Origin of the sequence: Mesorhizobium sp. M0621, assembly GCF_040320745.1 — a bacterium.
In the GTDB taxonomy this organism is placed as follows: Bacteria; Pseudomonadota; Alphaproteobacteria; order Rhizobiales; family Rhizobiaceae; genus Mesorhizobium.
This window is the reverse complement of record NZ_JAMYQF010000056.1, coordinates 1-47,066: the sequence shown is the minus strand read 5'-3', so window position 1 is coordinate 47,066 and position 47,066 is coordinate 1. Positions and strand designations below refer to the sequence as shown.

Genomic DNA, 47,066 nt, shown 5'->3' with positions numbered 1-47,066 from the left:
CGTGTTGGGGCCGAGGCCCGTGATATCACCGTCGATCGTGCCGCCGGACAGATCGACGTGGTCTGCGTCGATGCCGCCCTTGATGATGCCGCCGGTGACCGAGACGTTATCGAAGCCGGCGCCGCCGCTGACGTTGCCGCCGACCGTGCCGGCGGAGACCGTGACGGTGTCGTTGCTGTCGCCTCCAAAAATGCCGCCGCCCACCGAACCTCCCGATACGGTCAGCTGATCGTCGCCGGCATTTCCTTCCAACGCATCGGCGATCGCACCGCCGCTGACCGTCATGGTGTCGTTGCCATCGTCGCCAGTGACCGAACCGCCGACCGTGCCGCCGGTCATGTTGAACGTGTCGTTGCCATCTTCCAATGCTACGGTACCACTCGGCACGACAACCGCGAAGACGCCGAGGCCATTGCCCTGGATGATGGCGGTACCCGAAATCGTGACGCTGTCGTTGCCACTGCCGGCAAACAGCGATCCGGTGATCGTACCGCCGCTGACAGTATAGCGATTGCCGCCATCGTCGGCGAAAACGGATCCGTTGACGGTGCCGCCGCTCATCTCGAAAGTATTGGCCCCGGCGCCGAGATCGACATCGGCCGGCGCGACCGTGGTGCCGATCGTGCCGCCCAGAATACGCACCGTGTCGTTGCCGTCGTCACCGGAAACGGTGGATCCGATGGTACCGCCACTGATGACGATCAGGTCGTCACCGGCATCGCCGATGACCTCTCCGGCAAGCGCACCGCCCGAGACGGATATCTGATCGTTGCCGTCGTTGCCTTCCAGGAAACTGTTTATGGCGCCGCCGCGCAAGGCGATGATATCATTGCCGGCACCGCCGCTCACCGAACCCGCAAGCGTGCCGCCGGTCATGGTGAAGGTGTCGTCACCATCCTCCAGTCCGACGGAATCCGGTCCGCCCACGGCCGCATCGACCCCTACGCTGGCATTGCCAGAGATCGATACGCTGTCATTCTGGCTGCCGGCATAGATCGAGCCGTCGATCGTGCCGCCGCTGACCGTATATGTGTTGCCGCCGCCTTCGCCGAATACCGAGCCGGTGATGTGGCCGGCCGTCATGTTGAAAATGTCGGCGCCGGCGGCGAGGTCGACGCGGCCCGGCGCGGTGGTCGTGCCTATGGTTCCGCCGTTGATGTTGACGGTGTCGTTGCCGTCGTCACCGAATATGCTGCCGCCGATGGTGGCGTTGCCAGCGAGCGTTATAGTGTCGTTCCCGGCGCCGCCGTTCACAGTGCCAACCTGTGTACCGTTGCCGGATATCACGGCACTGTCGGTGCCATCTCCAAGGTTGATGTCCTGAATGCTGCCGGCCTGGATGACGACGGTGTCATCGCCCGCCCCGGTATCGAGATTGGCCCTGACGTTGGGGGCGAACGGCTCGCCCAAGTAATCCCCATAGAACATCTCGAACTGGTCTTTGCCGCCAAGGAGCTCGATCGTCCCATCCGCCGGCTGCAAGGAGGTCGACCCTTCCGCGGGCAGGCCGCCTACACTGGGCGTTGTCGACACGTCGTCGGTCAGCTCGCCGCCAAAAATCCTTACGATGTCGTCGCCATTGCCATCGTAGTCATTGATCTCGATCTCCGACGAGTTCTGGAACCCATTAAACCGGGTGGTGAATACGCCATCGATGTCCTGAAAATCACCGGTCGTCCTGCACTCCACCGTAACCGATGTCGTCTGGAACGGATCGCCGTCGCCGTTTGCAGTGGCGGAGCACGCCGCTGCGCCAGATATTTGGAACGTGGACGCTGCCGCTAACGCAAGCAACGAGACTCCCGCCAATTGATAGGCCTCGCGCGGCACTCTCATTCGACCCCACTTTACGAGAAATCGATACCGTCACAAATTAAGACAAACTAAAATAGGCCTCACCCATGTGATTGGGGCTCGTTGACCTGCCTCGCCGAGAGTATACGCGGCGCATTGCTCTACGGCAATGGTTCGGGGTTCACCGTCGGGCGACTATCAGGCCATCTGTGGCGACAAGGTCACTATCGAAAAGCTCGAAGTAAACTATTTACCCCAGTATATCACCGTTCATAGGGCACATTTAGAGATCAGAATAGGCTGCCGAAACGGTCAGGTCTCCGGCATGAGCAATCTTGCGGTCGTAGCTTGCCCATATTTCGCCGCCACACTGTTCCGCCCAGCGGTGACAGAAAGAAAAATCGTCAGGCAAATCCAGTTCCGGCGTCACGATCTTGGCGAACGGCGTCAGGAAATTCTGGAACTGAGCGGTGTACTTGTTCTTTCGGTAACGAGACCGGTCCACCGTCTCGGGCAACTTCTCGATCATCGCCGTCACGCAGTCGCGGGAGACTAGAAAGATACCCGTGCCGCATGACGATACCCGGACAAAGCCCCCTATCTCTTGCCGGGGTTCGACGACGGTTCCAATGAACTCCAGGCTTTGTGTGAAGGCCCTGTCGAAGGGCAGTGTCGACAGTGAGTGGAGTTTTCGCAGATCGACCAGGCGCCGGGGATACAACGTGCCGACCACCGGCTTGTCCAGCGCCAGCATCGCGGCGATCAGATCAGGCGAAAAGCCCATGTCGCTGTCGATCATCAGGATGTGACTGCAATCCGGCTTGTTGTAGTAGAAGTTCGTCAGCAGATAGTTCCGGGAAAACGGGATATCCGTGTACTCGATTTCCGACAGCGTGAAGGCGTAGCTGGACAGGCTGTTGTGGGTCAGGGCCGCGAAGAGGCTGCGAACGAACACGCTTTTGTAGGCTGCTCCGTAAACCGGCAGAGCGAGGTTGATCTTGATCGGCATCGTGTCCTCCACAGTCCAGTGACTGCATAAAAATCCCTTTTTCCTATCTTTGACATGATACTTGGTATAAAAATTTGCTGGCCTTTGGCGGCACGGAGTCCAGACGCTCAGGCATGATTGCATTTGCGTGTGGTGCGTTCGAAGGCTGCCGGATCAAGATTGACGCAGGCTGGAACGAGCATGCCGATATGACCCATCGCCACGGATTCTTCTTGCGCATCCCGCTGCTCATGCTTTTTGTGATCCTGAGCACGGTCGGCGTTCGCGCCGCGGTCGAGCAGAACGCCTCGCCACAGCCGCGCAACCGACTGGCGATCGTCATCGGCAACACGAACTACCAGAGCAAGCGTCTCGAGCACCTCGCCAATGCGGTGAACGACGCGTCGAAACTGTCCGACAGCCTGAAGCGGCTGAATTTCGAGGTTCTGACCGGAACCGATCTCACCGCCGATGGATTCGCCAAGCTTTTCCACGCCGCCGAGGCCAAGCTGCCCGAAAGCAGCGCCGTTCTGATCTTCTACGCTGGCCACGGCATGCAGGTGCAAGGCGAAAACTACCTGCTGCCGATCGATACGCCCGATCCGGAAAACCTGGACAAGCTGACGGCGCACGCCGTCAAGCTGAACGATGTGATCGCCAAATTTGCCAGTCGCGACCGTCAGACCTTCATCTTCCTTGATGCCTGCCGCAACAATCCGCTGGGCAGCGGCGCCAACATCTCCAACGGTCTGGCGCAGGTCGAGGTCGGCGAAAATACGTTTGTCGCCTTCGCGACCCAGCCCGGCAACGTCACCGTCGACGGTACCGGCGAAAACAGCCCGTTCACCACGGCGCTTCTGAAAAATGTCGAAATCCCCGGCTTGAGCATTTCGGACATGATGATCCGCGTCCGCAACGAGACCGAGGCGCTCACCGTCGGCCGCCAGGTTCCGTGGGACCAGTCGAACCTACGTGAACAATTCTATTTCACCGAACAGCAGATGCTCGATCCGGCGCAGTTGAGCGCCAGCCTGTCGCGCATCCTGTCCGATCCCGACGCCAAGATGAAGCTGCAGATCGAGCTCGCCTCCAACGACCTGCAGACCGCCGTGCTCATCGTCGGGCAGACGTTGCGGTCGGTCGAGATTCCGGCGCCGTCAGGCGGTTCAGCGGGGCCGGTCGGCACTCAGGTCGCCAATCTGTCTTCAACCGAAAGCGTTGCAGTCGCTCGCCAGAGCGTCGTCTCCGGCCTCGAAACCCTCATTGTCGGCGCATCGGCGGGCGAAGCGGAAAAGGACAAGGCGGGCGATCTTGCGCGCAGCATTCAGACGGAACTTCGGCGCCTGGGTTGCTACCGGATGCAGGTCGATGGCGATTGGGGCACGGGCTCCATCCGCGCCCTCACCGACTATTACAAAAATACCAAACAGGTCGCATCGACGACCGAGCCAACCGTCGGATTGCTCGGCGATCTCTTTCTGCGCTCCGGCAGAATTTGCAAGCAGCCGGTCATCGTAAAGGCCAAGCCGGCTAAAGTTGCGTCGGATGCCGGCCCCTCGCGAACCGGTCCCAGCCGCAAGGCCGCGAAACGCGCGCAGGCCGCCCCGCAACGCCCCGCAGCCCCCCCACCAGACATTAGTGGGGGCATAGGCATTGGTGGCGTGTTTTAGGATATTGGCGAAGGCCGCGGCTCGGAGCCGCCTCGCTCCTTGAGCACAGCGGTTATGACGCAAAGGCATCGGAACATTTGAAGGGCCGCTATAGGGAGATTGTCCATTGGCGCGCGATCGCGCGGATCAAAACCGCGGGAGCGCGACCGTATCTTCTTTGATCATTGCCTGATGAACACGCCCCTGTAGGTCTGATCGGCGAGCGTATAGGTTCCGGCCAGAGTTCCGTCGGGCAGCATCATAAAACTGACGTCCGCGCCATTCGGGAGGCGCCCAAGCTTCAACGTAGTCCCTACAATTTTTCCTGCGCCTGCGGCCTCTCCCGGATTGTTATCGCCCAGAATTCCCCACGCATAGGTGACCGTCACCTTTCCGTTCGAAGAAACAGATTGAACAGCCAGTTTACCTTCATACGTGCCCTCCAATCGTCCGGCCCAATTGCCCGAAAAAGCAGCGTACTTTGCTGGAACGCCCTTTGAAGGAGGAGTGATTGTCACGGATTGATCCATGATTGCCGAGCCAGGAGGAACAGCGGCAGGATCCAAGGCGGGTTGGGGCGGAATGGTAACAGGATCTAACACAGGTTCGACAGCGGCGGATCGCGGCGGTTCAGGAGCCGATTGACACGCGGCTAGGGCAAGTGCCGCGAAGGCCAGTATGAGGTTCCGCATCAATTTCTCCACATCGTTCTCCGACGACGTACCAAGGCCGGATGTCGGAGACGCCTGATAGGCCGAACAGTGGCCCTAATAGATAGCCGCGCGTCAACCGTATAGCGACTTGCGCGGCCGGGCCTCAGGTGGCTTGTTGGCATGCCTACAGTCAAGCGCGAGGCGCACTGCGCTTGACTGCCTTCTTCGAAAATCTGACCGTGATCCATGAGGATCACACGGTCGGCCAGACCACGCGCAAAGCCAGGTTTTCTCGCTGCGGGTAAGGCGCCTTTTGCCCGAGTCCTGGCCGGTCCCATCCGCCCGCATCGGGTGAGCTCAAGTTGGATGGCCGCCCACTTGCCTGCGGAAACGTCAAGGATGCCCTGCGATCAGGCGCCGAACTAGTCCACCAGAGTTCTGCCCTTCCCCTCTTCTTTTACGGTTGCGGAAGAATGCAGTTCGGCCCGGCAGGCGTGGGGCGATGGCAGCTCACCTCACCGCCAGCGCAGGGCTCATACTGACGTTCACGACTAGGGCAGGCACGCGCGCCAGAAAGTCCATGCCCTCCACCAAATTTCCTCAAACCGAATCTATTGCCCCAATTTGTTCGATAAGCAAACGCAACCGCGACCCAGAAAGTTCGAAAAGCCTCCAGGAACCCGAGCCAAACCGGACGCCGTAGCGGACAATGAGGTTCACGGATAGCCCGGCGAACATCCGCAAAGGAGCGGTCAATATCGTCGGCTAAAGAGCGTCAGAAAAGGGCTCTCGATGGCCCCGTCGTGAGAACGAAAAAAGAAGAGAAGCAGAACTTTCGTGTGCAATTTTTGCACACAACCTCTCGTAACTAACTGATTATATTGATGTATCTGCCCCATCCATCATGGGTGCAATAGCCAGTCTATGCTCTTGATTTTTCAGCATTTTTCTTTAACATCAAATCGTTAGAACCTGCCGAGTGCACACGAATTTACGCCAGAATACGACCCTTTTCGCCACGTTTCGATCTCTCAGTGCACACAGAGCGCACACGAAAAAATGGCCACCTACACAAAACTCTCATCCGGTTCCTGGCGTGTCCGTCGCAAGGGTCGCTATGTCAGCGAGACCTTCCTGCGCCGAGACGACGCACGGCGCTGGGGCAACCGAAGCCGAGCGCCAAGTCGATCGCGGTGAGACGCCGACCAAGTCCCGTATAGCGCGCCTGAAAACTTTCGGCGAACTCATCGACCTTCATATCGACGACATGTGCAATGTAGGCAAGTCCCCTCGCCGCTCCAAGGCCGCAGCCCTCGATATGCTCCGAAGACATCTGGGGAAGTGCAACATCGCAGCCCTTGATCGCGAACGGCTCATTCGTTTTGGTCGCGACCGGGCCGACCAAGGCGCCGGATCGATGACTCTCGGTATCGACATCGGCTTTATAAAACTCATTCTCGCTCATGCCGCTGCAGTTCACGGCCTGCCCGTCAAGGTCGAACCAGTCGATCTCGCGCGTATCGCCCTCAAGAAGACTTGGCCTCGTTGGGAAAGGCCACCAGCGCGACAGACGGCCGACGCAGGATGAACTCGACAGGCTCATCGGTCACTTCGATGCAAACGCTCGCTTAGCAAGATCATACGTTTCGCCGTCGCAACCGCGATGCGCCAGGAGGAGATCTGCAAGGTGCGTTGGTCCGACGTGGAATCTACGCGCATGCTTCTTATCCGTGACCGGAAAGACCCTCGGAACAAGAACGGCAACAATCAGCGCATACCGCTATTCGCACAGGAGCCGTAATGTTGCAGTTCGTCGGGAACGACCGGACGAGGCCGACGCAACTCATCTCGCCACGCAGCACGTTGATGATGGCATACTCGCGCCAGGTGCGTTCGGTCTCAAATGGCTGCAGGCTTGGATGTAGGCAGCTCACGGCGAGCGAGCAGCTTGTCTATCCGCCTTCCGTCCATATCGAAAATCTCGAAGCGCCAGCCCTCGTAGTCGAAGTGCTCGCCAGCTTCCGGAAGATGCCCGAGCCGGGACAGGGCGAACCCGGCGATCGTGTGAAAATCACCCTCTGCCGCCCCTGATCGAAAGCCGAGGCGAGCGAAAGCATCGTGCGCCAGCATCATACCGTCGATCAGCAGGGAGCTGTCTTCACGCTCTACGACGTCGGGGTCCTCACCGTCCAGATCCGGAAGGTCGCCTGCGATGGCTTCGAGCAGATCGGTCTGGGTGACGATCCCCTCCAGAGCGCCATATTCGTCGATGACGATCGCCAGGCGTACCGGTGCCCTCTTGAACCGATCGAGAACGCGGAATATCGGCGTTCCTTCATGAACGATCACGGGGTCGCGGATGACCGCCATTGGATCGAGCGTTTTCCCGTCGAGCACTTGGTCGAGGAGATCCTTCTTCAGGATCATGCCGATTGGTTCATCGATCCCGCCACGGCCGACCAGAAGCTGCTCATGGCGACATTCACGGATGGTACGCAGAATCTCGTCTGGACTGTCCTCAGTGTCGATCCAGTCGATATCGCGCCGCGGCGTCATGATATCGGCGATGCGCCGATCGCCAATGTTGAAGACGCGCTCGACGAGCTCCTGCTGGGTCTGGTGAAGCAGCCCTGCCTCCTGGCTCGCCGCGACAAGCAGCTTCAGCTCTTCAGGCGAATGCAGGGACTCCTCGCCCGTGCCTGGCCGCAATCCGCAGAGACGCAACACCAGATTGCCAAGACCGTTCAAAGCGAAGATCGCCGGCCTGAGCAGGAACAGGAACAGGCCTAGCGGCCGCACCACCCAGAGTGCCGTGCCCTCGCTACGCTGAAGCGCCAGGCTTTTCGGCGCCAACTCGCCCAGAACGATGTGGAGAGCAGTGATGATAATAAAAGCAATTGCTACGGCGATTGTATGGGATCCGGCGGTGGCAAGAGACCCCATCGCTCCAACCAGCAGTGGCTCGATCAGATGGGCGAGTGCAGGTTCGCCAACCCAGCCAAGCGCCAGCGACGAAATGGTGATACCCAGCTGGGTCGCGGCAAGATTGGCATCGAGATTCGCCAAGGCTCTTTGAAGCAGCCCGGCATTCAAGCGTCCAGCGGTAACAAGTTCGTCGACTCGGCTCCGCCTGACCGCCACCAACGCAAATTCGGCGGCTACAAAGAAGCCATTTGCGCCAACGAGTACTAGAACCAACAGAATTCCAAGAATGTCGCGTAGACTACCATCGTCCGCCGGCATGATATCCTCTGCTTGATCTGACTGGGGGGATCTGTGAAGCGTATTTGGCGCCATTGCGCAACCGCATTGGGCTCAGAATTATCACGCGGAGCTGCTGCCCCGACGCGGGGACTCTGGCTTTGGACAGCGTTAGGAAGAAGTGATTTGCCAGACCGCTACGCCGGCTAGAACAATTCCGGCAGCGCCTTCGATCGTCCGCGAAATGGCATCGAACAGGCGTGGCCGGCTGTCGAAGAAATGCACCAGGCGCTCCCGAAACAGGATCGACAACACCGCAACGCAAGACAGCGTCAGCGCCACGCCGGCCATCATGGTGATTGCAAACAGGATACCGGCGAGCGGAACGCCTCTGGATATTGCGAAGGTCATCACGAAAAGCGTCAGCGGGCATGGGATCAAGCCGGCCATCACCCCAACCGCCTCGCCCTCATGCTTGTGGTGATGGCCGTGGCTCAATGCGCGCCAGAGCATCCAGATGCCAATCAGGCCAAGCAACCCGCGGCTGACGTCTTCCAGTAGCGGCGCACGGCCGACACTGCCCAGGGCAATCGATACCAACGGCAAAGAGAGCGCCGCGATCAGCACGGCAATCGTCACATGCGTGAAGGAAAGTGTCAGTGATACCCGAAGACCGCGCGAAACCTTTGCGTCCGAACCGGCCAAATACGTGGCCAGTAGGGCTTTGCTGTGACCCGGCGTCAGGGCATGCGCCGCGCCGAAAAGAACGCCCATCGGCAGAAAGGCCGTGAAGGCCAGCCAATCGCCGCCAGCCGAAAGCAGTTTGATCTGCTCGGCAAGCGCCAGGTAGATCGTGCGCTGGAACTCGACCAGCATCTGGAACATGGCCATCGAACCGGCTCCGCTTCAGCCGCAAGTCAGTTCGAGGCGTGTCGCGAAAATCTTGCCGAGATCAGTCCCCGTCGGGTCACTGAAGAACGCGTCTGTCAGGCTCTTCTGGTTCTGCGCGATGGCCGTATCCGGATCCGGACGCACGACCGCGCGTGAGCAGCCTTGAGGCAGGCCAGCCACAGCAATCTTGTCGTCGTCGGTAAAATCGATCGCCGTGTAGAAGGTCGGGTCGTACACGCCGATGCTGACTTTTCCAGCAAGGGCCAACGGGTCCTTCGGCTGTGTTTCGAACTGGACGACGAGTCGATCGTTTTCATAGCTGACGCTGAACTTCGGCGGCGGCGCCATCGTCACGTCCTTGCCGTTCAAGGTCACCATCTGAAAATAGTTGTACTCGGCTAGCGACGCATGGACGGTGAGAGCGACGTCATCCAGTTCCTTTGCGTCGAGGACAAGGTCGGAATTCTTGTCGAATTCCATCAGCACGGTGCTGGAAAAGAGGTCGTCGAAACGCCAGGAATGCCGAAGCGACTTGACCGTTCTGTCTGGACCGACGGTCAGGTCCAGCTTCGCTTCGGCAAACACATGCGGATGGGCGTTCGCCGCCGCGGCGGAAGCGAGCAACAGCGCCGCGCCTGATACTATGCCTGTCAGCTGCATTTTTCGCTCACATTTCGCTCGTCGATTCCAGATCAGGTAGCACACCTGCCATTGCAAGCAGGCCGAAATGGGACATACCAGAACAGGTCGTCATGCAACTAGCGTCTGAGCATGATCACGACGCCTGGCCTGGCTGGTCCTTTTTCACCGTTGCGCGAATATAGTTCAGGTTCTTGGTTCCGACGGCGCCGATATCGCTGACCTGGAATCCGCTCTCGGTCAACAGCGAGGCGACCGACTGCATATCGATATGACCATGCTTGTGGAGCCTGGGCAATCCAGACTTGCGCACCGGCCTGCCGAAATCGATGAGCAACAGCCGGCCTGCTGGCTTCAAGACGCGTGCCGCCTCGCGGATGAAGGCCGATCGAACGGGCTTCGACAAGTGATGCAGCATCAGCGTGCCGACGACGATGTCGAACTGCGCGTCCCTGAAGGGAAGCTCCTGCGCCGTCCCATTGACGAAAGTCAGATCGAGACCGGACCGTTCGGCCTTGGCGCGCGCCCGCTCGATCATTTCGGCCGACGCATCGACGCCGGTGACGCTTCCGTCCGAACCGACCAGCCGCTTCGCGGCAATGGCAAGGGTTCCCGTGCCGCAGGCGACATCGAGCATCGCTTCGCCGCGCTGGAGCTTTGCCGGGCGAAGCATGAGCTCGCGAAACCGGCCCTCGCGGCCAAAGGTCAGAACGCGCGCAAGCAAGTCATAGGCCGCCGCCCGGTGCAGGACGATGCCAATGCCCCGGTCGCTCGCGATCTGCGCACCGTTGCCAACGAGCCCCCTGTGACGCAGGCTGCCCCACAGCGCCAGTCCCGCGATCACCGCAAGGAGGAGGCCGTGGAATGCCGCCGTCCAGGCGCCGGCCTGAATGTAGCCCATGCCCAATTTGGCGAGGACGAGGAAGCCGGCGACCAGCGACAGCTTGGCAAGCAGGGCCAACGCTATCATCCTCTTGCGCGAATGCGGTCCGTTACCGGCGGGATGATCAGATGAGTGCATGTCTGGCGACCTTCTGCTTCATTGCGGCGTGCCCAAACCCGATTTGAGCTCCTGGACTTGGCGTATCATAATGGACACAATGTCTGGAATGCTGTTGTCGGACATCGGACCGCCGAATGTCCGAAACCGGGCACCGCAGGGGGCCATGGCCATGAAAATCGAACGTGCGGGCGAGCGAAACACGATCGATCGACGCGTTGCGCGGACGCGCGGCCTGCTGCAGGACGCGCTCATCGCCCTGATCCCGGAGCAGGGATATGCCGCCATCACCGTTGATGACATTTGCCAGCGGGCCAATGTCGGCAGGTCGACCTTCTATACCCACTATGGCGACAAGGATGCTCTGCGCAGCGCGACCATCGAGGCGCATCTGCGGTCGATCGGCCGCAGGCGCGAGGCGGCAAGTCAAGAAACAGGTAGCCGCCTGTTTGAGTTCAGCCTGCCCATGTTCGAGCACGCCCATGTATTCCGACCGCTTCACCACGCATTGCTTGCAAGCAGCGGCGATACGATCCACGACGAATTGCGTGAGCGTATCCGGCGAGCCGTCCGGGAAGAACTCGTCGAGAAACGGATCGGCGATCGCGGCATGCCTGCCGAATTCGCCATTCAGTTCATCGCCGGCGCATTTCTTGCGGTCCTCGCCTGGTGGGTCGCCACCGACATGAACCTTTCACCGGCACAGGCAGACGAGCTGTTCCAGAGGATGGCGGGAAAAGGCGTCGGCGCCTGATTAGTCGTCGGCTATCGAGCTTGCAATGATCGAATTCGCTCGCTCCTTGTCGACCGGCGATGTTAAATGGACGAGCTGTTTTCGATTGCCTGCAATCAATATGTAAAGTTTGGAGACCTGATCTCCATTCCGGTCCTCGCTGATTTTTTCGGCGTCCGTACGGGCGAAGAAGCGCTGCTCGAATGTCGCGCGGTCGACGTCGAACAGTCTGATGGAACAGGTCTGCACGGCCTTGCCGTTCAAGGTAGCTTTGGTCACCGCGATTATGGTCCCGGCAGGTAGATCGTTGCCAGTCACGGCCCACCCCTGAAAGGCCTCCACGTCATCGACTGGAGCAAGCGCTGCGTCACCGGATAGCGGTGTCCATCCACGCGTCTTCGCCACAGCGACGGTTCGCTCGAAGTCGGGGCCATGGGCAAGACAGGTTTGGTGAAAAGCTTCTAGCCCGAGATCGACATTGTCGGCATACACCGGTGTCGATGTCAGGCAGACGCCTGCGAGCGCAAAAGCGACGAGAACTCTCGACATATCCGTTACACCTCGCGCTGAAGAGCGAGCACCGGTGCGAATAAGATGGAGCCGTTGGCACGCTGGTCAAGATTTACGGCGCCTCGCCGGATCGCGCCAAGGGGCGCTACAGGCCTGCCGATTGCCCTCGGCGTCAAGAAGTGCCGCATCAAAGGCGCCCGATATAGCGCACGTCAGCACGTCATACTGAGCGAATAATCCTCAAGATGCGCACGGGCAACCGTCGTTTCACGCGCCTGACCTTGCGTTTTCGAAAGAGTTCGAGAACCTTGTGCGAAAAAGGCATTTGTCCCGATTTGACCGCATGCCCAATGGTTAAAAATCGTCTGGAACCGTTCCACTGGTCATGCATTATGGCCATAGCGGTCGATTTCTCAGGAGTCGACCGTGAACAATCCGGCCCCTAAGCGGCGACCGGCTTGGGCCGGAGTTGGAAGAGAGCGATCAAGAGCAGGAGGGAGAAGTTGTAGCCGGCGGCAGCCAGGATGGCGTTGACGGCGTCGCCCTGCTGGCCGGCGAGGTAGTTGCGGCCCATGCGATGCTCGGCCTTGATGTGGCCGATCACTGGCTCGACCGCCGACCGCCTCCGCATCTGGCGTTTGATGGCCGGAGTGACGCGGCGTTTCTGGCCGCTGGTGAAGACCCTGAACCTGTGGCTCTGGGGTGCGTTGTGGCCGCGATAGCCGGCGTCGGCGAGAATGCGGCCGATCTGGTTGCCGATGGTCTCCTCCATGTCGGGGATGACGCTTGCCAGCGTGTGGCCGTCATAGGGATTGCCGGGCAGTGCTTTTGCATGCAGGGCGAACTGGCCACCCTTGGAGCGCTTCAGCGTGGTGGCCACCGACACCTTCACTCCGAACTCGTAGGGCATGTGCGCCTTGCCCTTGCCGATGCATTCCACCTCGTGCGCGTGCAGGCTGTAGATCTTGCGGCCGCGCTGGCGCTGGCGCTGCTCGAGAACGGTGGCGGCCTGGTAGAGCGGCCATTTGAAGAGCGCGTCCAGCCTCGCATCGCCGGCGACCTGGCGACCGATGTCGCGAATGGTCCGGCCGAGATAGGTCTTGAGCCTGCGCAGCGCCTTGTTGGCCCGCTTGAACTGCTTGGCGTGGGCATAGCGCTGGTGCTTGATCAGCGCCAGCTTGCCGACCCGCACATAGGTCTGGCGCAAATTGAGCCCCGTCCTCTTGGCCAGCCGCACCAGCCGCTCGCGCGCCCGGTGAATGAGCTTGGCATCGGTCGGGAACATCACGTTCTTCGGCTGCACGGTTGTGTCGACGATCACCTGGCGCGTGTCGGACGGCTTCATCGCCCCGGTCTTGACCGCGAGGCTGAGGCTTTCCTGCAAGAGCGCCGCGATCCGCTCCTCGCCCATGCGGCTGCGCCAGCGCGTCATCGACGAGCGATCGAACGGCAGCGCGTGGCAGAAGAATTCCTCGCCGCAAAGATACTGGAAGTAGGGGTTCTCCACCCAGCGCTCGCACAGCACCTCATCCGACAGGTTGAAAGTGTGCTTGAGGATGGCCAGCCCCGCCATCAGCCGGGTCGGCAGCGGCGGCATGCCGGGGCCGTCCGAATAGACGGCGCCGAAACGCTCCTCCAGCACCGGCCAGTCGATCGCCTGCGCCAGCCGCACCAGCTCGTGCTTCATGTTGATGATCTGATCGAGCCTGGAGCGGAACAGATCCTGCTTTCCCGTCTCGCGCTTCTCGCGTGGCCTGGACATTCGCCGTCCCCTCGATTCGCCGCCGCCGAACCAAGTGAATCACGCTCCGCAGCACAAGGGAATCGCAAAACCGAATTGCAGGAAAACAGCCCCCATAAGCCGCCAATCCTGCAATCCAAAAGCCGCTATCCGCCTCAATCAACATGCCAGATCAACGGCTTGCGGATAGTTCACGGTCGACGATTTCGCGGAGCCGAGAGAAAAATAGTTGGCCAATCCGCTAGCTTTTGCACTGGGTGGCTCAAAGCTACTGAATTGCTTGAATTAGCGTCTTGTTGAAGATCCCGATTTGGCGCGGCGCGCCTTGTTGGGAATCAGTCTCAACCCGTTGGCGTGAAGGCCGCGAACAAATTCCTCCAGGTAAGGGAGCAATTCGAACAAAAGAACGAGGATCATAATCGTGGCAACGTAACCGTGGCTCGGGTTTCCAGGCAATTTCGAACCGAGCAGGTTCTAGTCCAAAACCGAACAACGCCTGAAATTGCACCCAGTGAAGCGAGACCACGCTGACGATTCCAATCAACGGAATCATCTCTAGAAAACTATGCACGTGCTGCTCAACGGGCGAAACGGTTCGGGCTGTGGTCGCGTAGCTGACGTCCCACATGGCCGTTGCCTCATGCGCAACGAAAGCCACCAGCATCGTTGCGATGATCAATGCATTGACTTCCAGAAACATCGCCGCCAGCAACGGTATGCCGACTTCGACAAACATCAGGAGATGAATGAGCGATTCCTTGGCGCCGGTGGTCGATTCGATATGCGATGCACGGTGGCACAACCAATCGGCAAACCCTGCGATGAGCCATAACGGCAGTACGAAATACATCAAAATCAGCACGGTCGGATCAGATAGCATCTTGATTCTCCGAAACGACCGAAAGCCTTGTGAGTTAGCTCAGGGAATGACGACTATGGCAGGCGGGCTTTTGTTGGCGCCGGCAAGCTAGCGCCAGCCAGGATGAACCGTTCCGTTTTGTTGTGTGTCCTCTCGCCGCTTCTCAATTTCGTAAGTCAGCCAACGGCAGAACATCCCAACAATGGATGACGCGCCGCCGCCGAGCAAACAGGCAGTAAGCAAGGGCTGTTTGAAGCGCTCGACCAACTTACGATGGCTAGCAGGATCACACTCACCGTTGAGATCAAATAGCCCACGCCTTCAGTTGTTATGCCTAACCTCCTCAACAGCCTCAAGTCCATGGAACATTCTTCACGTTCTGAAGTTCCATGGCCTGCCAAGTCGGCGACGGCCGTGGCCGTTTCCATCGAGCGTTGTATCGAACCGAAAGAGAGAGGCTCTTGATGCTTAATTATCTAAAGCTACCAACAACCACGAAGGGCCTCATCAAAGTGGCAATCGAAACTCCGCGTGGCGCGACGGGAAATTGGCTTTCGAGCTGGAAGGTTGGTCTTCGGCTGCGTCCGTCCTCTGCCGGTTGGAATGATCTATCCCTACGACTGGGGCTTCACCCCCTCAGCATTAGATGAAGATGGAGATACTCTCGATGGGCTTGTCATTTATCAGGCCGCCACTGCCCCTGGCGTGGTCATCAAACGCAATTTGCTTGGCGCATTGCACGTCAAGCAGAAGGACGTGGGTCGTTGATTGCAAATGGGTGACCGTCGAAAACGGACCTGATGCTCGCCCATCGGAACATCGGAAGTTCTCGAGCATTGCTAGTGGACGCCATCGCAACTCACAGCCTTCAAATGCCATCCACGATAGCAGACGCCTGGAATTTGGCCCGAGAATGCATAGTTGGCTTTGTCAACGACAACGCCCTTAGTCATGGCGCCGCAATGGCTTTTTACGCCACCACGTCGCTGGCTCCAATCCTGCTGATTGTGATCGCTATCGCAGGTCTCGCTTTCGGCCATGAGGCTGCACAACTAGCTTTGTCTGCGCAGATCTCGGGGCTAATGGGTCCAGAAAGCGCAGGTCTCCTTCAGACCGCGCTCGAGAGCGCATCTGGCAAGCCATCCGGGGTTTGGGCGGCGGTCATTGGCGTGGTCATGTTGTTCGTGACCGCTTCCGGTGTATTCGGCGAAATGCAGCAGTCTTTGAACATAATATGGAACGTCGAGCCGCAGGGCATGTCATTGTCGCGCCTGGTCCGGGCACGTGCGGCAAGTCTAGGTTTGGTCGCCGCGCTTGGTTTTATGTTGATCGTATCTCTTGTAGCGAGCGCAGCGATCTCGGCGCTGGGGAACATCATAAACGCTCAGCTGCCGTTCGGCACAATCGTCCTCGGGGTGATCAACGCCGTCGTTTCGTTCGTCCTGATCTCAGTGATGTTCGCTGCCATCTACAAAGTTTTGCCCGATCGAACCCTGGAATGGCGCGATGTCGGGATTGGTGCTGTTGTGACCGCTGCCTTGTTCACGCTCGGAAAGTCGCTGATTGGCTGGTATATCGGCACGAGCGCGATCGCATCTTCGTACGGAGCCGCTGGTGGACTCCTCGTCATACTACTCTGGGTTTACTACTCGTCGGAAATTTTTCTGCTCGGTGCGGAGTTCACTCGCGCCTATTCTGTTCGTCACGGCAGTAGGTCCGATCTGGATCCGGCGGCTGATAGCGCTTTGCCCGCAAAAAACGTCGTGCCATTGCGGGCAGACCAAGAGGTCAACGCTTCTGGCGTCGTCGCGCTGATAGCCATGGCGTGCGTGAGTGCATTGATGACCATTCTTATGCTGGGTCGCCGGCGCCAGTAAGATATGGAGCCGATGCAGGCGCCGGAGCCGGCGTGGGGGCAGGTCTACAGGCGCCGGGACTTTTACAGCTGAAGGGGTTCTGCCGGCGCCGGGCGCGGCGCAGGTGCCGGAAGTGTTTTGCGCCTAGAGTAGCGGTTGCGGTTCCCAAACTATTGGGCCTTGCCACCGACTCAATCACAGACCGGCCAAGCGATCCAGCTCTCGAAAATGCGGCGCGATGCGAGGCAGGAGGCGGGCGCGGGGTAAACTTGCGCACGTCATCGGAGGGAAGAAGTCACGACGACGCGCGGCTTGTCGCCAGTCGAGTAAGTACCGTGCCTAGCCAGTCTCGCATCGTGGCCCTTCAGAAGAGCTTGCCGCATCATGCATAGCGATGGCTCTGGAACGAAAGCCTTCATGGAGAATTGTTACTTCGTCTCAGCACCTTAAAGGAGGTCGATATGGGCCGAGGTATCTTGCTTTGGTTGCTCGGGGTTCCGATCCCAATCATCATTCTGATTATGCTTTTTGCGCGGTAGGGGGCGAAAATGGAAAGCGTGCTTTCATCGACAGAGATCACGCCGGTCTCTGAATCATCCTCATCCGCTGTCAGCTGGGGGCCGATCGTCGCGGGCGCTTTCGCGGCCTCGACGCTCACGGTCATTCTGATGCTGGTCGGCTCCGGTCTAGGATTGACCATGGTTTCGCCCTGGACTGGGTCGAGCGCTTCGACCACGACCTTCGCGGTTTCGGCGGCTGCCTGGCTTGTCATCGTTCAATGGCTATCAGCTGGCGTAGGCGGCTATCTCACCGGTCGGCTGCGCACCAAATGGGTAAATGTTCACACCGACGAAGTCTATTTTCGTGACACCGCACACGGTTTCCTTGCGTGGGCGCTGGCAACGTTGCTTGTTGCCGGCGTGCTCGGCTCGGCTCTTTCGGCGGCGCTGGGCACGGGTGTGCAGGCTGCATCCTCCGTGGCGTCAGGCGCCGCGATGGGGGCAACGACGGCAGCCGCAAATGCGGCCACGACAAATGCCTCATCTTCTGGCATCTGGACCGGCTATTTTGTAGATTCTCTGTTCCGGACGGCGACCCCCGCTGCAGCGCCTGCCAATGAACAGAACGGCGCCACCGCTACGGAACAGGCAACGCGAATCCTGTTCGCGGGGGCGGCAAATGGCGAGGTATCGCCTGAGGACAAGGCCTATCTGGCGCAACTCGTCGCCGCCCGCACGGGCCTGTCGGACGCCGATGCGAAGACCCGGGTGGATGCGGTGATCGCCAAGGTCGATGACGCCAAGCTCAAGGCCAAGCAGGCGGCCGATACAGCGAGGAAAGCCACCGCATCCTTCGCGCTTATAGGCGCATTGTCGATGGTTATCGGCGCCTTCATAGCGAGCGTTGCGGCAGCGTACGGTGGCAAGCAGCGCGACGATGAGGAGGCCCTCGTTCTGACCCGTTGAAGTTTGGATCGCATCGGCCGGCGGTGGGCTTGGCCTCACGGGTCAATTCATCGCCGGTCGAACCAATGAGATGATCGAAGCCAAGGAGCAATGAGGCGACCTCACTGTTGATGACCGGTGCACAAGGATCTGAATAGCGGACGCGAGCCTTGGCCACTGACACAGTCAGAGAATTTTGCTGGTGAGTTCCAAGACAATGAGTGAACCGTCGGGGGATTCACCTTCGGGCAGGTGCAATACCCGCGAAACGCGCAGATTGGCGGAGACTCCATCGAGCGACATTGAAATGCTCTCGCCGGTACGTGGCACCGCCTGAAATGTAATATTGTCGATGAATTGGCTATCGTCGACCGAAACGCGACACTGGACGGACATCATAAGAACCTCCCAAAATGCACGCGGCCAACCAGGCGCGGGCCATCTGATTCATAACTGGAGCGACCTGATCTTGGCCTGTTGGTCTCGCTATCGCGTGCCAAGCGCCTTTGCCTCGCGCTCGAGTGTTTCACGGTCATTTCCATGCTTGGCAACAAGTTCGCGGACCTGCGGGATGGTGAGGCCGAACTTGCTGGCGAAATAACCAACCTCATACTCCTCGTCGCCCGCAACCCTGGTTCTGTCGCGAAAATCCCGCTTGCTCTTGTCGTCGGCCATCTCGGCGTCTCCCTTCAAGGTTCTGTCCCTCGATGAAGTTCGCAAACTCAACGCGCCGCCAGACCCTTAGTTGCTTTGCGGACTTGCCCGGCCGCTGCTTTGTCGAACTTCTCATATGACAAAAGCCCGCATCGTTGCCGGTGCGGGCTTTGACGGGCTAGCGTAAGATCATGCGCTGTTCGTTGCGTTTTTGCACGTAGGTGCCTTTGTCATAGGCCGTTTGAGCCTCGAGCTGCTCTTTTGTAAACGTCGTGTAGAGGTAGCGCCTGCCGTTCTTGTCGGTCATGAACTTGAGATTGTCCATGCCGACCGCGACCTCTTTCTCGCCGACACCGAGAAAACCACCGACATCGATGATGACCGCATCGACTGTCTTCTCGCCATTCAGCACGACGTCGCCGATCTCGCCCACATTGACGTCGTTGGCGCCGTAGACGGTCGTTCCAACGAAATCTTCGGCCCGGATTTCTCCTATCGGCGTTTCGGTCAACGTCGATTTGTCGATAGATCCGGTTGTGGTCTGGTCGGCGGGCGCCGGCGCTTTCTGCGCGGAGTCGCTGGGCGGCGCTGCCGGAACGGCAGCGGTAGGGGCCGGCGCAACTTCATTGGATGCGGTGGCCGCCGGCGCGGGGTCATAGGCCTTGCGGTCGAAACTTGGCTGTGACTCCAGCGCTTCCTTCGTGGTCTGTGCGACCACAAAGCGCGAGCCGTTCTTTTCAGCCCACTGCGCCTTCTCGAAATCGTAGGCGACGTCCTTTTCGCCAATCCCGAGGAAGCCACCGACTCCGAGAATGAGCGACTTCGCCTTGCCGTCCTTGGCTAGAACAATATCGTTCACATCGCCGATGTTCTGGGCGTCGTTGCTGGTGCCATTGTAGACGGTTTTGCCTATCATGGCGGTTGCAAGAACTGGCATAGCCGCCGACACGCTCTGCGTCGTATCGGTCGACGTCGAAGGCGGAGTTTTATTCGCCGCAGAAGGCTCCAAAGCCACACGGTCGAAGTCTGGCTGGCCCTTCAGCTCGTCCTTGGTGGTCTGGGCGACGAGCCAACGATCGCCGTTCTTCTCGGCCCATTGAAGCTTGCCATAATCGAAAGCAACTTCCTTGGTGCCGAGCCCAAGGAAGCCGCCGACGCCAATAACGACGGATTTCGCCCGACCATTGGTGTCAAAGACAACATCGCTAACCTTGCCGATGTTTTCGGCATCATCGCCGGTTCCATTATAGACTGTTTCACCGATGATGTTGGTTACCAAACTGCCGTCAGCGCGCGTTACCTGCGAAGCCGGCGCCTCCGTAGCGGGTGCCTGCGCGGGTTTCGGCGTCGTAGCCTGCTGCGCATAACCGCCCGTGGCGGTCAGCATCGCAAGCGCTGTCGTGGCTAAAAGATTGCGAAACATGTAAGTCTCTCCTTTTGCCTGACTAATGCACGCCGCTCGTCTTCGAAGACATCAACGCGGCGTCTGCTGCATTCAAAACGTTATCAGCCGGGCTCTAGTTCCTGCGTCGCTGTGCGGTGAGATGCAAAAGCGCGCGATCTGCAGTACTGCGCGGGTGCAAGATCAGGAATGTGCATGCCCGGCAGGAGCCGCTGGCCGGAAAGACCTTCGATGCGGCCTGTAGCGCGTCGCTCGTGCGCGTCTCAACGGGGCGCACTTCGTCCTCATTTTTTCCATACTGACAGCAGCGGGCCTTTGGCCCCATAGACCGGATCTTTCCGTGGGCGGCCAACCCTGGGAATCGTTCGCAACGCCTGCTCATGTTCCTGGGCGGTCGTGCATTCGTCATAGGTGCCCGATGCCGGATAAGCACCGACCACCAGGAAGTCATCACTCTCGGAGAGGCATTGGTGTCCGGTGCCGGCCGGAAGAACGGCCACGTCGCCGGCCTTCAGGGATAATATCCGGCCCCTTTTGCCTCCAAACCGAACCCTGCCGGTTCCGCGCGCAACCCCAAGCACCTCGTGTATGCGGGAATGGTAATGAACGTAGTGATAGATGCCGTCACGCCAGCTGTCACGCCAGCCATTCGCCTCGAAAAGCTCTTCCAGTACGGCCGCGAAGTCGAATTGCTCCATCGGCTTCACGGCGGCACGATAGACGACAAATGGCCAGAACGGATGGTTCGGCACGAGGCCATCGTCCTTGAACCGAAATTCGAGTGGTTTCTTCAACCTCACCAATTCGGCGAGGTCATGCGTTCTCGGTCGGCCAATACCCGTCGCCAACTCGGCCGCCTTCTTCACGCTTTCAGCAATACTCACTTCTTTCCTCGCGCTGGAATGTGAGGGGCCAGACAGAGCAGTGAGGACGCCTCCGCTCTGGTCTCGACAAATCTCAACCAGCCGCCCCGCACTTTGTTCCTTTGCCGGATGGCCGTTGTCCAAGCCGCGATGTCAGAAAAACGCTTTGCTTCCGGGAGCGACGAACAGCCAGCCTCACGGTTGACCGGACCGCAATCGAATTGCGCGCCACGAGGTGGCCAGCAGCATACGGTGCTCGAAAGGTTTCGTGGTTTGCGCCCGCCGGCTTAAGGCCGCCAGCTGGCAAAGCGCGGGGTACCTGATATTCGACGGCTACACAAACCGCCAACATGCAATTTTGCTAAAATACCTGGAACCTATTGCTGCTCCGCGCCTTGAATCGCCGTTCGGAGGGTACATGGATAGGACCGCGGACGGACTCTCTTTCGTCGAGTTTCAATCGCCGACGCTTGCCGCGAACGCGCCCGAAGGCAGCCAATGGCTTCACGAAATCAAGTATGACGGCTACCGCACCGAGCTGGTCATTGAGAACCGCACAGCGCGAGCCTTCACGCGGCGCGGCTACGACTGGTCGCATCGATACAGACGAATTGTTCAAGCAGCGGCGGAATTGCCGGTGAAGGCGGCGATCATCGACGGCGAGGCTGTCGTTTTCGGCGACACTGGCCTGCCGGATTACCAGGCCCTGGAACGGGAGCTGGGCAATCCCAACTCGCCGAGGCTCATCTTCTACGCGTTTGATTTGCTGCACCTCAATGGGCGCGATCTTCGACAGCAGCCACTGGTCAAGCGCAAGGCGGCCCTGGAGAAGCTGCTGGAGAACGCTGCCCCGACACTGACCTACGCCGAGCATCTGGAGGTGAGCGGCGCGGACATGTTTGAACATGCTTGCCGGATGGGGCTGGAGGGGATTGTCTCCAAGCGCACCGATGCTGCGTACCGCTCAGGCGTCCAGACCAGCTGGCTCAAAGTGAAGTGCACCAAGAGCGACACCTTCCCCATTGTCGCTTTCGTCGAAAAGCTAGGCGCTCACCCGCGCCGTATCGCATCGCTTTACATAGGCCGTCGCGAGGGCGGCCGACTGCTCTATGCCGGCAAGGCCCGTGGCGGTTACACGCTCGGCGCTGCGAAACATATTCGCGAGCGGCTTGATCCACTGATCATCCGCAAGTCGCCGCTGTCAGAGCCTATCGTGAAGCCCAAGGCGACGTGGGTCAGACCCGACATTCTGGCTGAAGTTGAATTCAGCGGCGTCACTGATCGCGGCTTGCTGCGCGAGGCAGTGTTCAAGGGGCTGCGCGAAGACCTCGTGGCGATCCCGGCCATGCCTCCAGCCCCATCAAAGCGGCGCGGGCCAGCCCGAGAACATGGTGTTCCCAGCGAGAACATCCTGCAACTTCTGCCCGATGCGGTCTCGCCCCCCAAGGAAGAGCTTGCGCGCTATTGGAAGAGGGTTGGTGCTCACGCACTCGCCCATCTCGGGCGTCGACCGCTGAAGCTGGTCCGCCATGCTCATGGCGCAACTTTTTACCACAAGGGTGCGCTGCCGCAGGTCCCAGCAGCCGTGCATCAGTTGTGCGTTCAAAAGCGCGAGGGGGGCCAAGGTGTGCGCGTGTGGGTGGACGACTTTGCCGGCTTGCTGGGGCTGGTGGAAATGGATGTTATAGAACTGCACCCATGGAACGCCACTGTTGACGATATCGAACATGCCGATCGCATCGTTCTGGACCTGGATCCCGGCGAGGGTGTCGAATGGGATGAAGTGATCGAGACCGCGCTGGCGCTTCGCGGCATACTGGAAGCGGGAGGGCTGGAGAGCTGGCCAAAGCTGACGGGCGGCAAGGGCATTCACCTGATGGCCCCACTGGAGACGAAGATCACACACGACGATGCTCGGTTCCTGGCCCGGTCCTTCGCCAAGCGGCTCGCTGAAGCGCATCCTGATCGTTATCTGCTGTCCGCCGCGCCGGCAGCGCGAAGGGGCCGTATCTTCATTGACTACCTTCGCAATGGGCGCGGCAACACTGCGGTCGGCGCCTTCTCGCCACGGGCGCGACCCGGTTTCCCGATCGCTCATCCGGTGACCTGGGGCCAGGTTGAGGCAGCCATCCGTCCAGATGCCTTCACCGTCGACCGTCCGTTCAGGGCAGCCGCCAGAAAAGCAGCATGAGCACCAAGGTTATGAGACAAGGTTTCGCTCAGGGAATTCGCGCTTCGGCGAAGACGCCTGGCGAATCCCGCTGAACAACGGGTCAGGTCAACGACCGACCGGAGAGGTCGAACTCTATCCAGGCTGGTGCATGATCACTCGGCTTTTCCCAACCTCGCAGGTCGGCGTCGACGCCGGCATCCCGTAGCTTGGTCGAAAGTGATGGGCTGACGAGGAGATGGTCCATCCGGAGGCCGGAACTGCGATCATAACCGCCCCAGTAGGAGAAGTTCCAATAGGTGTAGATGCCTTTCTGCGGATGGATACGGCGAATGGCATCGATCCAGCCGTTACCAAGCATTTCGGCGTAGGCTTGCCGGCTCTCCGGAAAATAGACTGCGTCGCCCAGCCAACGTCTTGGTACCACGGCATCGATCGACGTTGGCACGACATTGTAGTCGCCGCAAAGAACGCTCGTGACACCTTCCCTGAGCAGTAGCTGGCCGTAGCTGATCAGACGGTCGAACCAACGCAGCTTATAATCGAATTTCGGGCCGGGCGCTGGATTGCCGTTGGGCAGATAGAGGCAGCCGATCACAATCCCATCCACCTCGGCCTCGATATACCGACTGTGGGTGTCGTCGGGATCGCCCGGGAGGCCGCGTCGACGTTCCAGCGGCTCCCTCCCCCTGGCGAGTATGGCCACACCATTGTAGGACTTTTGCCCATGCCAGATTGCGCCGTAACCGGCGTTCCTGATGGCTTCGGCGGGAAATTTCTCGTCTGAGGTCTTCAATTCTTGAAGGCACACGATGTCATAGTCGGTCTGACCCAGCCACTTGATGAGCACGGGCAGGCGACCGTTCACGCCATTCAAGTTGAAGGTTGCGATGCGGATCATCCGAGTTCTCAATAAACTCTTGGTGAGTAGGAAAGACTTAGCTCAGTGGTCTTTGTAGGACTTGGCGACCTCGTCAATCTTCCGCCAGTCATTTCCGTAGCGACGCACCAACTCCCGCGCCTGCGCTGATGACAGACCATGTGTCTCGATGACATGCCTCACCTCTGCGTCCTCCCCTTTTATGGGGCGCGAACGAGCCTTTTTCGGCCGCACGGCTTTAGCCGCACCCTCATCTGATTTCGACATCGTTAATCCTCTCGGACCCTGTTTAACTGCCGAGCGTGGGGAAAGTTTCACACACGTCTTGAGCCTTGGCATCATTCAGTCGCCATGTCCCTGCGGACTTGCCAGGCTGATGAACCTTTGGCCTGGCGCCGCGTTCCATGCAGCGAACTCGGTTGATTTAGAATGACGGACCCCAACGCTCGTCCTGCATCGCACAATCAAGATGCAATTGGTGCCGAAGCTGGCTTTTCGTACGATCGAATGGCGGTGGAGCGGTTTCAGCAAGCATTTCCGCGTGCCAGATGGAGCGACGAGCGCAAGAGTTGGTTCGTGCCCGGCAAGACCGCGGCCCGAAGGATCGACCGCTGGCTGGAGCAAGAGGCGGCGTTGCGGACGCCCCATGACGATAGCAAGGGACGAGATGCCTTCGCCTTCGACCCAATATCGAGCCAGTATCTGGAAATCGCGGACGACCTGCGCATTCGCACGCCGTATTCCAGGACGGTGCTTGAAGAACTGCGTGCTGTGCCGTGGGCAAGCTGGGACGATGAGTTGCGGGCCTGGAGAGTTCCATTCCGCTCCTACGAAGCGCTCCGGCGTCGATGGCCAAACATCGAACAGGCTGCGCAGCACGCTGAACCGGACGAAAGGAAACGGCGACTTGCGGACACCAGAAACACGGAAGCCCATAGAGCCGCACAACAGCGGGCTGGTGAACGCCGGCGCCATCGCTATCCGTTGCCAGTTCAGGATCTACCTACCTTGGGCCATGCTGTCGCAACCGTGCAGTACGGGATAGTCGTCTTCAGCGAAATTTCCGGTGAACTCGTTGAGCTATCAGACGCGGCCACCTTCTATCCCCATGCCATACCCGAGAGCGGCGACTTCGTTTGGGGCAAGTGGCGTTCGGCAACCCTGGCCGAACTCGTGAGCACATGGCCTGCTCGGTCAGCCGCCGGGCCGACCGAACGCTTTAGAGGGTGGTGGAGACCAACCCTTGCTGAACTTAGACTTGCTCGTCGAAATGCCCGCAGTAAAGAGCGTAGGAAGCGACGTCGCGCGCGGTAGATACCGCGCTCGCTTTCGTTTTGTCATTGGCAGTGCATTGCTGGCGTCGCCGAGCCTTTAGAACGGCAGACTGCGCTGAACGCCCAACCGCGCTTCGGCTGATATCAGGGGCGCACGATCAGGTGCCGCCAAGGGTTCCACTTCGGTTAATGGCTGCTCGACAGCGCCGACGATTGGATGTGGGGCCAGGGCCGTCAGGACCCTCACGAACAGGAGGGAACCAAAGCCGATCACAAGCGGTTTACCAATCCAAGGGACCGCAATGGACGCCGAACAATGGAACTTTTGGATATGGAACTGGCGCGTGCCCGACAGCGGCTTAGCCGAGAGGAGCTTGCCCTCGAAAGGGCGAACGAGATGCTGGATGGCGACTGCGGCGTCGGCATCAATATCGCGCTCTGCAGCAGGATACGGGCCGCGCAACGGCGCGTGACCGAGGCCAGATCGCGGCTGACGAAGATTGATCGCGGCAGGGCGAACGCAATTCGCACAAGTTGAACCTTGCGGCCTTTAATTGGACCACGGGCCGCGCGCGGATCGACAGGGTGCGGTCACCAACGTCTTCCTGGTGATGTTTCAGAGCGCCGCGCCCACTTAGGCTACCTTGGGCTTACTGGCCAACACGTTCTCCCGGCGCTCGGACGTGTCTGAAAGTTGGCGACAGGTTGGGTACGACCGGCGGATGTAAAGCGTCCTTCATTGCGCCCTGCTTGCGTCCCGGTGCTATATGGCATCGAATATCACTTCAAAGACGCTTCCGACTTCTTCTGAAATCTCGTCGGCTTCGATGCCTTCCTTCTGCGCGGCCTGCATGGCTTGGTCGGCAAGGTCGCTGATGTAGACTGGGTTTTCCCTGGTTGTCCGGCATGTTTTCGGCCAACCATTTGTCGTGCTCATCGAAAGATGATCCACCCGCCCACCAGCCGCCAGTCGCGATCAATAGCCGTGCGCAAGCGAGACTCGTCGAAAAGGATCCCGCTGTAGGCGGTTACCGGCCTATCTGTCATGTCTTCCCCATGGGTCGCTAAAAGCCCGCGCCTCTGGCGGAGAGCGCGGGCCGATCAAGGTTATTGCCCCGATCTTCGGCACGGATGATGGAGGGCATCACTCTACCGTCAGGCAACAACTTTTAGAGACTGCTAATGTTCCACGAGGGTATCCATATTTGTCGCGATCGTAATGTGCTGCCCTTGAAACGAGCGCAGCGTTCGGAACGCTGGCAGGCAAGCCTGCTCTGACTCCGCAATGGCCCTTCCGGCGACCGTGTTTCCTTCGGTTGCCGCCTTACTTCCTCACAATCCAATCCAGCAAGTCGAGACCGACCGTCGCCACGCCGGTGAATTCACGACTCATTAGCGAGCAAATTCTTGCCATTTAGCTTCACGGATATTCTCTTCGATGACCGCTTTATGGAAAGCGCTTCGCAAGCGGCCGTGTTGCCACTGCAGCGAGGCATGGCGCGCATCTGTCTCGAGTGCTTCACGCATCAGACAGGCTTGACCCATTGCGTCGACGGCAGCTGTGGCGCCTCCCGGCGTGTTCGCCCTGGACGCTTCGACAGCCGGTGTTGACTGGATGCCGCGCGGCATGTCCGCGCGATCATGGCCGGCCAACGTCGCTGGCGATCAATTCCATCTATGGTGGCGTTTGGGACGCTTCCTCTTCGAGCTCCACAAGTTTTTCCCTGATCTCCTGCGGGTCGGCATGCTCCAACCCAACAACATCGTTTCTGGTTTCCTCAAGTGCAACTATGATCTCATCAAGTTTGGCGTGTATCGCAGCGGTGTCGCGATAGCCTTGTATGAGGACAACCCCAGTGATCACTATGGCCGCAACCGAAAGGGCATAGGTAACCACGTTCGTCAGGCCGAAAGGTACAAGTGCAGTGCAAAGCACCATGGCTATGAGGAGGACATAGAAACCCGGCGGCCGGGAAAGAAAGTCGGCCACGAGGAAAAGGAAGTGGTTCATTTCAATCCTGCCATTGCAAGGCTGCCTCTACGAACCGTGTCTCTGGCGCTAACTCAGCTTCGCATCAAACGTGCATCTGTAAGACAAAGGCTTTCACGCCTCATGGGAGAGTCAGCGAATTTCGAGCAACTAGCGCGCTTGACGAAAACTCCTATCCGTCTGATTTCTCCGCATTTTTCCGGAGAACAACAACCGTGGGAGCAGGCATGTTCCATGCAAAGTTGGGGGTAAGACCATTGCGTTTTTACGACGGACTTAAGTCCCAGCCGGCCCCAACGGACGCCAGCCGGCTTGGCAGCTTCTTGGTGGTGTGGCGGAACCTCACCGCCATACGACCGTTTTTCCACGGATGAAACGAAGGAGGTCGTGACCATGGATTGGAACCGCGTCGAAGGAAACTGGAAGCAGGTCAAAGGTAAGGTCAAGGAACAGTGGGGCAAGCTCACCGATGATGATCTCGATCGCATCGCCGGCAAGCGCGATCAACTCGAAGGCAAAATCCAGGAGCGCTACGGCATTGCGAAGGATCGCGTACGCCGAGACGTTGACGAGTGGTATGCTCGGCAAGGCTGGTAGGGCACATTGAACCAATCGACAGAGGGCGCTGTCACGAACCGCGCCCTTTCCGCATCCCGTTCCTGTCGGCCATGGCGATGATGGGTGCCAAGGACTGCGAGCTCGGCAGCTTTCCGAAGATGGTTGATGCGCTCACGCCCGACGCGCATGCCCTCGTCTTCAACGTGCTGATTTCCAACGTGGATGACCACCTGCGCAACCACGCTCTCTTTGGCTGGGAAAGGTGGGATGATCGCTCTCGCCTGCCTGCGACCTCAATCCGGTTCCGACCGACCTCAAGCCGCGGGTTCTGACAACATGTTCACTTGATCTGCTGGAGGCCGCCGCCGGCTTCTTCGCGCTGACGCTCCCACAGGCACGAACGATCATCAAGGAGGTCGCCACCGTGACTCCGACCTGGCACGATGTGGCCCGAGCCGTGGGCGCCCGATCGGCCGAGATCAACCGGATGGCGAGCGCCTTCGGGCATGATGATCTTGAGAGAGCGTTGGCGCTCTGACGCCTCTTCGATATCGGCTGCCAATCGCCAATCCGTCGCGACCGCCGTTTCGCTCGAAGGGCGCGACACGTCACTTCGCTCTATGCGACCAAGCCGCTCCGCGCGGCACAGCACCCGGCGCAACAAACGCTGTATGCTGCGCGCGTCCCGGCCTTTGACTTGCTGCCACCATATTCCTGGCGAGCCCGACCAGGCGCAGGACAGCCCGCTTCGGATTCGATTCGAGCCACACGCCCTTGACCGAGCTGACGCTGTTTTTTCCGCCAAGCGGCTTCCACAGGGCAGAACCGATGGCAACAGTCCTGGCATAGCTCGCTTCGGCCAAAGTGACGCCCAGCCCCAGCTGCACCTGGAAGATGACGGTCGCCTGGTTGGCGCGACACGTTTGAACGGCCGGGCCGCCATCGGCCGCAATGCGTTCGAGCAGACACAGATCCAAAGGGGTGCCTTCTAGTCCGACCGGGACGAGCAGACACATATCCGCAAGGTCGGACCATGCGAGAACGGCCTTCTCGACGAGGGAATGACAGGACGGCAGGAGCACGAAGAGACGTTCCTGCCAAAACACTTCGCTGCTGCAGAATCTGGCGGCGCCAATGTCGTGCGTGAACACGATATCGAAGTGCCTGCGGCGTATGGCTGCCAGGCACTGCCCGGATGGGACATCTTCAATGGTCAGGCTGACGTCCGGGTATTTCTTGCCGAAATGATTAATGAGGCGCTTGAGGAACTCACCTCCAGTCACGCAGCACAATCCAATCCGGAGCATCTTGGCATCGTTGTTATCGCGGACCCGCTCGGCGAAAGCCTCCAGCAAACCATCGTAGTGAGCGCGCACAATATCGATCCAGGCCCGGCCTGTATCGGTCAGGCGAACGCCGCGCACGTTGCGCTCGAACAGCTGCATTTCCAGAAGCTGTTCGAGTTTGACGACGTTGCGACTGACCGAGGATTCCTGGACCCTCAGGGCTCTCGCCGCTTGACGCAGGCTGCCGTGATCCATGGCTGCAAAAGCGTAGGTCAGTAGTTGGATGGCGTTCCCGTTCGGCGTCATGGCACTTGAGCTTCGTGGATATTGTCGCGGATGATGCGTGCCTCACCGTGATGCGATCGGACCTCTTGACTGGAAAGGATCGCGCTCTGGCGATAGCCGCGCCTGCCAGCGCTGCAGCGCTGGAGTAGGGCGAAGAGATAAGCAACCGCAATTGCATTGAAGCCTTGCGGCCATTGATATCGCATTGCTACGTCAGACCGGGACATCTTTCGTCATGATCGTTGAGGCCGGGTGCATGCCGGCCTCGTAGACATACTCGTGCGGGATGGCTGAAACTGGCATCTGTGACACATACAGATCGAGATTTTCCTTGCTGTTGCTCGCCGCGAGACTGCAGAAATTGCCGCTGTTCCACGTCATGACGCAGTGCTTGAACTGCGCTCTTACAGCGCGGGCCATCTCCTTCAACGTGACCTCATTGTTGAACATGGTCCCCAGCACAGCCGTCTTCTTTCTGTCGATTTCGTCCTGCGGGAAGTACCGCGCCTTGAAACCATAGTTCTTCTGGTGCTCGCGACGTTGGTAGTCGCCTTCATCGGCGGCCCGAAACTTTTCGACGAACACGAAGATGCCTCCCTCCTTGAGGTGCTGGGCTACGAACTCGATCTGCTTCAACCTGTTGGGCGAATACATCTGGAAGGTCGTGTCCTCCAGGATGATATCGAAGCCTTGCGTGAACTTTGCCAGCCGCCGGTCGGATCCGAGTGCGTCCTTTGTCAACCAGTGAAACGGGCCGATGAAGAATTCGGCGTTGGCCGGTTCGCCATACGCCATGAAGGATTTGTAGTTCTCGGGATTCGGACTGCACGACAGCGAGACAATCTGCCCACCGGAAAATTCGGATAGCGTCCTGGCCATCGTGCCTTCCGCCGTTCCAAGGCTGTATAGCGATAGCGGTGCGCCACGGGACCCGGCGTACTTCAGCACTGCGTAGGCCATCCTGCACTCCTCCTCCAATCTGTAGGGAATGCTGCCGTGATAGTGCTGGTCGAAAAAGCCTTGCCGATTGGCGTGGAGGTGAACGAGATCGCGCAGCAGTTCATCATCGGGCAGAAGCCGAACATCGGCCAGAGGCCTGCGGACCGGCATGCCGCTCTTACCCGCGGCAGTGGCCGCGAAAAAACCGGCGAGTTCGTTGATCCGCGGGCCCTGATCGCACTCGGCCAGGAAATCGTTGAGACCACGCATCGGAATATGCCTCCCACACCATTGCTTTGGTGAGATGCAAAGAGCTCGATGTGGAAACGCCACTAATTTAAGAGTGGCCTAATGTTTCAAGCTGGTTCGAGTCTTCGCCGAGGCACTGGTAGGTTGAAACAATACGAGCGGCTTTCATTCGATTGCCGTTTTTTTACTAAAGTGACATCTTCTACCAATCCTGAGTTAGTTGTGAGTTGTCCAGCAACCCATGGTTATGCACAACAAGGGAGGGGTCGGGCCGCGGTTGCGAAGGTTGCTGTCTGCGTGGATACTCTTTGCCTCGACCTCAAAAAGTTACGCCGCTCACAGCATCAGACTTTCGCGCACCAACATGAGAGTTGGGGAAACGTGCGAGCAGACTTGATCAAAAGGACGGGTCTGGCGCGCCAGGAAACGGCCGTCTCTTTTCCCGGCCATATGTTCCTGATGAATCTGAGGGGAGTCGCGAGCCGCGGAGAAGACTTCGTCGATGGGCGTCGCATCTCGTTTTCTCCGCGACGCGCTGGCTCGGTAATCCACATGCCGGCAGGCAGTGATTGGACTGGGTGGGATGAGGGCGACCCGACGGCCGCCTATTTGCTGGTATCCATAGAGAAGGCGTTCGCTGACGAGACGTTTGGGGGCATGGTGGGCCATCGCTCGGCCGACCTGCCGGCTTCGATCGGATTTCGCGACGCCACCATCGAGATGGCCTTGCAGCGGATCGTCATCGAGCTCAAGCAGCCGGATCCGATCAGCGTGACAATGGTCGAGAGCCAGGTCATGCAATTGCTTGTTCAAATGGTCAGGCTGAACGGCAGCCATCCTGAGCCCGCGAAAGGCGGCTTGTCGTCCTTCGATCTCAAACGCGCGGTCGCGATGATCGAATCGTCACCGGACGAAACGCCCACTTTGGCCGACCTGGCAAAAGAAGTCGGCGTGAGCCGTTTCCATTTCGGCAGGGCCTTCAAGCAGTCGACGGGCATGACGCCGCACGCATTCATCGCGAAGCGTCGTCTGGACCGGTCAGCCGATATGCTGCGATCGACCAACAGGTCGGCGACGGAGATCGCGTTGGAATGCGGTTTCGGCAGCTCTAGCCATTTCACGATCGCTTTCAAGCGGGCCTTCGGCGTCTGTCCGACCGAGTTCCGCCGCCGGTGCAGGATTTGAATCAGTACGTTTGGCTATTTCAGCAAGTATCTGAAAATCCACACATGATTGTTAAGCGGGGTTCCTGAAAACAGGTATCAAGAGCGGCCGTTGGATGTGCCGCCCGTGTCAAACACAACCCGCATCTATTGTGACAAGAGACCGGGCGCTCGACCACGCGTTCTCCTTGGGTTTCTGGCCAGCACCTTTGCTGCGGCCGTCGGGCGAAACGGCTACTACATTGCCTGCGCCTGGGCTCTTGTCGAAGCGGGCCACGGAAGCGCCGGCGTCGCGACTTTGCTTGTCATCGTCAGTGTTGTCGAATTCATCGCGAGCCCTCTGGCCGGCGTAACGGCGGACCGATTTGATCGACGACGCCTGAACATCATGGCGGACGTCGGTCGCTTTGCCGTCATGCTCGCGACGGCGTTCTCGCTGCTCTATCTGGACGTATTGCCAACGCTGTGCCTGTCAGCGGTCCTGTTCTCGGTTTGCGATCGCGTCGCCCTTACCGCCTCGCAGGCAATGATCCCGCTTGTGACGAGCGGCGCCGATCTTGCGAGCGCAAATTCGAGCGTGTTCTTCGTCATACAGTTGGGCAGTCTCGGGGCAGCATTGCTTGCCGGGCCTTTGCTGAGTGGGGGCTCCCCTGCCCCTGCATTCGCGGCGCTGGCGCTGTTCTTCCTGGTTTCAGCGGGTTCACTCTCCTCGATGCGGCTGGGCTCGATCTCGCGAGGCGTCAGCAGGCCCAATGGCTTGGCGCCCACCGATGATCGGCGCCTATTTCGTCTCTTTGCCGCATATGCACTTCTCTATGGAGGCGCCGTGCTGGTCACGGTCATGGGTTCAAGCTTCATCTTCGACGAACAGAAAGGCACGGCCGTGGATTTCGGCCGCCTTGAGGCAGCTTGGTCGGCAGGTTCGCTGATCGGAGCGGTTGCTTTCGTCAGGCTGACACGAACCATAAGTGCTCCTATACTTCACCTCATGCTTCTCGGCTCAACTGCGCTCGCGCTGATGTCGTTGATCGCTTTGCGCGCGCCATGGACACTGATTGTCTTTGCCACGCTCGGATGTCTCTACAATCTGGGCCGGGTGAGCATTGAGGTCACCCTGCAGTCGCGCGTCGGCGATAGTGTGTTGGGCAGGGCCAAGGGCCTCATGCACAGTCTCGCCGTGGCCCTCGGGTTGCTCATTTTCAGCACCACGACCGTTGTTGGCGACAGTGTATTTCCGTCGACGGTCTTCTTCAGCTTCGGCATGGCGCTCCTCATCAGCATTCCTGCATTGAGCCTCGGTATCGCACAGCGACAGGGTGAAGCGTGAGGTGGACGAGCTGACAGCAGACGCAGACGCGAAACAGGCGGTCCTCGGGTCGCTGGCGACGCTCTATCCTTGGATGCGGCCCTATTATTCCCGCCCCGTCCGCGACTATGCGAGCCGCTTGTTCGAGGCACCGCTTCAGAAAGCCGAGCCGGAAATTCGCCGTCGCGCCCTTACGAAGTTGCTCGATACAATCAGGAACGCGGGAAAGCGAAACGGATTGCCCGTCAAGGCCGTTTCACAAATCTGCTCGGAATTCGAAGAGCGCCGCGTGTTGCAGACTGGCCCGCACCTGTTTCTTCTGTTGGAGCCCGAGGCGTATTATACGCATATCCTGAGCCTGCTTGGCCTGTCGACGCATGGCTGCTCGACCTACGTCTCCTATGCCGTTTCGACGGTGAGCCTTGTTGAAAAGCCGCGCAAGGGGCCAGGCTGGTTCACGTTCGACGGGAAGCCGATCAACGTCTTTGGCCTCAGCCGAAGCCGGATGATCGGATACAGCCTTCTGACCGGGCCGGGATCCTATCGGTTTGAGCTGGTACCGGCGGAGCCGAACGCTGAGGGAGACGCCCTCACCCAGCTCCGCAGCCTTCTGCCGCAGACGCCGTTCGAGCGTCCGTCGCATGCCATCAAGGCAGCCAATCTTGTGCTTTGGCCCAAACTGTTCACAGGCAACGTCGCGTTCCTGCAGCTCGATGACGAGGATATAGCAGACTTGGTGGCGGACCATCTGTGCGACGATGACTCGTGGCTGCGGACGCGCGTGATTGAGGACCAGAAGCTCGCGTCCAATATCGTTGCCGGGCTCGACAGGCTGGCTGCGGGCCCCTGGAGTGGCTGGCTCACACGCGGCACCGATTTCTTCTGGTTCTACGAAAATGGCAAACGCCTTCCGCTGCGCTTGATCGCTGGAGACCTTGTGCACACGGCGACCGGCACGAAGGTTGCCCGCTTCACGGCGAGCGACATAATCGAGCGGCTGGCAAACCGCAGCCTAATTCCCAACCTGCTCCTGATGTTCCTGGTCTTGTCGATCCTGCCTGGCGTGCGCGCGCTGGGAGGCAGTTATCAGCCGCTCTACTATCCCCTGATGCGCTATGTCGTCTGCCAGGCTCTGGAGACAGCGCGTGTGGACGAGGATCTTCGCCAGGCTCTTGCAGCCGACGACGTGCCCGGAGCCTGGGGACATCGGGTCATTGAGTGTGACGATGATCCTCTCCAGCTGTTTCTGGAGGGCGGGAAGGGCGGGACAAGCGGCCCCATCGATCGCTTCGGCGATATTCCTTTTGCCAGGGCGTGCGGAAGCATGAGCAGTTTCGTAGTGGACCCATCGTGGCAGGAACTGCGGAACCGGCTGCGGCAAGGGCTGATGGCGCCGACCGATGCGGAATGGGCTTTCGCTTGAACTGAAACGCGCCCGACATCCGCTGCGAACGAGGCCTGAGCGACCTCCATGCTGGATTCGGACCCCAATGTCTTCCGCACCATGCATGATCGTCAACCGTCAGTCCTCCGTCGGCGAAGACGCATGCCGTCTAGACTTCCTGCCAGGCGCTGAGCAACGGTCCGTCGCGGTCATAGACCGGGTCTTTGTCCGGGCGGCGGATCTTCGGGATGGTGCGTAACGACTCTGCATGCTGTTCGGCGCTCCGGCACAGATCGTAGGCGCCGAAAGGCGGTAAGCGCCGACGACCAGGAGATCGGCCGATGAAGACAGACGTTGATGACCGTTATTGGACGGCTACGCATGATGCATTTGCCCTGCAGACCGATCTTGCGGCCCCGGGCGAAGAGACCGCTTGACATTGCCGTGCGGACGCATGACTACGCGCCTGGAAGCTCGACGGGATGGCATTCGCATCCGGGCCCGGTCTTCATCACAGTCACTGAAGGCGAAGTGACGTTATACGAGGGCGACGATCCGACGTGCACGCCAAAGGTGGTCTCGAAAGGCCATGGGTATGTTGATACCGGCCGTGGGCACATCGGGCGAAAACGAGTCCGGAGCGCCTGCTAAGGACGTGACAGCCATCTTCGCTCCGGTGGCAAAACCATTCCGAGCGGAGTTGGCTCGTCCGAACACAGCCTGCAAGTTTTAGCGGCAGAATTGTCCGTCTCTCCGCGGACCGCCAACGCGATGGAATTGGCGTGACGGCGCGTCCGGATCGGCTCGCAGTGAAACGCCATTGCGCTCATTCTTGTTGTAACCACTCGTCACTCGTTTCAGGCGAAGGCACGCTCTCCGATCCTTTCGGCGCGATCGGGTCTGGCCGGTTCTCAACGGAGTGAAGACTGGCCGGGAGTCCTATGCAGGTGGGAGGAACATGCTCTCCTCCTTGGCCGCCGCCTCGAATGCTCTGCGGGCCTCCTGAGTGGGCACGTTGCCTTCCATAGCGGCCATGCAGGTCTCAACCGCCTGCTTCCACTTAGGGCCGCGCTTGGTCCACTTCAGGAGTTGCTCGGCGGCACCCTCGACGTGGCTGACCCCGAAGCGGATGCCAGGACGGTCAGTCCTAACGTAGACCGGAGGGTTGAACCAATGGAGAGCCATGAGGGCTAATTGCCGCGCTCACGGGCAATGAACAGGTCCAAGGCGGTCGTCACCATCACACCTTGGCCTTCCGCCAACCGGCCCACCATGCTTGCCACTGCGAGCAGAACCAGCGCTCGCCTCGGGCCGGATTCACGCGCGTCGCCGAATAATATGCTTGGCCGGGCATGTGATCGATGCGCTCGCCGCGCTCGTTAATGTTCCCCTTGATGTCGCAGGCCATATTCCGCGCCGCGACGTAGCTCGGTGAAGTGCCGGACGAATGGACCCGCGGGAGCTGGCGCTGATCGCCGCTCGCAACGTAGGCGACGGACGTAAACCCAAGTAGTGCAAGAACCACCACGAGGCGACTGGCGCGATGCGCGCGCCGCATGGCCTTCGCCGCCCTGCCCATTTGGGATGAATTACTTTGCCCATCGCCCTCTCCCGGGAGGAGAATGCGTCCGTCAGGAGCGGAAGTCTAGAAGTTACAGATACCGAGGAATGCCTAAGCCTAAGCTTTTCGCCTTGCTGGCGCTTTCCTCGGCGGCGTTTTCGCAGCTGCCTTGCGGCCAAGGCCAATGGATTTTGCGAGTGCTGATCGTTGGGCCGCATAGCTCGGCGCCACCATAGGATAATCATTCGCAAGACTCCACTTAGCTCTGTACTGGTCCGGTGTCATACCCAGCAAACCTAGGTGGCGTTTCATAGATTTGAACTTGCGCCCGTCCTCCAGGCTCACGATGTAGTCGGGAAACACCGACTTCTTCGGATTTACCGCTGGAGTCAGCACTGGTGGCGGTGGGGCGACCGGCTATACTAACCCTGAGAGAGCAGAATTGACGCTGGCGATCAGTTCTGGAAGACCCGCCACCGGCGTCGCGTTGTTCTGAACATAGGCGGCGACAATGTCTGCGGTTAGCCCCAACAGATCGGTGCCCGACTGCTCGCGTGCGTCGTCCATGATTTCGGTCTCCTTGTTGACTGTCTCGCTCCTACGCGGGAAGTTCAGTGAGCGCAATCAAGCACTGTTAACACCAACTATCCGTGCCGGTGTTAAACAACGAGCCTCGGCGCCATCGTGTGACCAATGGGTGCTGAAGTTGGGCGTGACGCAGGCCTGCCGGCGCTCATGGATGTCACCTCAAGGTTTGGACCCGAGGCTACGCTGTCACAAAACAGATGACCGCTGTGCGCCCATTGTCGGTCGTTCCGGCCGACTTGACCGCCGCCAAAAGCAGACATTGCTGGTGCCGAGGTCGTGGTTGCGCCGGAAGCGGTCGTCGATGCTCAGAAATCGGGTTCCTCGAAATATTTGGCTTTCAGCCATGTATTCGACGGTCCGCTCCTGTAGCGGCTGTCGGCGCGCTTCGAGATAATGCTTTCGAGGCGCACCCCTTCGATGGCGCGGAAGATCGCTAGCGCACTGCCCTCGAAATGCTCGTTGTACTGGATCTTGCCAAGGCCGTGCTCAACCAGTTGCCATAGCGTCTGCTTGCGCTGCAGCAGGGGCAAGCAGCCTAGATTGCGACCGTCGAGATGGAGGATGTCGAACGCGACGAACACCAACCGGCTCGGTTTGTTCCAGATCGCGGCTTCCAGCGCAGGGCAATCGGGAGCGCCCTGCTCGCCTGGCACAATGACCTGGCCGTCGATAATGGCAGCCCGGCATGGCAACTCGACAGCCAGCGCGATGGGCCAGTATTTCGTGGTCCAGTCACGGCCATTCTTGCTGTAGAGACGCACGCCGCCGTTATCGATGATGATCTGCGTTCGGTAGCCGTCAAGGTTGACCTCGTGAAGCCATCCCTCATCTTCGGGCGGCTCCTTGACGCGAGTCGGGATCTGCGGCGGAATAAACTCCAGCCGGCCGCCTGTCACCTTGGCACTCTTACTCAATGACGCCACCTTTGATCGCGCAGCGGCGGCTGATCGGCACAGGCAGCCCGACATCCCCCCAACTTGGATGCCTGCCGCCTGTGCCGAGTCCCCGCCGAGCCATTGGGAGCATCTGCGCACCAGGCCGGATTGTCGTTAGCTTCGCATCCACATACTTGTCCTGGCGTACATATCTCGCTCGTTGCGGCGATCTTGCACCACGCAGTCTTTTGGCCAATCGAGCGACCTGATTAGTCCATCAAAAGCACCACAGCAGGATGGAGCTTCTTCAGATTCGGCAATGATTTCGATTGCCAGGGTATGTCGGGCGTTCCACGCACGACGAGTCGAACATCGGGATGCTTGCGCACCTCGATGGTAAATTTCGCCAGCAGGTTGATGCCGGAAGAGTTGAGAAAGTGAAGGTCTTTCAGATTGAGCGTAATGGAAGCCGGATTCGAGGCAAGCACACTGGTCGCCAATGCCGTGATAGGCGCACCGGCATCGGAACTGGCAAGGCGCATTGCACCGTCGAAGAAAATTTCGCTTCCTTCAGTCCATACGCGATAGTCGTCTGTCTTGATTTCCATAGCCTAGCTTCGTTTCATTTAGTTGTGAATTTGCGAGATTGGAATGGAGGCATATGTCTCCACGCAAATCCGATCGCTTTCGTCGGCGGCGCTGAATATCCAAGCCAGGCGCGCGCCGTAGTCGCTCATCAAGGTCAGCAATCCAAGTCCGGAGCCTCCTACGTCAGGGTTCGCGGCATTGGCTTCAATTCGCTGTATCAGTAGGTCCATGGGGTCGCCAACCGTGATGTCCGCCAGGAGACTTTGGAACTCGGACGCATCTTCACCATCGACGTCATTTGACACTTTGAGCTTGAAGCATTCCGAGTCCATCGACGCCTCGATCAAGATCTCACCCGGCGCGCGAAACTTGACGGCATTTTCAATGAGTTCGTTGACCAGATATCCAATGCTGTGCCGCACTTCCACGTAGTCATTGCGGGACGACTGGAACCGCAACGCGAAAAGATCGGCGATGAAGTCCGAGGTCGTGGCACAATGACGCCAACTCAAGTCGAGAGGACCGTCGAACAGCCGCACGCGGCTGACGCTCTCCTTCATCCCGATTGCAACGTCAGGGGTCCCGAACAGTGTCGTCATGGCTATGTGTGCCTTATGATTACGAGGGTAATGTCGTCGTGGATCTTTTGGATCCCGATATGGGCCATGAGATCCTCGATGATCCCGGTTTTGATGTCCTCGGCGCTCCTGCCTTGACGTTTTCGTGCGCTCTGGCAGAGGCGCTCGAACCCAAACAGCTTTCTGTCTTGGTCTTCCGCCTCGGTCACACCGTCGGTGTGCAGCACGATCACGTCGCCGCTCCCGAACACGATGTCGCGCGTAGCAATGAACTTCGAGATGTCATTCTCCAGTCCAATCGGCATACCCAGATCAAGCGTATCGATGCGTTCTACTTCCCCGTCCGCACGCAGGATGAGAACGTCCTCGTGTTGGCCCGACAGCGTTACTTGCTCATCCTCAAAGTCAAGAAAGGCCAGAGAGAGATGCTTATTGGTGTTCGTCCGCTCGATATTCTTGTAGATTGCCCTGTTTAGCCGATCCAGGAACTGGTGCGGATCCCTTTCGCTGGTCTCCTGCAGCGCGCGTGCGACAGATTGGACCATCAGCATCAGCACGCCGCTCTCGAGACCATGACCGGTCACGTCCCCAATGCCGATCTTGACCCGTGACCCGTTCTGCAGGACGTCGTAATAGTCACCGCCGACCTCGTCGGCTGGCCGCATGTAGGCAGCGATCTCCAGCCCCGGAATCGCTTCGAGTTCGAATGGTTTCGGCAGGACCATCATCTGGATCTGCCTGGCAACCGCGAGCTCGGCACCGAGGCGGACGTTCTCGTCCCGCAACTTTTCGTTGAGCGCGGAAATCTCCTGATTTGCGTCCCCGAGATCCCTTGTTCGTTCGTCGACGAGTTGCTCGAGGTTTTCGGTGTGAAAGCTGATCTGCTCGGCCATCCGGTTGAAAGCAATTCCTGCGGCTCCAACCTCGTCTCGGGTCGGAATGCTCACGCGGACCGAATAGTCTTTTGACTGGAGCCGCTGGGCAGCGCCGGCAAGCGCCCTGAGGCCTGCGGTGATCCGCTTCGAAATCCCGAGCACGGCCGCAAAAACAATCAGAAGCGAAACGGCGATCGTCGCGATCTGAAACACAAGGATGCGATTGGTTGCGCGAGAAATACTCTCCTGCGCGGCGAACAGTGATGCATAGATCTCCCGTTCGGGGACGACGATCCCGACCGACATCGTTTCGGACTTGATCGGTCCTGAACTCCACAGATTGGTCGGCTTCAATCTTTTGAGGACAACAATATAGGGAACGTGTTCGCCCTTGTTGTCGAGCATGATATGCTGAATGATACCGTCATTGTTCTGGTCGAGAGGCAGCGACGCGATAGCTGGCTGCGTGCTTCCCCGCAGGGATCTCTCCAGGCCAGTGACGCCCTGGCTGCCCGCATCGCTCGATGACGTCAGGCCGATGATTGCCTGGCCCGACGGATTGATGGCCACCACGTTGCCAGTCGACATCGTGAGAAAGCCGAACCCTGTTTCAGCGATCTTCACACGTTCGACAGCTTCCGCGAGTTGGTCGAGAGTGATGTCTGCTCCCGCCGTACCGGCGATGCCGGTGCGATCACGCGTCCATAGTGGATGGAAAAAGCTGACGATCAACTTTCCCGTGATCGCGTCGGTGTAAGGTGCCGTTTGGGTGATGTCGTCAGGTACCGGACGCGAGGCTGGATCCCTGGCCCATTGCTGCCATGACCCATAGATCCCCGGAAAGAAGAACTCCCAGAACTCCGCCTTGTTGTGGCCAGGATAGAGCTTGTCGAAGGTCTGGGCCTGGTCCGTATACGGTACGGTCCTGAATATCGGCCGTTCTTTTGGACCAATATAATACATCTGCAGTTTGGACGACCCGCTGGCCATGAGCGTCGGCGCAACGAGGTCCAGGACGGTGCTATCTTCTATTTCCTGCTGAACGCTTGGCAGCGGACTGTGATCGGCGCCCAGTAGGTAGCCCCAGACGCTGACTACGGACGGCGCGCCCGGCAGGTTCTGTGCCCAATCGCCCTGCGCGTCATAGACGACCTTTACCGAGCCGGGCGCCTGCTGCGAAAGGGTGGCTCCGACCTGTTGCTGCCTGCTCGGATCGTCGGTCTGGGCCTGCAGCACGCCAGCCAGTGCCTTGACGTCCCCATGAACTCGGTCGAGCAGCAGGTCGACACTCAGCGCTGTCGATTCGGCATAGGAACGAATGTATTCCTGGTTTGCGGTCGTCAGGCCCTCACCGACTTCCGATGTGGCATCGCGCGACAGCTTTTGAACGTTCCAAAGCGCCAGGCCACCGCTCAAAAGGAGGTCGAACAGCACGGCGCCGCCAACGACCAATACGAATTTCGCTCGAAAGGAGCGCAGGCCGAAGCGCGGTGTACCCTCATCGTCGGCTTTCATTGCGGCCGTCGCCCCGATGCGACCCAGATCGGCCAACCCGCATAACCCTTGGGGTGGAGCGCAGCGAAAATGTGGTCCTCGAAGCCCTGCCGGAACCGCGCGACGAACTCCGGCCCATCGCCGCGTCTGCTCGCCATCTCGCCCGCATAGACATCCGCCCAGGCTGCAATAACATCGGCGAAGTCCTGCGGATCGCCGTCCAGGTTAGTGACCATGAAGGTCTCCACAAGGATGTCTTCGAATCCGGCTTCCACCAGGTATCGCCGACTCTTGGGCCCAAGCTCGACGTCCATCTCGAAATGCCCGAACAGCTTCGCCACTTCATCGTAGGTCCAGCGAATGCTGTCGGCGCGCGGCTCGCCGAGGCAATGCGAATTCTTTTCGTTGGTGATGTAGACCCGCCCGCCTGGCTTGCATATTCGGTAGAGCTCCTTGAGGATGAGTTCAGGTCGATTGAAGATTTGCAGGGAATGTCGGCAGGTGACCAGGTCGAACTGCGCTTCGTCGAGCAGCATCTCCGACGCATCGCCATACGTATATTCGATGCCCCGGATGTCGAACTCCCGCATCACTCGGCGAGCATAGTTCAGGCTTGATCTGGAGTGGTCGAGGGCGACGATCCGCGATGGCTGGAACTCCTTCTGCGCGAGCACAGCGAAATCGCCGATCCCGCAGCAGATGTCGGCCATGACGATCCCAGGCCTCATCCCGTGTCGCGGCAAGATTGCGCGCTCGTGGCGCCATGTCATCTTTGTCTGAGTGCGCAGGATCGGTACGAACCCGCCTTCCTCAAGGAAGCCCTGCCCCGGATAGAATTCGGTGTCATACTCCTCGACGGTGATGTTCGGTTCAATTCCGCTCAGGCGACCGAATTTTCGCGAGGTCCATCCGACAACGCTTGACGTGATGACGACAAATTTGAGATCCGGTCGAGCGCGACAAGAGTCGATGATGATCCTCGAAAAGGTGTGAAAAGCGGCGTTGTTCATCTGCGTCAAGCGCCTAACATTGACGTAGAGAACGCCGCGCACACGGCCGATCGCATCGCGAAGCAATGCTATGCTGGGCCCAAGCTCATCGATCGCCTGAGGCCGGACCACTCCCGATATGGAGAACTCCTGGTTGTTCGCGTCGTATTGCGCCTTAAAGCGCGGGAGAAGGTCGTAAGGGCTCAATTTTGCAAGCCCTCGAGCGGAAGATCCACGACAAGCTTGATTGCATCGCCGTCGGCTTCCTCGATCCAGAGTGTCGCGTTGTAGTCGACAGCCAGTTCCAGAAGTACGACCTCGCGGCTCGGCGCAAGATCCCCAGACACCGAAGTGAGGTATCGCTCTCTGGCCTCTGTTTCTGCAAGTTGCGACACGGCTTCTTCGTAGAATTGGCGCTCCTCCGGCACGCAAGGAAATGTCAACTCGATCCTTTCCGTCGCGCCATGGCGAGACACCCTGCATGCCAGTTCGCCATCGGCATGGCGCGTGCGAAAGGCGACTTCCAGCAATTCGTTAAAGGCGGAGGAAAAGAGATTTGAATGCCGGACCGAGTCAGACCTGTTCTGACTGATCATCCGGGCCATGTATGTCGAGACATAATCGCAGTGTCTCCAAGCGGAGACAAAAGCTTTGATTTCCATGTCGATCTGGATCATGGGTTCAAAGGTCGGTCCGCCGCCAGCCAGGTCATGATGAACAGGTCCCATCGGCATCCTCACTTGTTCCATCAGGATTGAACCCCCGCGGGGTGATGGCCTCCGCGACGAAAAATTTCACCGTCCGTGGTGAGTCAGTCTGGCACCGACCTGAAGAATTGCGCGGTATCCGCCTCGATCGTTCTACAAATCTCCACGTTATCGTTAACAAAGGGTTCAAGGCGCTAGAGCGACCCATTTGATTCCTGCATCGCTCGTACCGCCCTCGGCGGGGACCGCTTGATGAAATCGCTGATCGCCTCGGCTCCGAGCGGCCGTCCTAGGTAATTACCCTGCAGGCAATCGCAATTTTCCTTGATCAGCCACCGTACCTGTGCCGATGTCTCGACCCCCTCGGCAGTTACATTTATCCCTAGGCCGTGCGCCAGATTCATGATCGATCGCACGATCGTTTGGCTTTTGAGGTCGGTCTCCAAGTCTGCAATAAAGTACTGATCGATCTTCAAAGTATCGAAGGGAAAGTTCTTAAGATAGCTTAATGATGAGTAGTATGTTCCAAAATCGTCGAGCGAAATTCGTATTCCCAGGACGTTCAGGGTATTCAACGTATCGATATTGTCGATCGTCTTCTCAAGTAGGACCGTCTCCGTTATCTCAAGTTCAAGTCTGTCGGCTTCGATGCCAACTGCGTCGATGATCTGGGCGACGGTGTCCGTCAGGGAACCGCTAAGGAACTGAGCTGGTGACAGGTTCACTGCGACTGTCAGCGAGGAAGGCCACGTCATTGCTTGGCAACAGGCTTCCTCAAGCACCCAACGTCCAATCTCGTCCATCAAACCGTCAGCTTCGGCGATCGGTATGAACACGCCGGGTGGAATGATTCCGATCTCAGGGTGCCGCCACCGCAGCAGCGCTTCGAAACCGATCACCGACGAGGGAGGCCGAATGAGCGGCTGATACTCCAGATAAAGCTCGCCCCGCTCCAGCGCGGTTCGAAGGCTGCGTCTCAGATTCTCGCGTTGCTCAAGCAAGAGCAGCATCGAACGGTTGAATGTTCGGGCGCAGCCGCGTCCATCTGTCTTGGCCGCGTAAAGGGCAATGTCCGCGGCCTTCATCAACTGTTCACCGTCGGTCCCGTGCTCCGGCCCGAAAGCAATTCCGATACTCGAGCCGACGAAGACGGGAATGCCGTTGATGACGAATGGGTTCTTGAACGCGTCGACCAGCGATCCGGCGAGGCGCTCGGCTTCTGCTGGCTGCTCTTTGCCCAATTGGATGACAGCGAACTCATCGCCGGCATACCGGTATGCGGATTCGCCGTCCTGCAGCGCGTCGCGGATACGACCCGCCGCGAGCTGAAGAAGCGTATCGCCTGCTCCATGCCCGAGCGTGTCGTTGACTGCTTTGAAATCGTCAAGGTCGATCTGCAGCAGGGCGGCTTTGGGCTTCAGTTCGCCGAGGGCCACCAGCGCCTGCTGCAGCTGCTCGCCGAATCGCCGCCGATTGTGCAGTCCGGTCAGCACGTCGTGCGTCGCCTGGTGGAGCAGAATTACATGCTCTTGCTCATCCGTCACGCTGCGCCCATCGCGCTCCCTTGATTCAATGATTCCCGCACCATTTGCAGTGGCGAAAACAAAAACGGACCGCAGCACGTCGCCCGATGACCGAGGCAAATCGATGCTTGCCGGTGAGCCACCGTGGAACACACGAAGAAATTCGTCGCGATACTTCGCATCGAGGAAGCTCGGGTAGATCTCCCAAAGGGCGGCACCCAGCGTCACCGCACCTCCGTACATGCCCCTGAGCTTGGTTGCGTAGTGGGTCAGGCAGAAGTCGCGGTCGTAGAACGATAAAAGTTCGGTGGTGTTCGCTAAAAGGTCAGCGAGAAGCGCTTCGCCTGGACGTGGAACGTCACTCTTCGTGCCGACGCCTGATCCCTCTGGAGCCAAGAGCCACCTCCGTGAGCGGCGCGAATCCACGTCGCCCAGTCCAGAAATAACATAACTATCAAGCCTGGCAAACTTTTAACTCGCAGTCTTAACAAGTGCCGCATACGGCGTAGGTGCAATGCGTGCTCCGCTGTGGTTTTCGGCGATAATAATCAACAGTCACAGTTGGTTAATAAAACGGAAATTGACGTGAATTGGCTATATGATTGATAGCGCGGTGGCCGTGACATGAAATATTCTGGTCCATAAAGCGCCGACCATCGCCGATCCTGTACTCAGCTTCCGAGCGCTTTGAGCCAATCTTCAAAGGAAGACGCCTTCTCGTGTTCAGCAAGCGAAACAGAGTGGGTGGGGCGCGACAACATCAACGTACTGCGGCCTGTGCGGGGGCTGTAACCGAATTCCTTACTGAATGCTCGGCTGAAATTAGCCGCTGAACTAAACCCGAAGGCCTCAGCAATATCGACAATTCGCCGTCTGTCCGCCGGATCGCTAAGCGCAACATGGGCTGCCAGAAGTCGGCGACTTTGTATGTAATGGAGAACACCACCACTCGGTTCGAACAATTGATAGAGACGAGAGCGAGATACACCGAGCGCCCGGCACATTGAATCAGGTGTCAGATGAGCCGCATCCAGATTGTTTTGGACGTATCGACGCGCTCGCTCCATCAGCGCGACGCTCGCCAATTGTTCGGCGGCCGCGGCATGTTCCGCCGGAGGTGCGAGGCAGGCAATGATCATGCTGCGTGTTGCGTGTACGATGCGAGGCAAATCTTCAGCCGTGAGACTGCGCAGTCTTGCTTCGATGCTGTTGACGTAGTCGACAAAGAGGTTGGCAAAGTTGCCGGACATGATTGAATTGTTCTTTGCGTCGAGGGTTGACGCCGCATCAGAGAACAAATCACGCGGCAGATAGAGAAAGAGGCTTTCCGAGTCCGTTACCCTCCCGCGAAACGGGTAGCCAAGCGATCTGATCTCCAACGTGCCCGGCTGGCTTTCCGCAACGCGGCGATCGACCTCCGTCCATGACCGGCCAGCACGCGGCAAGACGATATACCAGTGATCGATCGAACTGGATCGGAGCTTCGCGGCGGAGCGCATATAGCTGTGTGCTGGCGCGCACTGTTGAACGATCAGCATGCCACCGAGATTCCAGGCCGTGTGGTCGGCGGGAAAGCCATCGCTCAGCGATTTGTCATCTGGCAATCTGACCTCGACAAGCGGCGCCATTTGCGCTTGCCAAGCGGCGAATTGATCCTCAGGCGCCAGTTCGAGCGTTGAAAAGGGGAGAGGGTCAAGCGCCGGCGCGAGCGATGGGGCGGCCTCATTGCGGGGTTGACCTTCGCGCGACCAACGACGTCGATCACGGTCCTGCGGCTGGCTCGCGGGAGCCTCGCCTTGCCTCTTAGTTTCCATCGCGTGGTGCCATATCCGAATCGGGTATGCCCATGCCCCACTCAATCATGTGGTGTATTTCAGGCATCTGGCAAGACTGGCTGAACTTGAGTCGACCAAAACGGCGATCACGCTGGATTACAATAAGAAATGCATTCCAAGATAAGTTTCTGGATGCGAAGATAACGACACTCTTCAACCTGATGCGTATAGAATCTGCCATCCTGAAATAATAATTGAGGATGTCGCCGAAATGAACACAAAGCTCAACAGCGAATCTCGTCGCAAGATAATTCTTGATGGATACGGTAACAACGAGGCGCTGAAAGATATTGCGGCAAAGATCGGATGCTCACTGGCGAGTTTGAAAGTCACCGCCAGCAAACTCGGCTGTACACGAACTCCGAAAGAAGCGGCGGAATTTCGACGCGGATTTCACGTTCCGGAACACAAGCGGCAAGATTACTATCAACTTATGATTGCCGGGCAATATAGAGCTCGTGAGTGCGCGCTGATTTTGGGACTCTTAACAGAGCAATCATCAGGCATCAGGTAAATTGATACCAATACACTGTGGGCGATATTCTCATTTAAGCATTCCATCACGTCAGCGGTTCACCAGTAAAAAGCCCGCCGCAAAGCACGGAGCGGCGAGTCCTGAAAGGTTCGCCCAGATGCTGCGTCGGCGTTTCAATCACACCTGCCTGAGCCCTCACGATGTGGCTATTTGCGCACGCGTGTTCGATCAGGTCTGCGCCGATGAGAACCTCGACCCTCTGGACCCGGATGCCGAAATCTTGGCGGTGATGGTCGTGGCCATTTTTCGAAATATTCACACCAGCGAGCGCGAACTGCTGGAGGCAGTGAGGACTCGTCGGCAATTGCTGCGGGAACCAAAAGCGCCGTGATTTGAGTACAACGAGATAAATAGAGGCAACCTAAGGCTCCTCGCATGAATCCGATCAGTCGCGACGCGCTTTAGCCGAGGCACACCTGACTTGAAGAACGGCGCGGGCACGAATTCACGGTCCCTTCGATTGACCTTGCCCCCAGTTTCTATCCAGTTTTGAGTTCGTTTCCGGCGTGGGTTGTGCCCTGCTGGGCGGGTGAAGGGACGGGCGCTGGCGCGGAGC

At 58.9% G+C, this 47,066-nt stretch carries 48 protein-coding genes and 2 pseudogenes; 17 read left to right on the top strand and 33 right to left on the bottom strand.

From position 1 onward, the window contains the following. Together NKI38_RS27770 and NKI38_RS27765 are read right to left on the bottom strand one after the other, a co-directional pair. The coding region (locus NKI38_RS27770; protein ID WP_502899398.1) for a beta strand repeat-containing protein at positions 1-1,689 on the bottom strand (1,689 nt) is incomplete at its 3' end. A 388-nt stretch (positions 1,690-2,077) separates the two neighbouring features. Then, positions 2,078-2,803 (bottom strand): hypothetical protein, encoded by a 726-nt coding sequence (locus tag NKI38_RS27765; RefSeq protein ID WP_352663346.1) that lies wholly within the window; start codon positions 2,801-2,803, stop codon positions 2,078-2,080. Between the two features lie 188 nt (positions 2,804-2,991). Here NKI38_RS27765 and NKI38_RS27760 point away from each other — a divergent pair, with 188 nt between their 5' ends. After that, entirely contained in the window at positions 2,992-4,452 is a 1,461-nt protein-coding gene (locus tag NKI38_RS27760; RefSeq protein WP_352663344.1) for a caspase family protein, read from the top strand. 161 nt (positions 4,453-4,613) lie between these two features. On the opposite strand, the gene NKI38_RS27755 is transcribed toward NKI38_RS27760, so the two are convergent. From NKI38_RS27755 to NKI38_RS27730, 6 genes are all read right to left on the bottom strand, one after another. Beyond that, complete coding sequence (locus NKI38_RS27755) at positions 4,614-5,135, bottom strand: hypothetical protein (protein WP_352663342.1); 522 nt, start codon at positions 5,133-5,135, stop codon at positions 4,614-4,616. 1,069 nt (positions 5,136-6,204) lie between these two features. Next, positions 6,205-6,687 carry a hypothetical protein gene (locus NKI38_RS27750; protein WP_352663340.1) on the bottom strand — a complete coding sequence of 161 codons (483 nt, stop codon included), beginning with the start codon at positions 6,685-6,687 and terminating at the stop codon, positions 6,205-6,207. A gap of 296 nt (positions 6,688-6,983) precedes the next feature. Continuing rightward, positions 6,984-8,327: a hemolysin family protein gene (locus NKI38_RS27745; protein ID WP_352663338.1), complete on the bottom strand. Its 1,344-nt coding sequence runs from the start codon at positions 8,325-8,327 to the stop codon at positions 6,984-6,986. A gap of 129 nt (positions 8,328-8,456) precedes the next feature. Further along, positions 8,457-9,170, bottom strand: a complete 714-nt coding sequence (locus tag NKI38_RS27740; RefSeq protein ID WP_352663354.1) for a HoxN/HupN/NixA family nickel/cobalt transporter — start codon at positions 9,168-9,170, stop codon at positions 8,457-8,459. A 21-nt stretch (positions 9,171-9,191) separates the two neighbouring features. Beyond that, a complete protein-coding gene (locus tag NKI38_RS27735; RefSeq protein ID WP_352663336.1) occupies positions 9,192-9,836 on the bottom strand; it encodes a DUF1007 family protein in 645 nt (214 codons plus the stop codon). A gap of 115 nt (positions 9,837-9,951) precedes the next feature. Beyond that, positions 9,952-10,776: a class I SAM-dependent methyltransferase gene (locus NKI38_RS27730; protein ID WP_352663334.1), complete on the bottom strand. Its 825-nt coding sequence runs from the start codon at positions 10,774-10,776 to the stop codon at positions 9,952-9,954. A 211-nt stretch (positions 10,777-10,987) separates the two neighbouring features. Between NKI38_RS27730 and NKI38_RS27725 the strand changes: the two genes are divergently transcribed. Then, entirely contained in the window at positions 10,988-11,569 is a 582-nt protein-coding gene (locus NKI38_RS27725; protein ID WP_352663332.1) for a TetR/AcrR family transcriptional regulator, read from the top strand. Here the strand turns inward: NKI38_RS27725 and NKI38_RS27720 are convergent, their stop codons facing one another. The 3 genes from NKI38_RS27720 to NKI38_RS27710 form a co-directional block, all read right to left on the bottom strand. Further along, on the bottom strand, positions 11,570-12,097 hold the full coding sequence (locus tag NKI38_RS27720) for a hypothetical protein (protein WP_352663331.1): 528 nt from the start codon (positions 12,095-12,097) through the stop codon (positions 11,570-11,572). It abuts the gene before it with no gap. 403 nt (positions 12,098-12,500) lie between these two features. After that, the gene (locus NKI38_RS27715) at positions 12,501-13,820 is read right to left on the bottom strand and encodes an IS5 family transposase (protein ID WP_502899397.1); all 1,320 of its coding nucleotides are present in this window, start codon (positions 13,818-13,820) and stop codon (positions 12,501-12,503) included. 247 nt (positions 13,821-14,067) lie between these two features. Further along, positions 14,068-14,679, bottom strand: coding sequence for a diguanylate cyclase (locus NKI38_RS27710; RefSeq protein WP_352663329.1), 612 nt, complete (start codon positions 14,677-14,679; stop codon positions 14,068-14,070). Positions 14,680-15,261: 582 nt separating this feature from the next. Between NKI38_RS27710 and NKI38_RS27705 the strand changes: the two genes are divergently transcribed. The 3 genes from NKI38_RS27705 (at position 15,262) to NKI38_RS27695 (ending at position 17,980) form a co-directional block, all read left to right on the top strand. Continuing rightward, on the top strand, positions 15,262-15,426 hold the full coding sequence (locus NKI38_RS27705; protein ID WP_352663327.1) for an inorganic diphosphatase: 165 nt from the start codon (positions 15,262-15,264) through the stop codon (positions 15,424-15,426). Between the two features lie 194 nt (positions 15,427-15,620). Then, positions 15,621-16,535, top strand: coding sequence for a YihY/virulence factor BrkB family protein (locus NKI38_RS27700; protein ID WP_502899396.1), 915 nt, complete (start codon positions 15,621-15,623; stop codon positions 16,533-16,535). A 527-nt stretch (positions 16,536-17,062) separates the two neighbouring features. Next, positions 17,063-17,980, top strand: coding sequence for a hypothetical protein (locus NKI38_RS27695; protein ID WP_352663325.1), 918 nt, complete (start codon positions 17,063-17,065; stop codon positions 17,978-17,980). 165 nt (positions 17,981-18,145) lie between these two features. Here NKI38_RS27695 and NKI38_RS27690 read toward each other — a convergent pair whose 3' ends face one another. The 4 genes from NKI38_RS27690 to NKI38_RS27675 form a co-directional block, all read right to left on the bottom strand. Next, entirely contained in the window at positions 18,146-18,358 is a 213-nt protein-coding gene (locus NKI38_RS27690) for a hypothetical protein (protein WP_352663323.1), read from the bottom strand. An 87-nt stretch (positions 18,359-18,445) separates the two neighbouring features. Continuing rightward, positions 18,446-18,634, bottom strand: coding sequence for a DUF3606 domain-containing protein (locus tag NKI38_RS27685; RefSeq protein ID WP_352663321.1), 189 nt, complete (start codon positions 18,632-18,634; stop codon positions 18,446-18,448). Between the two features lie 157 nt (positions 18,635-18,791). Beyond that, the gene (locus NKI38_RS27680) at positions 18,792-20,036 is read right to left on the bottom strand and encodes a PRC-barrel domain-containing protein (protein WP_352663319.1); all 1,245 of its coding nucleotides are present in this window, start codon (positions 20,034-20,036) and stop codon (positions 18,792-18,794) included. Between the two features lie 263 nt (positions 20,037-20,299). Then, entirely contained in the window at positions 20,300-20,899 is a 600-nt protein-coding gene (locus NKI38_RS27675; protein ID WP_352663317.1) for a cupin domain-containing protein, read from the bottom strand. A 397-nt stretch (positions 20,900-21,296) separates the two neighbouring features. On the opposite strand from NKI38_RS27675, the gene ligD reads away from it, so the two are divergent. Then, on the top strand, positions 21,297-23,069 hold the full coding sequence (gene ligD, locus NKI38_RS27670) for a DNA ligase D (RefSeq protein ID WP_352663315.1): 1,773 nt from the start codon (positions 21,297-21,299) through the stop codon (positions 23,067-23,069). A gap of 82 nt (positions 23,070-23,151) precedes the next feature. Here ligD and xth read toward each other — a convergent pair whose 3' ends face one another. Continuing rightward, positions 23,152-23,949, bottom strand: a complete 798-nt coding sequence (gene xth / locus NKI38_RS27665; protein WP_352663313.1) for an exodeoxyribonuclease III — start codon at positions 23,947-23,949, stop codon at positions 23,152-23,154. A 42-nt stretch (positions 23,950-23,991) separates the two neighbouring features. Next, positions 23,992-24,195 carry a hypothetical protein gene (locus NKI38_RS27660; protein ID WP_352663311.1) on the bottom strand — a complete coding sequence of 68 codons (204 nt, stop codon included), beginning with the start codon at positions 24,193-24,195 and terminating at the stop codon, positions 23,992-23,994. Between the two features lie 162 nt (positions 24,196-24,357). Between NKI38_RS27660 and NKI38_RS27655 the strand changes: the two genes are divergently transcribed. Next, positions 24,358-25,242 carry a hypothetical protein gene (locus NKI38_RS27655; protein ID WP_352663309.1) on the top strand — a complete coding sequence of 295 codons (885 nt, stop codon included), beginning with the start codon at positions 24,358-24,360 and terminating at the stop codon, positions 25,240-25,242. Between the two features lie 276 nt (positions 25,243-25,518). Beyond that, positions 25,519-25,740: a hypothetical protein gene (locus tag NKI38_RS27650; RefSeq protein ID WP_352663307.1), complete on the top strand. Its 222-nt coding sequence runs from the start codon at positions 25,519-25,521 to the stop codon at positions 25,738-25,740. Between the two features lie 225 nt (positions 25,741-25,965). Here the strand turns inward: NKI38_RS27650 and NKI38_RS27645 are convergent, their stop codons facing one another. The 3 genes from NKI38_RS27645 to NKI38_RS27635 form a co-directional block, all read right to left on the bottom strand. Continuing rightward, positions 25,966-26,154 carry a hypothetical protein gene (locus tag NKI38_RS27645; RefSeq protein ID WP_352663305.1) on the bottom strand — a complete coding sequence of 63 codons (189 nt, stop codon included), beginning with the start codon at positions 26,152-26,154 and terminating at the stop codon, positions 25,966-25,968. A gap of 440 nt (positions 26,155-26,594) precedes the next feature. Then, positions 26,595-26,831: a hypothetical protein gene (locus tag NKI38_RS27640; RefSeq protein ID WP_352663303.1), complete on the bottom strand. Its 237-nt coding sequence runs from the start codon at positions 26,829-26,831 to the stop codon at positions 26,595-26,597. Between the two features lie 46 nt (positions 26,832-26,877). Next, the gene (locus NKI38_RS27635; protein WP_352663300.1) at positions 26,878-27,213 is read right to left on the bottom strand and encodes a low affinity iron permease family protein; all 336 of its coding nucleotides are present in this window, start codon (positions 27,211-27,213) and stop codon (positions 26,878-26,880) included. 372 nt (positions 27,214-27,585) lie between these two features. Here NKI38_RS27635 and NKI38_RS27630 point away from each other — a divergent pair, with 372 nt between their 5' ends. Both NKI38_RS27630 and NKI38_RS27625 read left to right on the top strand, forming a co-directional pair. Continuing rightward, positions 27,586-27,789, top strand: coding sequence for a CsbD family protein (locus NKI38_RS27630; RefSeq protein WP_352663297.1), 204 nt, complete (start codon positions 27,586-27,588; stop codon positions 27,787-27,789). A 50-nt stretch (positions 27,790-27,839) separates the two neighbouring features. Further along, a pseudogene (locus NKI38_RS27625) lies at positions 27,840-28,288 on the top strand (HipA domain-containing protein); the annotation flags it as partial. Between the two features lie 70 nt (positions 28,289-28,358). On the opposite strand, the gene NKI38_RS27620 reads toward NKI38_RS27625, so the two are convergent. Both NKI38_RS27620 and NKI38_RS27615 read right to left on the bottom strand, forming a co-directional pair. Beyond that, a complete protein-coding gene (locus NKI38_RS27620) occupies positions 28,359-29,342 on the bottom strand; it encodes a LysR family transcriptional regulator (protein ID WP_352663294.1) in 984 nt (327 codons plus the stop codon). Between the two features lie 192 nt (positions 29,343-29,534). Next, positions 29,535-30,281: a class I SAM-dependent methyltransferase gene (locus NKI38_RS27615; protein ID WP_352663291.1), complete on the bottom strand. Its 747-nt coding sequence runs from the start codon at positions 30,279-30,281 to the stop codon at positions 29,535-29,537. A gap of 36 nt (positions 30,282-30,317) precedes the next feature. Between NKI38_RS27615 and NKI38_RS27610 the strand changes: the two genes are divergently transcribed. The 5 genes from NKI38_RS27610 to NKI38_RS27590 all read left to right on the top strand — a co-directional run bounded on the left by NKI38_RS27610 (position 30,318) and on the right by NKI38_RS27590 (position 35,013). Then, positions 30,318-30,563: a hypothetical protein gene (locus NKI38_RS27610; protein WP_352663288.1), complete on the top strand. Its 246-nt coding sequence runs from the start codon at positions 30,318-30,320 to the stop codon at positions 30,561-30,563. 339 nt (positions 30,564-30,902) lie between these two features. Next, a complete protein-coding gene (locus NKI38_RS27605; protein ID WP_352663285.1) occupies positions 30,903-31,694 on the top strand; it encodes a helix-turn-helix domain-containing protein in 792 nt (263 codons plus the stop codon). A 105-nt stretch (positions 31,695-31,799) separates the two neighbouring features. Further along, the gene (locus tag NKI38_RS27600) at positions 31,800-32,999 is read left to right on the top strand and encodes an MFS transporter (protein WP_352663282.1); all 1,200 of its coding nucleotides are present in this window, start codon (positions 31,800-31,802) and stop codon (positions 32,997-32,999) included. Position 33,000: 1 nt separating this feature from the next. Next, entirely contained in the window at positions 33,001-34,401 is a 1,401-nt protein-coding gene (locus tag NKI38_RS27595; protein ID WP_352663279.1) for a hypothetical protein, read from the top strand. A 318-nt stretch (positions 34,402-34,719) separates the two neighbouring features. Continuing rightward, positions 34,720-35,013: a cupin domain-containing protein gene (locus NKI38_RS27590; RefSeq protein ID WP_352663350.1), complete on the top strand. Its 294-nt coding sequence runs from the start codon at positions 34,720-34,722 to the stop codon at positions 35,011-35,013. A 288-nt stretch (positions 35,014-35,301) separates the two neighbouring features. On the opposite strand, the gene NKI38_RS27585 is transcribed toward NKI38_RS27590, so the two are convergent. From NKI38_RS27585 to NKI38_RS27535, 11 genes and pseudogenes are all read right to left on the bottom strand, one after another. Then, positions 35,302-35,547, bottom strand: coding sequence for a DUF982 domain-containing protein (locus NKI38_RS27585; protein WP_352663277.1), 246 nt, complete (start codon positions 35,545-35,547; stop codon positions 35,302-35,304). Between the two features lie 55 nt (positions 35,548-35,602). Further along, entirely contained in the window at positions 35,603-35,920 is a 318-nt protein-coding gene (locus NKI38_RS27580; protein WP_352663275.1) for a hypothetical protein, read from the bottom strand. Positions 35,921-36,040: 120 nt separating this feature from the next. Next, positions 36,041-36,490, bottom strand: a pseudogene (locus tag NKI38_RS27575) (Ros/MucR family transcriptional regulator). 326 nt (positions 36,491-36,816) lie between these two features. Further along, positions 36,817-37,425, bottom strand: a complete 609-nt coding sequence (locus NKI38_RS27570) for an ATP-dependent DNA ligase (RefSeq protein WP_502899395.1) — start codon at positions 37,423-37,425, stop codon at positions 36,817-36,819. Between the two features lie 230 nt (positions 37,426-37,655). Continuing rightward, on the bottom strand, positions 37,656-37,994 hold the full coding sequence (locus NKI38_RS27565) for a slr1659 superfamily regulator (RefSeq protein WP_352663269.1): 339 nt from the start codon (positions 37,992-37,994) through the stop codon (positions 37,656-37,658). Positions 37,995-38,012: 18 nt separating this feature from the next. Then, entirely contained in the window at positions 38,013-38,573 is a 561-nt protein-coding gene (locus NKI38_RS27560) for a slr1658 superfamily regulator (RefSeq protein WP_352663266.1), read from the bottom strand. Between the two features lie 2 nt (positions 38,574-38,575). Then, positions 38,576-40,942: a SpoIIE family protein phosphatase gene (locus NKI38_RS27555; protein ID WP_352663264.1), complete on the bottom strand. Its 2,367-nt coding sequence runs from the start codon at positions 40,940-40,942 to the stop codon at positions 38,576-38,578. Further along, positions 40,939-42,117, bottom strand: a complete 1,179-nt coding sequence (locus NKI38_RS27550) for a class I SAM-dependent methyltransferase (RefSeq protein ID WP_352663261.1) — start codon at positions 42,115-42,117, stop codon at positions 40,939-40,941. Before NKI38_RS27550 ends, NKI38_RS27555 begins: the two co-directional genes overlap by 4 nt. Then, positions 42,114-42,638: a ubiquinone biosynthesis methyltransferase UbiE gene (locus NKI38_RS27545; RefSeq protein ID WP_352663348.1), complete on the bottom strand. Its 525-nt coding sequence runs from the start codon at positions 42,636-42,638 to the stop codon at positions 42,114-42,116. Before NKI38_RS27545 ends, NKI38_RS27550 begins: the two co-directional genes overlap by 4 nt. A 173-nt stretch (positions 42,639-42,811) precedes the next feature. Next, the gene (locus NKI38_RS27540; RefSeq protein ID WP_352663258.1) at positions 42,812-44,536 is read right to left on the bottom strand and encodes a putative bifunctional diguanylate cyclase/phosphodiesterase; all 1,725 of its coding nucleotides are present in this window, start codon (positions 44,534-44,536) and stop codon (positions 42,812-42,814) included. A 275-nt stretch (positions 44,537-44,811) separates the two neighbouring features. After that, positions 44,812-45,954, bottom strand: coding sequence for a helix-turn-helix domain-containing protein (locus NKI38_RS27535; RefSeq protein WP_352663255.1), 1,143 nt, complete (start codon positions 45,952-45,954; stop codon positions 44,812-44,814). A gap of 232 nt (positions 45,955-46,186) precedes the next feature. Between NKI38_RS27535 and NKI38_RS27530 the strand changes: the two genes are divergently transcribed. After that, positions 46,187-46,489: a hypothetical protein gene (locus NKI38_RS27530; RefSeq protein WP_352663252.1), complete on the top strand. Its 303-nt coding sequence runs from the start codon at positions 46,187-46,189 to the stop codon at positions 46,487-46,489. Between the two features lie 118 nt (positions 46,490-46,607). Next, positions 46,608-46,841: a hypothetical protein gene (locus NKI38_RS27525; RefSeq protein WP_352663249.1), complete on the top strand. Its 234-nt coding sequence runs from the start codon at positions 46,608-46,610 to the stop codon at positions 46,839-46,841. Positions 46,842-47,066 lie beyond the last annotated feature (225 nt).

Coding starts and splice junctions, on each gene's coding strand:
- NKI38_RS27725 (WP_352663332.1), top strand. CDS start 10,988: ATGAAAATCGAACGTGCGGGCGAGCGAAACACGATCGATCGACGCGTT.
- NKI38_RS27620 (WP_352663294.1), bottom strand. CDS start 29,342: ATGACGCCGAACGGGAACGCCATCCAACTACTGACCTACGCTTTTGCA.
- NKI38_RS27715 (WP_502899397.1), bottom strand. CDS start 13,820: ATGTCCAGGCCACGCGAGAAGCGCGAGACGGGAAAGCAGGATCTGTTC.
- NKI38_RS27720 (WP_352663331.1), bottom strand. CDS start 12,097: ATGTCGAGAGTTCTCGTCGCTTTTGCGCTCGCAGGCGTCTGCCTGACA.
- NKI38_RS27640 (WP_352663303.1), bottom strand. CDS start 26,831: ATGCCGCGCGGCATCCAGTCAACACCGGCTGTCGAAGCGTCCAGGGCG.
- NKI38_RS27560 (WP_352663266.1), bottom strand. CDS start 38,573: ATGACGACACTGTTCGGGACCCCTGACGTTGCAATCGGGATGAAGGAG.
- NKI38_RS27680 (WP_352663319.1), bottom strand. CDS start 20,036: ATGTTTCGCAATCTTTTAGCCACGACAGCGCTTGCGATGCTGACCGCC.
- ligD (WP_352663315.1), top strand. CDS start 21,297: ATGGATAGGACCGCGGACGGACTCTCTTTCGTCGAGTTTCAATCGCCG.
- NKI38_RS27740 (WP_352663354.1), bottom strand. CDS start 9,170: ATGTTCCAGATGCTGGTCGAGTTCCAGCGCACGATCTACCTGGCGCTT.
- NKI38_RS27695 (WP_352663325.1), top strand. CDS start 17,063: ATGGAAAGCGTGCTTTCATCGACAGAGATCACGCCGGTCTCTGAATCA.
- NKI38_RS27630 (WP_352663297.1), top strand. CDS start 27,586: ATGGATTGGAACCGCGTCGAAGGAAACTGGAAGCAGGTCAAAGGTAAG.
- NKI38_RS27525 (WP_352663249.1), top strand. CDS start 46,608: ATGCTGCGTCGGCGTTTCAATCACACCTGCCTGAGCCCTCACGATGTG.
- NKI38_RS27710 (WP_352663329.1), bottom strand. CDS start 14,679: ATGCTATCTGATCCGACCGTGCTGATTTTGATGTATTTCGTACTGCCG.
- NKI38_RS27765 (WP_352663346.1), bottom strand. CDS start 2,803: ATGCCGATCAAGATCAACCTCGCTCTGCCGGTTTACGGAGCAGCCTAC.
- NKI38_RS27585 (WP_352663277.1), bottom strand. CDS start 35,547: ATGGCTCTCCATTGGTTCAACCCTCCGGTCTACGTTAGGACTGACCGT.
- NKI38_RS27615 (WP_352663291.1), bottom strand. CDS start 30,281: ATGGCCTACGCAGTGCTGAAGTACGCCGGGTCCCGTGGCGCACCGCTA.
- NKI38_RS27565 (WP_352663269.1), bottom strand. CDS start 37,994: ATGGAAATCAAGACAGACGACTATCGCGTATGGACTGAAGGAAGCGAA.
- NKI38_RS27535 (WP_352663255.1), bottom strand. CDS start 45,954: ATGGAAACTAAGAGGCAAGGCGAGGCTCCCGCGAGCCAGCCGCAGGAC.
- NKI38_RS27700 (WP_502899396.1), top strand. CDS start 15,621: ATGGCTTTTTACGCCACCACGTCGCTGGCTCCAATCCTGCTGATTGTG.
- NKI38_RS27750 (WP_352663340.1), bottom strand. CDS start 6,687: ATGAGCCTGTCGAGTTCATCCTGCGTCGGCCGTCTGTCGCGCTGGTGG.
- NKI38_RS27650 (WP_352663307.1), top strand. CDS start 25,519: ATGGAACTTTTGGATATGGAACTGGCGCGTGCCCGACAGCGGCTTAGC.
- xth (WP_352663313.1), bottom strand. CDS start 23,949: ATGATCCGCATCGCAACCTTCAACTTGAATGGCGTGAACGGTCGCCTG.
- NKI38_RS27705 (WP_352663327.1), top strand. CDS start 15,262: ATGATCTATCCCTACGACTGGGGCTTCACCCCCTCAGCATTAGATGAA.
- NKI38_RS27655 (WP_352663309.1), top strand. CDS start 24,358: ATGACGGACCCCAACGCTCGTCCTGCATCGCACAATCAAGATGCAATT.
- NKI38_RS27635 (WP_352663300.1), bottom strand. CDS start 27,213: ATGAACCACTTCCTTTTCCTCGTGGCCGACTTTCTTTCCCGGCCGCCG.
- NKI38_RS27735 (WP_352663336.1), bottom strand. CDS start 9,836: ATGCAGCTGACAGGCATAGTATCAGGCGCGGCGCTGTTGCTCGCTTCC.
- NKI38_RS27685 (WP_352663321.1), bottom strand. CDS start 18,634: ATGGCCGACGACAAGAGCAAGCGGGATTTTCGCGACAGAACCAGGGTT.
- NKI38_RS27590 (WP_352663350.1), top strand. CDS start 34,720: ATGACCGTTATTGGACGGCTACGCATGATGCATTTGCCCTGCAGACCG.
- NKI38_RS27555 (WP_352663264.1), bottom strand. CDS start 40,942: ATGAAAGCCGACGATGAGGGTACACCGCGCTTCGGCCTGCGCTCCTTT.
- NKI38_RS27660 (WP_352663311.1), bottom strand. CDS start 24,195: ATGTCGAAATCAGATGAGGGTGCGGCTAAAGCCGTGCGGCCGAAAAAG.
- NKI38_RS27530 (WP_352663252.1), top strand. CDS start 46,187: ATGAACACAAAGCTCAACAGCGAATCTCGTCGCAAGATAATTCTTGAT.
- NKI38_RS27690 (WP_352663323.1), bottom strand. CDS start 18,358: ATGATGTCCGTCCAGTGTCGCGTTTCGGTCGACGATAGCCAATTCATC.
- NKI38_RS27545 (WP_352663348.1), bottom strand. CDS start 42,638: ATGGGACCTGTTCATCATGACCTGGCTGGCGGCGGACCGACCTTTGAA.
- NKI38_RS27580 (WP_352663275.1), bottom strand. CDS start 35,920: ATGCGGCGCGCGCATCGCGCCAGTCGCCTCGTGGTGGTTCTTGCACTA.
- NKI38_RS27745 (WP_352663338.1), bottom strand. CDS start 8,327: ATGCCGGCGGACGATGGTAGTCTACGCGACATTCTTGGAATTCTGTTG.
- NKI38_RS27760 (WP_352663344.1), top strand. CDS start 2,992: ATGACCCATCGCCACGGATTCTTCTTGCGCATCCCGCTGCTCATGCTT.